This window comes from Helicobacter macacae MIT 99-5501 (genome assembly GCF_000507845.1).
Classification (GTDB): domain Bacteria; phylum Campylobacterota; class Campylobacteria; order Campylobacterales; family Helicobacteraceae; genus Helicobacter_B; species Helicobacter_B macacae.
The window spans coordinates 1,218,746-1,276,416 of record NZ_KI669454.1; the positions used below are offsets into that span (position 1 = coordinate 1,218,746).

At 40.6% G+C, this 57,671-nt stretch carries 48 protein-coding genes (1 of these 48 cut by a window edge); 22 read left to right on the forward strand and 26 right to left on the reverse strand.

All coding sequences use genetic code 11. The features are described 5' to 3' along the window. The first annotated feature begins 682 nt into the window (after positions 1-682). Complete coding sequence (locus tag HMPREF2086_RS05335; RefSeq protein ID WP_023927741.1) at positions 683-2,125, forward strand: Do family serine endopeptidase; 1,443 nt, start codon at positions 683-685, stop codon at positions 2,123-2,125. A gap of 343 nt (positions 2,126-2,468) precedes the next feature. On the opposite strand, the gene HMPREF2086_RS05340 is transcribed toward HMPREF2086_RS05335, so the two are convergent. From HMPREF2086_RS05340 to HMPREF2086_RS05360, 5 genes are all read right to left on the reverse strand, one after another. Continuing rightward, the gene (locus HMPREF2086_RS05340) at positions 2,469-3,695 is read right to left on the reverse strand and encodes a DegT/DnrJ/EryC1/StrS family aminotransferase (protein ID WP_023927742.1); all 1,227 of its coding nucleotides are present in this window, start codon (positions 3,693-3,695) and stop codon (positions 2,469-2,471) included. Positions 3,696-3,826: 131 nt separating this feature from the next. Beyond that, complete coding sequence (locus HMPREF2086_RS05345; protein ID WP_051397608.1) at positions 3,827-4,540, reverse strand: hypothetical protein; 714 nt, start codon at positions 4,538-4,540, stop codon at positions 3,827-3,829. 113 nt (positions 4,541-4,653) lie between these two features. Beyond that, a complete protein-coding gene (locus tag HMPREF2086_RS05350) occupies positions 4,654-5,943 on the reverse strand; it encodes a hypothetical protein (protein WP_023927744.1) in 1,290 nt (429 codons plus the stop codon). Between the two features lie 28 nt (positions 5,944-5,971). After that, positions 5,972-7,180, reverse strand: a complete 1,209-nt coding sequence (gene ilvA, locus HMPREF2086_RS05355) for a threonine ammonia-lyase (RefSeq protein ID WP_023927745.1) — start codon at positions 7,178-7,180, stop codon at positions 5,972-5,974. Between the two features lie 311 nt (positions 7,181-7,491). Continuing rightward, positions 7,492-8,073 carry a bacteriohemerythrin gene (locus HMPREF2086_RS05360; protein ID WP_023927746.1) on the reverse strand — a complete coding sequence of 194 codons (582 nt, stop codon included), beginning with the start codon at positions 8,071-8,073 and terminating at the stop codon, positions 7,492-7,494. 284 nt (positions 8,074-8,357) lie between these two features. Between HMPREF2086_RS05360 and HMPREF2086_RS05365 the strand changes: the two genes are divergently transcribed. Genes HMPREF2086_RS05365 through HMPREF2086_RS05375 form a run of 3 tightly spaced genes read left to right on the forward strand, consistent with a single transcriptional unit; the run spans position 8,358 to position 10,697 of the window. Further along, a complete protein-coding gene (locus tag HMPREF2086_RS05365; RefSeq protein ID WP_023927747.1) occupies positions 8,358-8,945 on the forward strand; it encodes a DedA family protein in 588 nt (195 codons plus the stop codon). After that, complete coding sequence (locus HMPREF2086_RS05370) at positions 8,938-9,606, forward strand: hypothetical protein (protein ID WP_023927748.1); 669 nt, start codon at positions 8,938-8,940, stop codon at positions 9,604-9,606. The genes HMPREF2086_RS05365 and HMPREF2086_RS05370 overlap by 8 nt, the downstream gene beginning before the upstream one ends. Beyond that, positions 9,600-10,697: an MBL fold metallo-hydrolase gene (locus HMPREF2086_RS05375; protein WP_051397609.1), complete on the forward strand. Its 1,098-nt coding sequence runs from the start codon at positions 9,600-9,602 to the stop codon at positions 10,695-10,697. Before HMPREF2086_RS05370 ends, HMPREF2086_RS05375 begins: the two co-directional genes overlap by 7 nt. A 41-nt stretch (positions 10,698-10,738) precedes the next feature. Here the strand turns inward: HMPREF2086_RS05375 and HMPREF2086_RS05380 are convergent, their stop codons facing one another. After that, positions 10,739-13,570, reverse strand: coding sequence for a TonB-dependent receptor (locus HMPREF2086_RS05380; protein WP_023927750.1), 2,832 nt, complete (start codon positions 13,568-13,570; stop codon positions 10,739-10,741). Positions 13,571-13,635: 65 nt separating this feature from the next. Further along, positions 13,636-13,812, reverse strand: coding sequence for a hypothetical protein (locus HMPREF2086_RS11520; RefSeq protein ID WP_023927751.1), 177 nt, complete (start codon positions 13,810-13,812; stop codon positions 13,636-13,638). Between the two features lie 431 nt (positions 13,813-14,243). On the opposite strand from HMPREF2086_RS11520, the gene HMPREF2086_RS05385 reads away from it, so the two are divergent. Next, positions 14,244-14,969: a hypothetical protein gene (locus HMPREF2086_RS05385; protein ID WP_023927752.1), complete on the forward strand. Its 726-nt coding sequence runs from the start codon at positions 14,244-14,246 to the stop codon at positions 14,967-14,969. Between the two features lie 78 nt (positions 14,970-15,047). After that, a complete protein-coding gene (locus HMPREF2086_RS05390) occupies positions 15,048-15,815 on the forward strand; it encodes a phospholipase A (protein ID WP_034560398.1) in 768 nt (255 codons plus the stop codon). A 92-nt stretch (positions 15,816-15,907) separates the two neighbouring features. Here HMPREF2086_RS05390 and HMPREF2086_RS05395 read toward each other — a convergent pair whose 3' ends face one another. The 5 genes from HMPREF2086_RS05395 to HMPREF2086_RS05415 form a co-directional block, all read right to left on the reverse strand. Beyond that, positions 15,908-16,915, reverse strand: a complete 1,008-nt coding sequence (locus HMPREF2086_RS05395; protein WP_023927754.1) for an alpha/beta fold hydrolase — start codon at positions 16,913-16,915, stop codon at positions 15,908-15,910. 125 nt (positions 16,916-17,040) lie between these two features. After that, positions 17,041-18,219 carry a metallophosphoesterase gene (locus tag HMPREF2086_RS05400; RefSeq protein WP_023927755.1) on the reverse strand — a complete coding sequence of 393 codons (1,179 nt, stop codon included), beginning with the start codon at positions 18,217-18,219 and terminating at the stop codon, positions 17,041-17,043. A gap of 217 nt (positions 18,220-18,436) precedes the next feature. Continuing rightward, entirely contained in the window at positions 18,437-19,357 is a 921-nt protein-coding gene (locus tag HMPREF2086_RS05405; RefSeq protein WP_023927756.1) for a PLP-dependent cysteine synthase family protein, read from the reverse strand. Positions 19,358-19,411: 54 nt separating this feature from the next. After that, positions 19,412-20,575, reverse strand: coding sequence for a trans-sulfuration enzyme family protein (locus tag HMPREF2086_RS05410; protein ID WP_023927757.1), 1,164 nt, complete (start codon positions 20,573-20,575; stop codon positions 19,412-19,414). Positions 20,576-20,822: 247 nt separating this feature from the next. Continuing rightward, positions 20,823-21,647: a cysteine ABC transporter substrate-binding protein gene (locus HMPREF2086_RS05415; RefSeq protein ID WP_034561170.1), complete on the reverse strand. Its 825-nt coding sequence runs from the start codon at positions 21,645-21,647 to the stop codon at positions 20,823-20,825. A gap of 370 nt (positions 21,648-22,017) precedes the next feature. On the opposite strand from HMPREF2086_RS05415, the gene HMPREF2086_RS05420 reads away from it, so the two are divergent. From HMPREF2086_RS05420 to flhB, 7 genes are all read left to right on the forward strand, one after another. Beyond that, the gene (locus HMPREF2086_RS05420; RefSeq protein WP_023927759.1) at positions 22,018-23,055 is read left to right on the forward strand and encodes a tRNA dihydrouridine synthase; all 1,038 of its coding nucleotides are present in this window, start codon (positions 22,018-22,020) and stop codon (positions 23,053-23,055) included. 1 nt (position 23,056) lies between these two features. Then, positions 23,057-24,355 (forward strand): hypothetical protein, encoded by a 1,299-nt coding sequence (locus HMPREF2086_RS05425; protein WP_023927760.1) that lies wholly within the window; start codon positions 23,057-23,059, stop codon positions 24,353-24,355. 335 nt (positions 24,356-24,690) lie between these two features. Then, positions 24,691-25,176 (forward strand): HIT family protein, encoded by a 486-nt coding sequence (locus HMPREF2086_RS05430; RefSeq protein ID WP_023927761.1) that lies wholly within the window; start codon positions 24,691-24,693, stop codon positions 25,174-25,176. 89 nt (positions 25,177-25,265) lie between these two features. Next, positions 25,266-26,123, forward strand: a complete 858-nt coding sequence (locus tag HMPREF2086_RS05435) for an ankyrin repeat domain-containing protein (protein WP_023927762.1) — start codon at positions 25,266-25,268, stop codon at positions 26,121-26,123. Positions 26,124-26,261: 138 nt separating this feature from the next. Next, positions 26,262-27,401, forward strand: a complete 1,140-nt coding sequence (gene mqnE / locus HMPREF2086_RS05440; protein ID WP_023927763.1) for an aminofutalosine synthase MqnE — start codon at positions 26,262-26,264, stop codon at positions 27,399-27,401. A gap of 219 nt (positions 27,402-27,620) precedes the next feature. Then, complete coding sequence (locus tag HMPREF2086_RS05445; protein ID WP_023927764.1) at positions 27,621-28,442, forward strand: DUF1796 family putative cysteine peptidase; 822 nt, start codon at positions 27,621-27,623, stop codon at positions 28,440-28,442. A gap of 134 nt (positions 28,443-28,576) precedes the next feature. Next, positions 28,577-29,662 carry a flagellar biosynthesis protein FlhB gene (flhB, locus tag HMPREF2086_RS05450; RefSeq protein WP_023927765.1) on the forward strand — a complete coding sequence of 362 codons (1,086 nt, stop codon included), beginning with the start codon at positions 28,577-28,579 and terminating at the stop codon, positions 29,660-29,662. A 33-nt stretch (positions 29,663-29,695) separates the two neighbouring features. Here the strand turns inward: flhB and HMPREF2086_RS12515 are convergent, their stop codons facing one another. Further along, positions 29,696-30,253: a YraN family protein gene (locus HMPREF2086_RS12515; protein ID WP_232219095.1), complete on the reverse strand. Its 558-nt coding sequence runs from the start codon at positions 30,251-30,253 to the stop codon at positions 29,696-29,698. 195 nt (positions 30,254-30,448) lie between these two features. On the opposite strand from HMPREF2086_RS12515, the gene HMPREF2086_RS05460 reads away from it, so the two are divergent. Then, entirely contained in the window at positions 30,449-31,183 is a 735-nt protein-coding gene (locus tag HMPREF2086_RS05460; RefSeq protein WP_023927767.1) for a YebC/PmpR family DNA-binding transcriptional regulator, read from the forward strand. Positions 31,184-31,378: 195 nt separating this feature from the next. On the opposite strand, the gene HMPREF2086_RS05465 is transcribed toward HMPREF2086_RS05460, so the two are convergent. Then, the gene (locus tag HMPREF2086_RS05465) at positions 31,379-34,261 is read right to left on the reverse strand and encodes a PD-(D/E)XK nuclease family protein (protein WP_023927768.1); all 2,883 of its coding nucleotides are present in this window, start codon (positions 34,259-34,261) and stop codon (positions 31,379-31,381) included. Positions 34,262-34,266: 5 nt separating this feature from the next. After that, on the reverse strand, positions 34,267-34,875 hold the full coding sequence (locus HMPREF2086_RS05470) for a bacteriohemerythrin (RefSeq protein WP_023927769.1): 609 nt from the start codon (positions 34,873-34,875) through the stop codon (positions 34,267-34,269). Between the two features lie 352 nt (positions 34,876-35,227). On the opposite strand from HMPREF2086_RS05470, the gene HMPREF2086_RS05475 reads away from it, so the two are divergent. Then, the gene (locus HMPREF2086_RS05475) at positions 35,228-36,157 is read left to right on the forward strand and encodes a porin family protein (RefSeq protein WP_023927770.1); all 930 of its coding nucleotides are present in this window, start codon (positions 35,228-35,230) and stop codon (positions 36,155-36,157) included. Between the two features lie 249 nt (positions 36,158-36,406). On the opposite strand, the gene HMPREF2086_RS05480 is transcribed toward HMPREF2086_RS05475, so the two are convergent. From HMPREF2086_RS05480 to mltG, 7 genes are all read right to left on the reverse strand, one after another. Further along, entirely contained in the window at positions 36,407-37,564 is a 1,158-nt protein-coding gene (locus HMPREF2086_RS05480; RefSeq protein WP_023927771.1) for a pseudouridine synthase family protein, read from the reverse strand. Positions 37,565-37,576: 12 nt separating this feature from the next. After that, entirely contained in the window at positions 37,577-38,458 is an 882-nt protein-coding gene (locus HMPREF2086_RS05485) for a hypothetical protein (protein ID WP_023927772.1), read from the reverse strand. Between the two features lie 162 nt (positions 38,459-38,620). Further along, complete coding sequence (locus tag HMPREF2086_RS05490) at positions 38,621-39,190, reverse strand: 2-oxoacid:acceptor oxidoreductase family protein (RefSeq protein ID WP_034560402.1); 570 nt, start codon at positions 39,188-39,190, stop codon at positions 38,621-38,623. A gap of 1 nt (position 39,191) precedes the next feature. Next, positions 39,192-40,019 carry a 2-oxoglutarate ferredoxin oxidoreductase subunit beta gene (locus tag HMPREF2086_RS05495; protein WP_023927774.1) on the reverse strand — a complete coding sequence of 276 codons (828 nt, stop codon included), beginning with the start codon at positions 40,017-40,019 and terminating at the stop codon, positions 39,192-39,194. A gap of 1 nt (position 40,020) precedes the next feature. After that, a complete protein-coding gene (locus HMPREF2086_RS05500) occupies positions 40,021-41,145 on the reverse strand; it encodes a 2-oxoglutarate synthase subunit alpha (protein ID WP_023927775.1) in 1,125 nt (374 codons plus the stop codon). Between the two features lie 24 nt (positions 41,146-41,169). Then, positions 41,170-41,481, reverse strand: a complete 312-nt coding sequence (locus tag HMPREF2086_RS05505) for a 4Fe-4S binding protein (protein ID WP_023927776.1) — start codon at positions 41,479-41,481, stop codon at positions 41,170-41,172. A 350-nt stretch (positions 41,482-41,831) separates the two neighbouring features. Next, positions 41,832-42,911, reverse strand: a complete 1,080-nt coding sequence (gene mltG, locus HMPREF2086_RS05510) for an endolytic transglycosylase MltG (protein ID WP_023927777.1) — start codon at positions 42,909-42,911, stop codon at positions 41,832-41,834. Here mltG and HMPREF2086_RS10795 point away from each other — a divergent pair. After that, entirely contained in the window at positions 42,850-46,791 is a 3,942-nt protein-coding gene (locus tag HMPREF2086_RS10795) for a YhdP family protein (protein ID WP_051397611.1), read from the forward strand. The two genes, mltG and HMPREF2086_RS10795, sit on opposite strands and share 62 nt — an antisense overlap. Beyond that, a complete protein-coding gene (locus HMPREF2086_RS05520; RefSeq protein ID WP_023927779.1) occupies positions 46,792-48,819 on the forward strand; it encodes an ATP-dependent helicase in 2,028 nt (675 codons plus the stop codon). Between the two features lie 188 nt (positions 48,820-49,007). On the opposite strand, the gene HMPREF2086_RS05525 is transcribed toward HMPREF2086_RS05520, so the two are convergent. Genes HMPREF2086_RS05525 through metE form a run of 4 tightly spaced genes read right to left on the reverse strand, consistent with a single transcriptional unit; the run spans position 49,008 to position 54,690 of the window. Beyond that, on the reverse strand, positions 49,008-50,216 hold the full coding sequence (locus tag HMPREF2086_RS05525; RefSeq protein WP_023927780.1) for a hypothetical protein: 1,209 nt from the start codon (positions 50,214-50,216) through the stop codon (positions 49,008-49,010). A 12-nt stretch (positions 50,217-50,228) separates the two neighbouring features. Next, on the reverse strand, positions 50,229-51,302 hold the full coding sequence (locus HMPREF2086_RS05530) for a HaeII family restriction endonuclease (protein ID WP_023927781.1): 1,074 nt from the start codon (positions 51,300-51,302) through the stop codon (positions 50,229-50,231). Next, a complete protein-coding gene (gene dcm, locus HMPREF2086_RS05535) occupies positions 51,302-52,282 on the reverse strand; it encodes a DNA (cytosine-5-)-methyltransferase (protein ID WP_023927782.1) in 981 nt (326 codons plus the stop codon). The genes HMPREF2086_RS05530 and dcm overlap by 1 nt, the downstream gene beginning before the upstream one ends. A gap of 38 nt (positions 52,283-52,320) precedes the next feature. Further along, entirely contained in the window at positions 52,321-54,690 is a 2,370-nt protein-coding gene (gene metE / locus HMPREF2086_RS05540; RefSeq protein ID WP_023927783.1) for a 5-methyltetrahydropteroyltriglutamate--homocysteine S-methyltransferase, read from the reverse strand. Positions 54,691-55,095: 405 nt separating this feature from the next. Here metE and HMPREF2086_RS05550 point away from each other — a divergent pair, with 405 nt between their 5' ends. The 5 genes in view from HMPREF2086_RS05550 to HMPREF2086_RS05570 are tightly spaced (at most 21 nt apart) and all read left to right on the forward strand, a layout consistent with a single transcriptional unit that may run on beyond the window. After that, positions 55,096-55,413, forward strand: coding sequence for a hypothetical protein (locus HMPREF2086_RS05550; protein ID WP_023927784.1), 318 nt, complete (start codon positions 55,096-55,098; stop codon positions 55,411-55,413). Continuing rightward, entirely contained in the window at positions 55,410-55,805 is a 396-nt protein-coding gene (locus HMPREF2086_RS05555; RefSeq protein WP_023927785.1) for a hypothetical protein, read from the forward strand. The genes HMPREF2086_RS05550 and HMPREF2086_RS05555 overlap by 4 nt, the downstream gene beginning before the upstream one ends. Next, positions 55,798-56,520: a RipA family octameric membrane protein gene (locus HMPREF2086_RS05560; protein WP_034560406.1), complete on the forward strand. Its 723-nt coding sequence runs from the start codon at positions 55,798-55,800 to the stop codon at positions 56,518-56,520. Before HMPREF2086_RS05555 ends, HMPREF2086_RS05560 begins: the two co-directional genes overlap by 8 nt. Further along, complete coding sequence (locus HMPREF2086_RS05565) at positions 56,517-57,602, forward strand: hypothetical protein (RefSeq protein WP_023927787.1); 1,086 nt, start codon at positions 56,517-56,519, stop codon at positions 57,600-57,602. Before HMPREF2086_RS05560 ends, HMPREF2086_RS05565 begins: the two co-directional genes overlap by 4 nt. Before the next feature lie 21 nt (positions 57,603-57,623). Then, positions 57,624-57,671, forward strand: the 5' end (the start) of a protein-coding gene (locus HMPREF2086_RS05570) for a hypothetical protein (protein ID WP_023927788.1). The gene runs 549 nt beyond the window's last position; 48 of the gene's 597 nt are visible here — the first part of the coding sequence; its start codon is at positions 57,624-57,626; its stop codon lies off the right edge, out of view.

A 57,671-nucleotide genomic window follows, 5' to 3' on the forward strand; every position in this document is an offset into this window, starting at 1 on the left:
CTTCGCTTGTTTTCTAAAGAAACTTCGCTTCGCTTGTTTTCTAAAGAAACTTCGCTTCGCTTGTTTTCTAAAGAAACTTCGCTTCGCTTGTTTTGCAAGAATCGCAAGGCAATTCAATTCGTGGCACTTTACGCTTTTATTCGTCATTGCGAGACTTGACGAAGTCAAGTCGTTGCAATATCTATGTCTTTTTTGTAGATTGCCACGCTCACTTCGTTTGCTCGCAATGACGAAGCCTTAGGAATCTAAAAAACCCACCCTCCACAAAAATACTTAAAGCCTATACCCACCCCTAGCCCCCTCCGCACTAGCAAGGTGGAATGTGCGCTACGATAAATTTGAAGTGTGAATATCTCACAAGAAGTGATTTTTGCAAAAATACTTAGATTTTTATAAATATTTAGATTTTCGTTTTACAATTTGGCATTTGCTTTGCTAGCACACAATAATCAGGTGTAAAATTTGCAAAATCTCGCCAAGATTTTGCTAGCGTTTTGCAAAATCTCATTTTCCGCCATTGCGAGAATCACTTTATCGTTCGTGGTAAAAACAAGGCGAAGCCAAAGTTTCTTTAGAAAACAAGCGAAGTGAAGTTTCTTTAGAAAGCCTTTGGCTTCTTTAGTAAAACGAACGAAGTGAAGTTTCTTTAGTAATCCAAACAAAAAATCTAGGAGAATCCAAAATGTCAAAAAAATCGTATTTTTCCACTCTAGCACTAGCTTGCGTAGTGTGTGCTTCCTCACTGCAAGCCTACTCTATCCAAAACGCCCCCAAAGCCTCCAAACGCGCAAACCCTATGAATGACAAAAACACGGTGTATTCCTACCACGATGCGATTGTGAGGGCTACCAAAGCCGTAGTAAATATCTCCACGCAAAAAAAAGTCGCAAACAACATTATGAACCCAATGTTTAACGACCCGTTTTTTCAGCAGTTTTTTGGCGATATGTATAGCCAAATCCCAAAAGACAGGGTAGAACGCTCTTTGGGCAGTGGCGTCATCATCTCGCACGATGGCTATATCATCACCAATAACCACGTAATAGACGGCGCGGACAAAATCATCGTAACGATTCCAAATGACACAAGAGAATACACTGCTAGCCTTGTCGGCACGGATAAAGACGGCGATATTGCTGTGATTCGTATCAGCAAAAACAACCTGCCTTTTGTGCCATTTGCCGATAGCAATGATGTCGCAGTGGGCGATGTAGTCTTTGCTATTGGGAATCCATTTGGCGTAGGCGAGACCGTAACTCAAGGTATCGTTTCAGCTATAAACAAAAATATCCAAATCAACGCTTATGAAAACTTTATCCAAACAGACGCTTCAATCAATCCCGGGAATTCAGGTGGTGCACTAATCGACTCACGCGGTGCGCTAATCGGTATGAACACAGCTATCCTCTCACGCACAGGTGGCAATCACGGAGTGGGATTTGCTATCCCTGCAAATATGGTAAAAGAAGTGGCAAATTCTCTTGTCAAAGAGGGTAGAATCCAGCGGGGTTACATAGGTGTAGGCACGCAAGACATAAGCGAAAATCTACGCTCAAACTACGGCAACGCTCAAGGCGCGGTAGTCATCTCTATCGACCCCAAATCCCCCGCACGCAAAGCGGGGCTACTTGTGTGGGATTTGATAACTGCAGTAAATGGCAAGCCTGTCAAAGACTCTGCTAGCTTGCGAAATCTAATCGGTGCGCTAAAACCAAATGAGAGAGCAACTCTAAGCATAATCCGTGATGGCAAACCTCAAACTATCACGCTCACGCTTGCTACGCGCAAAGACGGAAGCGCAAATGAAAGTGCGCCTGTAAATATCCCAGAATCTAGCGATGAAAAAAGCGCGCTAAAAGGAATGCGCGTAGAGCCACTCTCTGCCCAAATCCGCCAAAGATACAGAATCCCAAGCGACATATCAGGCGTGATAGTAACCAATGTCGCGCCAAACTCTCCAGCACAAGAGGCGGGATTTTCTCAAGGCGACATCATCTCTCAAGTAGAAGACATAGCTATCAAAGACACGGCAGACTTTGCTCGTGCGCTAAACAAATATAGGGGCAAAAATAAGCGATTTTTGGTGTATTCAAATGAGGGTGCTCGCACGATAGTGGCAAAATAAGGCGTGATAATTTAGACAATAATTTTTTGTGATTTTGGGGTGGATTTGCTCGCTTAGCTATGGGGTATCATCGCGAGAAGTATAGGGCTATGAGGTGGGGTAAATTCCCCTTGAATCTCAAGCAAGGTTAGCAACCGCCACTGCGAGCAAGTCGAAAGACTTGCGTGGCAATCTATATAAATTTCGGTTTTACTTTGTTTTGTGGGACATTGGCAAGGATACAACGAAGCAATACATTTTTTAATTTGTGGATTGCCACGAGAATCTTTGCGGATTCTCTCGCAATGGCGATTGGCAAAAAATAATCTAAAGAATCCCCTTACCTTGCTTAAGCTAGATAGATTTATTTTTTAGCGATAAATTCCTCTATTTTATCGCTAATGTATTCAATATGTTTGTTTCGCAGGTGCTCTCCCATCGGCAGGCTTATGATAGTTTTTGCCCGCCTTGACGCATTTGGTGTAGGTAGCACCCGCACTCTCTCATCGTTTCGTAGCACTTCTATATCGCTAAGTGCGTTTGGATAGTGGATAGAGCATTCTATGCCGTTTTTTTGCAGAAATTCACACAAGCTATCCCTACCCTTTTGCCCCTCCATAAGCCACTCAATGACAAAGAGATGCCATACGCACTGCTCGCTAAGAGGTGGCAGCTTTAGATAGCCCTTTTTCTCCAAAGATTCTAGCTTATAATAATATCGCCTAGCAGCCCTTGTCCTGTATTCGTTATGTGTTTCTAGCAATGGTAGTTTTATTGTCAAAATCTTTGCTTGGATAGAATCTAGTCTTGAGTTATACCCTAGTGCTATGTGGTGATTTTTTACAAACGCATCGTTTTGGTATTCTTGTCCGTGATTTGCGATTTGCCTAGCTTTTTTGACTAGATTTATGTCTTTTGATAGCACCGCCCCGCCATCACCATACGCACCTAGATTTTTGCCCGGATAAAAGCTAAATGTCGCTATATCACCCACACTCCCCACACTTCGCCCTTGCTTATCCACTCCCCCGTGCGCTTGAGCGCAGTCCTCGATAAACGCTAGAGAATTCTCTTTGGCAAAATCGCGTAGCTTGTCTAAATCAAGCACTTTGCCATAGAGATGCACAGCGATAAATGCGCTAGATTTTGGGCTTAGATTTTCTTTATTTATGACAAATTCGCCATTTTCATCGCAATCAATTATTGCGAGGTTTAGCCCCGCATTTAGCACAGCTTCTGCACAGGCAAAGTAAGTGTTTGCAGGGATAAGCACTTCGCTATGAGGTGGCAAATCTAGGGCTTTTAGGGCGATTTGTAGCGCGTCAGTGCCATTGCCTACGCCTACGCAGTGGTTTTTGTTATAAGCACTATGAAGTAGCTCTTCTATGGCTTCATCTAGCTTTTCTTTGGGTTTTTTGGGTGCTTTGCCAAAAATCGTGCTACTGAAATTCTCCTCAAACTCGCTTACCGCGCTTCCTAGCACGAATTCTGCATTTTTGCAAATGCTCTCTACACCCTTTAGCACCGCTTTTTGCAAATCCACAAACTGCGCTTTTAAGTCCAAAAACGGAACTTTTTTGACTTCTTTCATATCCTTACACCCTTTTGCCACACCTATTGAAACAAACTTTCAAAGGCGAGCGATAGATTTTGCTAGACACCCTCTTATCTCGCAAGTAAAATCTAAATCGGCAGGATTTTTTAACAAAATCGTATTTTTATCTAGCACACACCATTATGAGAAAGAGAAGCATAGCCTGTGTTTGGGTGGATACATATTGATTTGCTAAAGCCTTTTTTGTGTAGTGTGATTTTTAGCGGGGCGTGCAGGGCAAGTGCTTCTTTGCCACAATATGGCTTGCCAAATCTATCAAATTTCACGCGAAAAGTCCCCATTTCTTGGCAGTGTGGATTGGAATCTAGTGAGATAAATTCTACACCAAAATACTCCCCTAGCCTAACGGCTATTTCGGCATTGTTGCGACATTCTATGGAAATGTTTATATTGCTATACCCTGATAGACATCGCTTGTTTTTGCCACTTGTAGCGATTATATCGCCCACGCTTGGTTGATTGTCTCTATCGGTGGTGGGGGCAAATCTAGGCGTATCAAAATATATGCTAAAACTTTGAGGGGTGTAGATTCCGCTTTGGTGGAATTGGATTTGCCAAAAGTTTTTGTGCGATTCTAGCAGTTTGCTTGGGCTAATTGATGGGTGCATTTTGGTAAGCGTTTGAGTCTGTGCGGTGGTGGCAAAATCTAGCGAATCATTTAGTGCTAAATGCTGCGTATAGCGGATATGAGATAGCGTGTGGATAGCAGCACTATGGAGGGCTTGGCTAGATTTTGGTGGCAAGCCAAAAAACACAAAAGCCCCCAAAATCGCAATCCCAAAAACAAGCTCAAGCACGCTAAAGCAATCACGCATAGTCATTTCTCACTTTTTGATAAATTTAGCAAGATTCTTGTGCAAAAAATTTTTGCCACAAGATTTTTTTTTACGCAAAAATTCTCTTATAAATTCTTGCGATGAAAACTTCAGTGCGACTACACACGACAGCCACTATGTCGCACCAAAAAATAGCTAGCCACACTTACACCAAAATACTCTATGGAGATTCTCTCGCTTCTGTATCCCTTTGGCTTTTTCTCATAAAGGCAAGCACCACTCCCCATACCCACACCATAAAACCCAAGTCGCAAAGAAAGGCTAGAATCTTGCGTTTTTATCGCAAGTATATTGCGCGATTTTAGTTCGTTTGCCAAGTCTTTTGCCACATAGTAGGGATAGGCAAAATTTGGCTTAGATGAAAAAATATATGTGATTTTGTTGCCAAATAGCAAAAGCGTCTCTAAAAGCAAAGTAGCTATGATAAAACTCATACGAATTCTAAATCGCCTTTTAAACTGCTTTAGTCTCAAGCGAATATCGCTAAAAAATCCAAATGCTAGCACAGGGAATCCCACCAAAAGCAATGGCGTGAATTGTGTAATATCTACCTTTTGTCGCAATGACAAAAGTATCATAAGTATAAGCCCGCTTGTAGCGATATACACCATAAGAGAATCCTCCTTGCGTCTTGCCACTGCTGCATAGAGCGTATAAACATAATACAAAAACAAAAATGGCGAAAAAAGCATAGCGATACTTCCTAGCAAATCCAAGCAATATGCCTTTGGAATCCCACCGATAGATTCCTCATACAAAAACATATTTAGCCCAAACCCCAAAATCGAAGCGACAAATGTCTTTGTTTTGCGCTTTTTTATCGCAAATGCACAAAGTGCTACAAACACCGCACTAAAAGCCAAATCTAGCAAGCCAAAAACAAAAATGCTAATATAAGGTGGACGAGAAAAACGCATCTGAAAGTAGCAAATAAGTAACAAAGCAAATAAAATAAATCCGCTTTTATATAGCAAAATCGCGCTTAGATTTGTCGCAGGCAAAAGCGCGTATAACGCCATAAGCAGCAACGAATCGCTAGGCTTTTTGAGATACAAACGACTAAGATTATACATAAGTAGCATATTTACACAATGGAGTGCCAAAAACCCACCTCTAAGCGCGTAATCATTGCTACCAAAGATTTCAAGGCAGAGTGCCACAAAAGAAAATAGATGAGAATCTCTAGCCGATAAAAGCGCGTTTATTTCTTTGCTACTGATAGAAATCTCGCTTATCATAAAAAGCAGTGCAGATAGGCTTGCTAGCAATATAGAGCCAAATCCCACATCGACTAAATCATACTTGCGCCCTGCTCTTTTGAAATCCTCTGCCCAAATAGCTATGTATAAATATAGTTTTTTAAATATTTGAGATATATTTGCAAGCATTGATACCCCCTAAAATCGTGCATAAAATCTACAAAATCTCACTAAATTCATATCCATTTGCTTTTAGCTCTTTGCAGATTTGCTGCTTGTGTGCTTCGCCCTTTGTCTCAATAGCAAGCGTGATATATACATCTCCATAGGCTAGATTTATCGAAGTCCTATCATAATCAGTTTGGACAATATTTGCATTTGCTTTTGCAAGTATGCTAGTGAGGTTTTGGAGTGCACCCGGTTTATCCATAAGCACGATTTGAAGCTGTAAGCGTCTATGCGTTTTGATAAGCCCTTTTTGGATAATGAGATTTAGCATAGTTACATCGATATTTCCACCACTTAGCACTATGCCTACGCGCTCATTTGGCTTGATTTCTAGCTTGCGATGAAGCAGGGCGGCTACGCCAGAAGCCCCCGCTCCCTCCACGACTAGCTTTTGATTTTCTAGTAGGTAGAGAATCGCACTTGCGATTTCCTCATCATCTACTTCAACTATCGCGCTTAATCCCTCGCAAATATATGAGAAATTTAGCGCATTGACATCGCGCACAGCTATGCCATCTGCGATAGTGCGAACCGAAGTAGAATTTTGGATTTTTTTGGCATAAAAACTTGTCGCCATAGCATTCGCTCCCTTTGCTTGCACACCTATGATTTTGGTGTGAGGGCTTAGGGCTTTGTATGCGCTTAGGATTCCCCCGATAAGTCCACCGCCACCGATAGGCACAAGCACAAAATCTAGCTCTTGCTCCTCTATCATCTCAAGCGCGATAGTCCCCTGCCCTGCCATCACCTCCTCATCTGCAAATGGGTGGATAAAGCTCAAATCCCTTTGCTTTGCTATCTCATAAGCCTTAGCATAAGCCTCATCATAGTTATCCCCACTTAGCACGACTTCAGCACCTAGCTCTTTGGTGGCTAGGACTTTTAGAAGTGGTGTGGCTTCAGGCATAACAATCACAGAGGGTATCCCAAAATGTCGCGCAGAGTAGGCTACGCCTTGAGCGTGATTGCCCGCACTTGCAGCGATGACACCTTTTGCGCGGGATTGCTCACTCATTTGAGCGATTTTGTTAAACGCACCGCGAATTTTAAACGCCCCCGTGCGTTGCAAATTTTCTTTTTTTAGGTAGATATTCGCGCTTGTTAGGCTTGATAGTCTAGGTGCGTAAGAAAACGCCGTGCGCTCAATCACAGGAGCGATGATTTGATGAGCTTTTTGTATGGATTCTAGGGGAAGCATAGATTTCCTTATTATGTGGGGTTATGGAGTGCTTTAAGGCTTTTTGTAGTTTTATCACATTTTTTGTGTTTTAGATTGTGTGGCGTTATTGTAGTAGCTTAGAGTTTAAGAAGTGTTTAATGTGAAATAAAATCACTTGTAGATTTTGGCTGGATTTTATTTGCGGCTTATTGTGGCTTAGCCTTATTCACTTGGTTTTGGCTTGTTTTTTTGCTTATTCTTGGTTTGCGCTTGATTGTAGTTGCTTATCGCTTGGATTTTGCTTAGGCAAAACCGTTATGCCACATTTTATGCAAGTCTATTTTATAGGCTTATTGTGTGGGTTCTTTTTTGTCATCACGAACAAATTTTATCACCTGCCCGCAGGACTTGCAATGAAAACTCTTGCCCTTTTGGATTTTTTTGTGAATCGTATCAAGCAAGTGAAATTCTTTTCGGCATTGACAAGTGTAGATATGAAATATTTCTTTGTGTTGCTCTAGATTTTTTTTTGCTTCTTCTTGGTGGGAAGCCCTCCATTTTTCTATTTGCATATCCTCTTTCAAAATATGCTCTATGAGCCAATCCTGCGTGATAATGGCAAGTTTTTGCTTAAAATCATAGCGGATATTTTGGATAAGGCTTGTCATATTGCTTATGATTTCTTGATGGGATTCTCTTTGCTGCTCTAGGTGCGGATAGCCGATACTCTCCATATAGGCTTCCTCATCAGCAAAATGCACTTTCATATACTCAAATAGCTCAAACAAAATCTGCTTTATCTCATCGCTACCTGCTTGCTTATTGATAAGCAACCCTGCACGATAAGCAATGTCAAAAAGCTGCTTGTGCTGCGCGTCAATAGCGTCATTGTGTATGCTGTATTTGCTTTGGTCCCATTGAGGTAAATCCATTTTCATTCCTTAAAAGCATTCTTTTTCCAAACCAAAATATTATAAAGCCAAAGCCAAACCCTAACCCAACTCCAGCTTTGATAAACTACCCTACACAATCTCTTTGTTCAAAAATAGAATAATTATACATATAAAATAAAATTTTGCAATAAATTTTTAAGATTTTCTTTATTTGTATTTTTGAAGTTTGCATAAAGTAGGTTTTATGTGGATATAATCCCTTTTCGTATTTTTAGAAAAATGCAGATTTTATCAAATAAGTAGTCAAACAACAAAGGCAAAAAATGGAATCTACAATCAACTCTTTTAGGGATTCTTTTGATTCGTGGGGATATATCGTGCTATTTTTGTATTGTATGGGTAGCGGATATGTGGGGATTTTGGCAGCGGGCGTGCTATCCAGCCTAGAGCAGATGAGCCTTTCTCTAAGCATACTTATAGCGACTTTGGGCAATATTTTTGGTAGCTCTATGCTTGTATATGCGGTGCGCTATGAGAAAAAAGAGTTTGCCAAATACCTTAGCAAGCACCGCAGAAAAATCGCGCTAATGCACTTGTGGCTACGCAAATACGGCTCTATCTTGATTTTTGTCAATAAATATCTATACGGAATCAAGTTTTTAGTCCCTGTGGCAATCGGCGTTAGTCGCTACAATTTCAAAAAGTTTTTGCTACTAAATACCCTCTCTTGTGTGATTTGGGCTAGTTTGCTAGGAAGTGTAGCGTTTTATAGCTCAAAGTTTATCATCACGCTTTTTGACAAATATGGACAATACTCATACATAGCAGTAATAGCAGTGCTTGGTGTTGTCGCAGTTGGCATAATCGCGCTTAATAGATTCTCAAAACCAAAAGTGCTAGAAAATGAATAACGCGACTTTAGAGCCATTTAGGATTTTGGCAGGTGTTGCGGGGATTTTGTTTGGTGCTTTGCTTATATGCGGGGATTTTGCACTTTGTGCAAAATCTAGCCAACAAGTAGAGGAGTCAAAGGAATATTTGCGCACTTCCAAAAACAAATCTGGCAAAAGAGAAACGCCACATAATGAATCAAGTGAGGCATTGCCTGATGCAAATGAGTTTTTGCGATTTTTCCAAGCAAATCTAGAAAAACGACACAAAGAGATTCTGCAAGCCACTTTGCAAAATAGTTTTTTGCGCTTTAGAGGGTATTCGCTTATTGATTATAGTGTGTATAAAAAGTTAACTTGGCGTGAGAGAAGCAAAATCAAAAAACCGCTTGTGTTTTTTCGAGGATTTGTCGATAGCGAGCCTATATATAGCGAGCTAGGTGGGGTAAGCGTCTATGCAAGGCTTGCAAGTGATGAAGCTATGCGCGTGCATCTAAACTTCCAAAATCGCTATTTTAGCGACTTGCAAACCATAAGGGGCAATGGCACAAAAATAAATACACAAAACACTAAAAACACTAAGCAAAACGCACAAGCCATTCAAAAAGGTAGATTTTATGCACTATGTGCACTGCCAAAGATAAACCGCTGCTTGCTACTTGGCATAGGCGAGAAGTGGTAAAATCTAAGAAAATAGTAAATAACAAAATGACACACAGCGCGGCAAAAGAATCAAAAGATTTTACCACTCCGCACAAGACTACCAAAATCAAAAAATCCACGCTTTTTGAAATCCTACGCTACCCAAAAGATGTGCATATCCCAAGCATAAAAAACGACATAAAATCACTGCCCAAAAACGATAGTTTTGTGTGGTTTGGGCACTCCTCAATATTGCTTATGATAGGTGGGAAGCACATTTTGGTTGACCCGATTTTGGGTAGCGCGGCTAGCCCTTTTGGGCGCATTTGCAAGCCATTTAGTGGAGCAGACATCTATAAACCAAATGATTTGCCACCCATAGATTATCTCATCATCACGCACAATCACTACGACCACCTAAGCAAGAATACCATAAAAAAACTTGACATTACAAAAGCATTTGTCCCGCTTGGTGTAGGGAAATATCTGCAAAAATGGGGGATAAAAAAGACAAATATCACAGAGCTAGGCTGGTGGGAAAGCATAGATTTAGATAGTATTTTTAGATTGCACTGCTTCCCTACTAGGCATTTTTCAGGTAGATTTTTCACAGATACAAACAAAACTCTTTGGGCAAGCTATGGCATAGAATGCCTAAAAAATCAAAACAAAAAAATCTATCTAAGTGGCGATGGCGGATATGGAGAGCATTTCAAAGACATAGGAGAGGCTATGGGCGGCTTTGATATATCTTTCATCGAAAATGGGCAATACAATGAGCAATGGGCAAAAATCCACCTTTTTCCAAGTGAAAGTTTGCAAGCCTGCGCTGACTTGCGCACAAAAGTCGCCGTGCCGATACACAACTCGAAATTTAAGCTATCCACTCACAAATGGAGTGAACCACTAGAGAGTATAAGCACGCTTTATGAAAACGCGCGCAAAAATGGCAAGATAGATTTTGGGCTACTTACACCGATGATTGGCGAAATTGTGCCATTGTGGGAGGAGGACAGAGAGCGTGAAATAAATAAGTGCAAAATAAATGAGAGCGAGAAAAATAAGTGTGAAATAGACAAAAGCCAAAAAGACAACACAAAACCATACACAAACAAATGGTGGAGAATCTAAAATTTTAGTCAAAATCTTTGGGACTAAAAATCTAAAAAATCCTAAAACTTATACCCCACTTGCACCCAAAACTGCCTACCTAGCTCATATACAGGCACAGCGGTTAGCCCCGCACTATTGGTATAAGTAGCTGAAGCTATCATTAGATTTTGGTTATCTAAGACATTTATTATGTCTAGGTTTGCATAGAGTGTGTTTGATTTCCACACACCCACTTCAAACCCCACTCTCATATCCCAATTAAAGCTAGCAGGCACGCGATATTTTTCAAATGCAGCTGTGATTTGGGGGTATTGCGCCTGCAAATCTTTAAACTTTTGTGTGTTTGTGCCTATACTTGCCATAGCATTGTAGCTACTTCGCACGCGAAAAAAGTTATTCCACAGCCACTTAAATCTGCCAATGAGAAAACTAGTGGTGGTATTTAGTCGTATCGTGTAGGGGCGAGTGAAATTTGTCGCGGGGCGATTTGCGTATTGGATTACCTGCCCTCCGTAGTATATCCACTCATTTGCTAGCTCGCCCTCCGTGATAGAGCTAGTGTAGTCCTCATAGTTCCTGCGCACATTACTCCAATCAAACGCGAATAAAATATGATTTTTCACACCACCGAAATCTAGGCTTTTGTGATTTTGCACGGCTAGACTTATCACATCAGTATCACTTCGCCCCTCATTTGTATACACATAGCGCAAATTACTTGTAAGCCCTGCAACATTGCTAGCGCAATTATATGAGCTAATAGAGCCATCGGGGGCTTGGCACATTCTGCGGATTTCATCTCTGCCACCACGATAGATATATTTCGCGCTTATTTGTAGGGCGTAGAGATGCTGCACGATTCCGCCCATTAGTTCATTTGAGTATGGCACGCGCATTTTTTTGAAGTTTGTGTCGTTTTTGTTTTGACTAAAGCAATCACTTTGAGTGTAGCAGTTTGTTTTTTTATTTGCTTCATTTGCCATTATGCCTTCCCAAGATTTGCTCGCATCACTTCTTGCTAGGCTGTATTGCAGTGAGCTTCGCTCCTCCATTAGTCGGTAGGCAAAGAGATTGCGTCCGTAGTAGCGAGACACGCCAAATGTAAGCTGCGTAGCAAAATCTCTCCCCCTACCCCACTTACTCCACGGCAGGACATAATTTAGCGAAAATCTAGGCGATAGCGTGGCTTTACTCATATATGTATCAAAATCAAGCCTTAAGCCAACCCTAGCATTTACCTCCCCTGCTTTACGCAAATCAAACCTCATATCATCTTCTATCCACGAGCCAAAGTTTAGTGAATCTAGCGAGATTTTCCCAGCCTTGTAGTAGCTTAGTCGGTAGGCATATTGTCCTACATTATTTGCCCAATTACCACTTGAATAATACACTTTTGAAGCACTACAAGATATATCCCCACTTAAGCAAGTCTGCCCCACACTTAGCGGAGCTAGCCAAGCAGTCCCACCAAAAAGCATATCCTCCATTCGCTCATAGTAGGCATTTACATAGCCAGAGTCCACTCCCACACTGAAGCGATTTTCCCACGCCTTTAGGCTTAGCGTTTCAAAATCTTGCGCTATTTTGACATTTAAATTGATTTGCTTTGTATCGACATTGCCATAGCCGCCCTCACTTACCGTGCCACTTTGCAAGTTGTTTGTCCAGTTTTTCTCCTCACTTGCCCTCCAGCCTAGATAATTTACCGCACTATTTATCCGTGAGCTATCCATATAGTTTACATTACTTTGTGCTACCAAAAATCCAGCCCTATTTTTCCAAAGTGCTTTTAGTCCTGCTTGATGCCCGCCACTTAGCATATCAAAGCTAGAATTTTTGGTGTTTCTTATGAAGTAGTTGCTATAAGTTGGCGCATAAGCGTAGCTTGCTTCTAGTGTTAGATTGTCCGTTATGTCATAGCTTGCTTTTAAGAAATAGTTGTAGTTTTGTCGTTTTTGGATTTTGCGCTTATCATCAAGCGTGGCAGCTAGATATGAGCTAGAGCCAGAATTTAGCGGGATAAAGCTCTGCGTGGTGGTGAAGCTAGCGACTATGCCTAGCTTTTTTGTGATTTTGGATTCTAAGCTAGCGCGGATAGAGTGCTTGATAAACTGCGGATGTCCACCTGTGGCATCTGCAGCTAAAAAGTTATTTAGCCCATCGCCATTTGCGCCACCATAAATATGATAATTTGTAAGGCTGAAGTTTTTGGGATTTGCATTGCCCTGTGAGATTTGGTAGCTGATATTTGCGCCAAATTTTTTCCTAGCTCTTTTTGTTTTTGCCTCTATCACGCCACCTGTAAATCCACTATACGCTGCACTTACATTGCTATCTTGCACAGAGATTGACTCTAGCAGGGCAGTGTCGATATTTAGCCCTTGAGATTGCCCGGGTAGCGCGGTAATATTTACGGGATCATAGTTGCCATAGCTTCCTGCCGCAGGGTCTAAGTCATTATTCATATTAAACCCATCGATTTGGAAATTATTTTGATAATAAAGTCCGCCACTTATGGAGATATTTGCGGGATTTATCTCGCCCGGTGTCGAGCTAGAATTTTGCCTTGTGTCATACTGCACATTTGGCAAAATCTTTAGGATAGAGGTAATGTCGCCGTTTCCATTTGGATTTGACTCTAGCATAGCGCGTGAGATTTCGCCCGCACTGCTTTGGTATCGCTCCCTAGATTCTAGCCCTGCGTCTTTGTAGCCTTTGGCAACTACTTTGCCTAAGTCTTTTGCCTGTAAGTCTTGTGATTTTGTTTGTCCTTGTGGCTTTATATCGGGAGTATTAGAATTTTGCACTTTGGAATCATATAAGTGAGGCAGGGGGAAATAAGGTATCGCGGAATCGCTCTTTTTGGATTCGCTAGATTTACTAGAATCCATTTGTGTGGATTGTGCATATTTTGTGGAGGCTATTTTGGGTGTGGAAGTTATTTTAGAGACAGAATCTACTTTTGGTGCAAGAATCGCCCCCCCCCCCCCGCTCTCTCTCTCTCTCTCTCTCTCTCGTTGTGTGCAGTTGTGTTGTTTATATTGTTCGCACTATTTACATTATCAGCGAGTGCAAATTCACTAGCAAATACGCTAATCATACTCAAAAATACCAATAAGCCACAAATTTTCATAAAAACTCCTTAGATTTAGTATCTTGTATGCGAATTATGCCAAAAAAATTCAAAGATATGATTATAAAACAATTTCTTATTTTATTCCTATAATGTAGCACTTTTTGAGAATTTTTATAGCTTGCGCAAATAACGATATTTGCTTAAAATAAAGGATTCTCATAATACTATAAAAAATAAAAATACTTTGTAAAATAAGACTTACAAAACCCCATAAAAGTGCGAAAATCCATAAATAAGCTACAAATAGTTACACTTAGAAAATTTTTAAATATTTTTTAGACAATCGTTTTTGATTTTTGCCAAAATCCTGCCAAATCTTGCTTCAAACTTCTTATGCCTTAAAACGCGCATAATTTTATAAGCTATTGATATATTTTTGTCTTATATAATTTGTGATTCTACAATACGCAATATACAAAGGACTTACAATGCAAAAATTTCATCTAAACGAGAGAGAGAGAGAGAGTAGTTCACGCTTAATCAGTTCCCCCTCCATTGCGAGTGAGCATAATGTTAGTTCCCCCTCCCGCAGCACGAGTGGGGCTAGGGGGTGGGTAGATACCACTTCAGCACTTCAAGTAAATCTAACAACTGCCAATAGCGCGAATATTTCCGTTACCAATAATACAAATGCAAATGTTTCCGTCATTGCGAGCGAACGAAGTTGGCGTGGCAATCCACAAAAAGACATAGATTACCACGAGAATCTTTGCGGATTCTCTTGCAATGACGGCACAATGGATTGCCACGACTTGACTTCGTCAAGTCTCGCAATGACGAATAAAAGTGTGGATTGCCACGCAAATGCTAACGCATTTGCTCGCAAAACAAGGCAAAGCCGTAGTTTCTTTAGTAATGACGAATCTTTCTATGCTTTTTCCAATGCAAAAGATACCCACCCCCAAACCCCCTCCGCAAAGGAGGGGGCTTTTAAAAAGCCAAGCTACCCTCACTTATGCGAAAAAGTATCCCTAGCCATTTTAGCAACCATATCAACGGCTAGCATAAATATGCTTATAGCTTTAGAATCTACAAAACTTTGCACAAAGTCCATTATCTCATCTCGCACAGATTTTTGCAAACAATCTAGCGCAGGCTACCTCGCAGATTTTGCGCCAAGCTCCGCCATAGATTTTGCAAATCCCACAAAATAACAAAACTACACAGATTTTAGAAATTTTGCAGATTCTACTCCTTATGCTATCCCTCGTCCTAAAGATATTAGCGCGTTTTTGTGGCTTGAAAATTGGCGTGATACATACTTTTTGTATGTTTATAATCTAACGCCGATGCGAAATCCACAATATTTGCGTGGCGAGCTAAAAGGACAAATTAGTTTTCGCGCACCTATTATTCCAAAATTTTTTAGCCAAAATTGGATTTTCTACCTTGCTTTTACTAACACATTTTATTTTCAGCTTTTCAATGAAAAGGCTAGCTCGCCTATGAGGGATAATGACTTTCAGCCAGAATTTTTACTTACATATCGCCACAAAAGCCGACACAAAGGCGATTTTGCACAAGGTGATAGATTTAACCTTACAGAAATCACTTTTGGGTGCCGGCATATCAGCAATGGCGAGATAGACAAAGCACAAGGCGGTGTGGCAGATAGAAGCAGAGGAAGCGATAGATTTATCCTAAAGGCGAGATTTTCTAGCAAGCATTGGGGACTTGATATGGAGGCATTCGTGCCGACTAGATTTTACAAAGAAAATCTAGATATTTACAAATACTTAGGCAGCTTTGAAGCAAAGGTAAATATGCGATACGGTAATCACTTGGCGGATTTTAGCTTAGGTGGATTGCTAGGAGTTTTGCAGCCACCTTATAGCATTGCCAAAAGCCACCCTACGCCATATTTTCGCACAAGCTACACTTACAAGATAAATGAGTATTATGGATTGTATATGCAGTATTTTGTAGGCTATGGAGATATACTCTATGAATACAACTCCTATGCGCATAGAATAGGGCTAGGCATTCGCTTTGTGAGGTAGTCTAGTTTTTAGCACGCACGACAAGGGTAAAAACAAGCCCCGCACATTAAAAGCACGGATTTTCTACAAAGTATTTATAAATCTAAGATTTTCTAAAATCCTTTCACGCTTAACCATAGCAATATATCCTCTAGCACTTGGGATTTTATACGCTCATTTAGCACTTCGTGCCTAGCTCCTTTGTATAGTAGCATTTCCACATCATCAAATCCTTGGAAACGCAAATGCTCTCTAGCCCTTTGCACACCCGCTCCAAACTCCCCGCTAGCATCATCACTACCACTTACAAAAAGTATCGGCAAATGCGGTTTTTGCGGATATGGATACGCGCCATAGACTTCTTGCATTCCCTCAAACAAATGCAAAAAGCTCTGCGCATCAAAGTGAAAATGGCATTTTTCATCGGCGAGATAGCCCTGCACCACCGCTTCATCAGCGCATAGCCAGCCTAGCCCTGTTTTGTCCCCCTGCTTTGCAAATCGTTTATTAAATCCACCAAAAAGGATTTTGTTTATCACTTTTCCACCTAGCTGCCCCGCATTAAAAAAGCAAAACAGCTTTGCAAGCCTTACACCCCATTTTAGCTCTTTTTGCTCCTTGCTAGCACTAGGAGAGCCACTCAAAATCAGTGCGTCCAAGCTATCGCCATATAGCATAAGATACCGTCTAGCAAGCAAAGAGCCCATAGAATGTCCCAAAAGAGCGACTTTTTGAGGTTTGTATTGCTCTTTTAGCAAGCAAGTGAGCTTGTATAAATCATAAGCAGATTTTTGGAAGCTATCCTCCCCCATACACCCTAGCGTGATTTCATCGCCATTTGTGCTATCGCCGTGCCCTCTATGGTCGCTTACTGCGACTATGAAGCCGTTTTTGGCAATCTCTTTTGCTACCCACTCATATCGCCCTTTGTGCTCTACCATTCCGTGTGCGATTTGGGCAAGATATATAGGCGATTTGGACTCTTGGGCAAAAACAGGCTCATACACATCATAGCTTACTTCGCCAAAATCGCTTCTAAATTTTAGCGAACGCGTGATTTTGACTTCGTTTGTGGTGGTGGCTTTTAGGCTATTTTTTGGTGGCGTTTGAGAATCTAGCATTTGTATCCTTTGTAGCTAAATTTTTTGATTTTGTCGCTTTAGTGAAATCTCGCCAATCTCAATACAACTAAAAGCAACAACTGAAGTATTGTATCTTATTTAAGCTAAATATTGAAGTGAGTATATTATTTTGGTGGTATGAAGTCAAATACGGCGATTTCGCCATCGCTAAACGCCCTCATAGGTGGTCCCCAAAATCCCGCACCTTGACTTACATAGATATATCCTCCGCCATCGATTTTGTGCAGTCCTTTTAAGAACGGCTGCTGAAGCAACACAGCAAGAGAAAAAGGGAAAATCTGCCCGCCGTGCGTATGCCCGCTAAAAATAAAATCAATGCTTTCAAGCTGATGTTTGTTTAGGTATTCAATTGCTTTTGGCTGATGGGTTAAAAATATCGTAGGAATGTCTATCTCTCTATGTGCGAGTGCAGCGGCAAAATCAGGGCGATAAATCCCCATACGATTCCCCATCAAATCTGTAATCCCCGATAGATTTACAAACGGCTTTTTCTCTCTTTTGCTAGATTCTACCTTGCGCCAAATTATCATCGTTTCATTTAGAAGCGGCGTGATATTTAGGTTTTTTAGCGTAGCGATGATAGAATCTATGTCGTATAAATACTCGTGATTGCCAAGCACATAATACACGCCATATTTCGCCCTCAATGCCTTAAAAATATCCAAACTCTCTAAGGCGTTTTCTAGCTTTGTGTCGATAAAATCCCCCGTGATAACGATAATGTCTGGATTTTCGCCATTTAGCAAATGCACGATTTGGGCTGTGCGCGTGCTATCAATAAGCCCACCGATATGCACATCGCTAATTTGCGCTACTCTAAGAGGTTTTTCTAATCCCTCTAGCTCAAGGCTTGCTCGCTTGATAAGTGGCTGCTCTAGCCCGTGATACAAGGCATATCCACTATACACAAAGCAGAGGGCTACTATGGTGCGCTTGACTTTGGTGGTTAGGTGCTGTGGCTTGCGAAAGATAAATAGCGTGATATTGATAAATGCTGCGATAAAGGCTGCGATAAGGAAAGAAAATGCCACGCCTACCGAGATAGACATCGCGAAAAACAACCATTGCGGAGCGATAGCAAAAGAGCGCATCCACATATAGCCGATACAAAGCAACATATTTCCCCACAATATGCACGCATACACGCGAGATAGCCACTGCCTATGAGAGATAGAGCGCACAAGCAAAAAATAAATCACAATATGAACTAAGACAAATACCCCGCAGGCAAGTAGTGGAAAAAGTAGCGTTTGCATTTGGGCAAATTCTGGCGTGTCTTGCATTCTTAATTCTCCTTAAAAGTTTTTTTTATTTACTCTTTTTTCACGGCTAAATTTTCTCTAAAATCTATGCTAAAAAAAATCTTTGATTAGATAACGCCTATCTTTGTGTTTTTAGCTTTTTGTGTGAAAACCAAAATCCACAATTAAGTCAAAAAAAAGCTAAAAAAACTCTAGCAAATCTTAAGCAAGTAAAATCAGGCAAAATCTAAAATCTGCCCTAAAAAATACCTCTCTCATCAATGTATCTCTCTAGTCTATCGGCAAAAATCGTAACAATATGAGAATTATAAACTTCATTTGCTAGCTTTAGCGCAGCCATAAAGCACGCACCCGATGATATTCCTGCTAGCACCCCCTCTTTTAGTGAGAGCGTTTTCACTCCCTCTATCGCTTCTGCATCGCTTATTTTTAGCACTTTATCAACTAGAGTGCTATCCATTGTTTTTGGCGTAGTTTTATTGCCAATCCCCTCAATATGAGAGCAAACTCCCTCATCTTCTTTGCCAAACCCACCGATATGTGAGCCTAGCGGGTCGCAAAGCATCGTTTTTATGCTAGGATTTTGCTCTTTTAGGTATTTTGCGATTCCGCTGAAACTCCCTCCACTACCCGCACCTGCAATGAAGTAGTCGATTTTTCCATTTAGCTCGGAGTAGATTTCACGCGCTGTGTGAAAATAATGCGCCTTTGGATTATCTCCGTTTTCAAACTGCCCTAGAGAAAGCGCGTTTGGAATCTGTGAGAGTAGCTCATCTGCCTTATCAAGCGCACCTTGTATGCCCTGCTCCTGCGGTGTGTTTATCACTTCTGCACCAAGTGCACGGATAAGGGATTGCTTTTGTTTGGAAAAATGCTCTGGGATAACCAAAATCAACCGATAAGGCGTGTGTAGTGTAGCTAGGGCTAGCCCTAACCCTGTATTTCCTGCTGTGGCTTCGACTATCACGCTATTTTCTTTTAGGATTCCATTTTTTTGGGCTTGCTCTATCATATAGATTCCCGTGCGGTCTTTTAACCCACCTGCTGGGTTTGCATACTCACATTTGCCATAGATTTTATTTCCATTTGGCACTTTTATATGTGCTAGCTCCAAAAGTGGCGTATCTCTAACAGCTTGAGTTATCGAGTGTATAAGCATTTTGTATCCTTATTTTGTGATTTTTCTATGCTTTTTGCATAGATTTTGTGTGATTTAGATTTTGCTTTTGTTTAGCGCGTTTTGTATATCCGCGATTAAGTCATCGACATTTTCTATGCCTACTGATAAGCGGATAAGGCTTTCTTTTATGCCGACACTCTCTCTAATCTCCTTTGGGATAGAAGCGTGTGTCATACTTGCAGGGTGGCACAAAAGCGATTCTACTCCACCTAGTGATTCTGCTAGTGGGATAAGAGCGCAGGATTGTAAAAATGTCTTAAAATCATAGCCACCTTTTAGCTCAAAACTTATCATTCCCCCACCACCGCGTGCTTGGGATTCTTGGGTAGCTTTATCCCCGCTTGATTCTAGCAGGGGATAATACACTCTCTCTATGGCTGGATTTGCCTCCAAATATTGCGCTATTTTTAGTGCGTTTTCACAATGTCGCTGCATTCTAACGCCCAAAGTCTTTATCCCTCGAATCAGCAAAAAGCTATCAAATGGCGCAAGCACCGCACCGATAGAGTTTTGCAAAAATGCGATTCTCTCTCCTAGCTCTTTATCCCCCACCACCACACAGCCTGCGACTATGTCGCTATGCCCGCCTAGATACTTAGTCGCAGAATGCACCACAATGTCCGCTCCAAGCTCTAATGGCTTTTGTAAATATGGCGTCATAAAGGTATTATCCACTATCAAAAGAACTCCGTGCTTTTTGGCGATTTTTGCCACGCTCCCTATGGAGGTAACGGTCATTAGCGGGTTTGCAGGGGTTTCTAAAAATAGTGCTTTTATGTGGTTTTTGTCTCTTTGCAAGCTAGATTCTAGTGCGTTTTCATCGCGCATATCAATGATTTCATACTCTATGCCAAAACGCGCAAATACCTTATCTAGCACGCGGAAAGTCCCACCATAGACATTGCTTGATATTATGATTTTATCCCCACGAGAAAAAAGGCTAAACACGCAGCTACTAGCTGCCATACCAGAAGCAAAGCCAAAGCCAGCCACTCCACTTTCTAGCTCGGCGATAAGTCGCTCTAGTGCGCTTCTAGTGGGATTGCCCGTGCGCGAATACTCATAGCCTTTGTGCTTGCCTAGTGATTCTTGTGCATAAGTAGAAGTTTGATAGATAGGGAAATTTACCGCACCTGTGGCGGCGTCTATACACTCGCCACCGTGGATTAGAAGTGTGTCTTGGTGGAGTTTTTTCATTTACAAAATCCTTATTTGTGTTTTTTTTTATTCTTGGCTTTTTTTATTATCGCAAGATTTTATGCTAGAAAATGGAGATAAAATCGCTTCAATACTAAGAAATAATCTAGTTTAGATTTAGCTTATGCAAGTGTTTTAATAAACCCAATAAAAATTCTCAATTAAAATCTCTCATAAGCCTTGTTACGATTTCATCACGAGACAATTTTGCGACATTCTCCCCCCGCAACGAAAAATATATCAACCACTACTCAAACACCACATCACTTGGCTTTATATCATCGCCAAATACAGGAGCAAGCGTTTGGTTATACGCTTCGGTAAAAAATCCCTCTTTTGCCAAAATCTCCATTTGATTGTTTATCCACTCTAGTAGCTCTTTGTTGTCCTTTTTTACCGCAGGGGCGATTACATCATCTTCGCCTAGCTTTTTTATCCCCACTGCATAGCTAGGATTTTCCTTTGCCCAAGCAAAAAGTAGCGTATTATCGTGTGCGAGCGCATCGCCTCTGCCGTCTTTTAGCGCGGCAAAGGTTTCGGTATTTTGCTCAAATTTTAGTAGCTTGATTTCAGGGTGATTTTTTGTGAAATAAAAATCCGCTGTCGTGCCTTTATTTACGATTAGGACTTTGCCTGCTAGCTGTGATACATTGATGATTTTGCCCTCTTTGCTTACCACACCAAGCGCGACTTTCATATACGGAGTAGCAAAATCCACTTGTTGCGCTCTCTCTGGTGTTTTGGTATAGTTTGCCATCATTATATCAACTTTGTTTGAGCGCAAAAACTCCGCTCGATTTGCCGCCTCGACAAGCATAAATTTCACACCCTCATCGCCACCTAGCAACTCTCTACCAAGTCGCTTAGCCACATACACATCAAAGCCTACATTCTGCCCTTGCTCATTTATGTAGCCAAATGGTGGCTTATCGCCAAACACACCTATGATAAGCTCATTTTTTGCTTTTATGGATTCTAGTGTGCGTGCCTCATCGCCACAGCCACTTAAACCCACGCCTAGCCCTACTATGCCAAGCACTACTACAAATGCAGTGATGAAGCTCTTTGTCATACTTTTTGCTTTTTTTGCTACGCTTTTTATAGCGATTTTTACTGGATTTTTCATTTGGTCTGTCCTTTCAAATTGTGATTTTGCCAAGTTGTGATTTTGCCTTTATTTTTTTGGGGGGATTTTGGTAGCTTTAGATTTTTAAGTGCTGATTTTGCTACCTTAATTTGTCCAAAAACGCATAAAGCAAGTGTGCGATTATCTCATAAAATTGTTAAGCCTTTTTCATATTTGCACTAGATTTGTGCTAGATTCTTGCTTTTATGCTAGGATTTTATGCAGATTTTAGGTTTCGCATAAATTTTGCTTACACAATAATTACTTTTAAGGCTTTTAGCAAAATCAAGGCTTTTTAAACTTTTAAGGACAAAATATGCCTAAGATAAAAACACCACAAGAGCAAAAAGACATAATTTTTGAAAATCTATTATTTTTAGCTCCACTTGCAGGATATACAGATTTGCCATTTCGCAAAGTAGTCAAGCGATTTGGCGTAGATATTACCGTTAGTGAGATGATAAGCTCCCACGCCCTAGCTTTTAGTAGCGCAAAGACACTAAAAATGCTAGCCAAATCCCCCAATGAAACGCCCTTTTCTGTCCAAATCGCAGGCTCAAAACCCGAAGTGCTAAGCAAAGCCATAGAAGTGCTAAACAAGCAAAACGAGATAAATAAAAACTACATAGACATACTAGATTTTAACTGCGGCTGTCCAGCCCCCAAAGTCGCAAATCACGGCAATGGAAGCGGACTACTAAAAAATCTAGACTTGCTTGTAAAATGCCTAAATCTCATTAGAGAGCGCACCAATGCCCGCTACACAAGCGTGAAAGTTCGGCTAGGATTTGACAAAAAGATTCCCCTAGAAATCGCAAACGCACTAAATGACGCAAATGTAGATTTTGTCGTGGTCCACGCCCGCACAAAAGCCGATGCTTACAAAAAGGAGCGCATAGACTATCAAGCCCTAGAAAATATGAAGCAGGTTTTGCACCACCCACTAATCGCAAATGGAGAGATAGATTCTCCCAAAAAAGCGAAAGAAGTGCTAGATTTCACAGGCGCAAATGGCGTGATGATAGGGAGAGCCGCTCTAAAATCTCCGTGGATTTTTTGGCAGATAAAGCAAGGCAAGCGTAGCGATGAGCTACCAAATGTCATCAAACGCGAGATTGTGCTAGAGCATTTTGATGCGATGATTGATTTTTATGGCGAGCGCGGGGCGATAATGTTTCGCAAAAATCTGCACGCCTATGCCAAAGGCGAGGAGGGTGCTAGTGCTTTTAGAAATGTGGTAAACAACATAAGTGAGCCAAAATCTATGCGTGAAGCGATAGAGGAGTTTTTTGATGAGTCGCGTATAAAGGCGGATTTTCAAGCCTTTGTAGAGCTAAACAAAAAGAGCGTGTAAAATGCGTGCAATATGTAAGGAAATAGTGAGTGTGCCTCTTGCTTTAGTGGCTATATTTGCGCTTATAAGCACACAAATGCTACAAGCCGCACCAAATAGTGAAGCAAAAACCACACGATACCCAAAACTAATAAAAGATGAAAAAGCCACAAAAAGCAAAAATACCCGCCCTACCCGCAAAAATCTAAAAACCACACAAAAAAATGCACAAGATTCCAAAGAATCCCAAAAAGAAGCAAAGCAAGAAGCCCAAAAAGACGCCCTAGCCCAAGACTCCATAGACAGAATCCAATACTACTCCCAAGACTATGAGGAATCGGGCGAAAAAATACCTATCGAGCAAAAGCCACCGCGACTTATCGGGGATTTACTCCGCTTGTATATAAGCAGTGGGGTTGTAAGCTCTAGCTCCACTGCTACCCAAAACACCAACTCTATGAGCAAAGAAGTCGCCACCTGCCCAGCTCAGCTCTGTCGTGGCGACACCACAAATGCAAACTATCAAGGCACGCTAAACAAAGGCTATGCCCTAGAGATAGGTGTAGAGCATTATTTTGATAGATTTGATATTTTCGGTATTCGACTATTTGGCGAGATGAGTATCAAAAATGGCGGATTAGGCGAGCTAATCTCTAGCAGTCGTGATACAAGCACAAATAATGTCCCAAGTGGTGGGATTGATACCATAAACCCAAATCCAACCACCCCAACAAATGACAAATTTACATTTGCGCAAACACCGCAACCTAACAAAGACTTACAAGCCACTCTTGCAGACAATGGCACATTTATGACTTTTGGCTTTGGTGGGGACATCATAGTAAATGCTCCGTTTGATTATTGGCTTCGCAAAGCGGTAAATGCCAAATCATCGTGGTGGAAAAATCGCCTAGCCTATCTAAAAATAGGTGGGTTTTTTGGTGGGGGAGTGGAGTTTGGGCGATTTTCTCAAGGCGACAGTAGCGATAAATCGTGGCAAAACGAGCTAGCCGCACAAGGAAAAAGTAGCAATCTTTATGACTCGTTTTTTGCCTCGGGCAGTGGAGCATTTTTGCGCTATGGGGTATCAGTATATATCACGCGATTTTTTCGGGTAAATTTTGGCTACAAGCATAATTTTTATAATATCGCAGCAGAGCGGTGGTATGGGTATAATGGACTAAATTGCACGATGAGTGGCAATGCTTGCAATGCTGGCTCTGTGCGCGAAAACGACCCCAAAAGTGAAACACTTTTTCGGCAAAAATATGTCATCTCTCACGGCAATGAATGGTTTTTAAACACCTCATTAAGTTTTTAGCATTTTTACGCATAGATTTTACTTTTAGTCCATATTTGTAGCACCTGCCAATATTGCTTTGCATTGACTAGCTTTTTCTTTTTGGTTTTAACGCATAGTTATTTTTAATTTCACGAATTTCCACGCTTAGTTTTTATATTTGCTACTTAAGTCGTAGTGATTCATATAAAAAAATAAGGTAAAATCCTTGTTTTTGACTTTTGGACTTTTTAAAAAAACTTTGGAATCTTAAAAATCTTGTTAGCTTCTTGCTAGATATTGCTAGTAAGATTTGGCAAAATCTTTAAGATTTTGTGCCAATGATTCCAACGCAACCAAAATAAAGGATTCTCTAAATGCAGCAAATCTATGCACCTTGGCGAGCGAAGTATTTTGAAAACGAGGAAAAAGGCTGTCCATTTTGTGCTATCAGCCTAAACCCAAGCGATGATGAAGCAAATTTCGTTTTCTTTCGCGATGAGCTGTGCTTTTGTGTGATGAATCGCTATCCATACACACCCGCGCATTTTCTCATTATCCCCCACGAGCACCAAGCCTCGCCCACACAGATAGGCACACAAGAGTGGCTACACCTCCAAACACTATCCCAAAAAGGTGTCGCGCTTCTAGAGGAGTATGGCGCACAAGGCGTAAATATGGGGCTAAATATCCACAAAAGCGCGGGAGCTGGAATCCCCGAGCACTTACACATACACCTTATCCCTAGATATAGTGGCGATACCAATTTTTTCACTACCATTAGTGAGTGTAGGACTTTTGGCGTGGATTTCAAAGCGACTTTCCAAAAGATAAAATCCCTTAGTCATAAACACTTTAGTTAGTTTTTAGATTTTGTAAATTTTTAGAAAGAATCCCGATATGATAGATTATAGCATTTGTGTATAGACACATAATTTTAAGGAGAATCTAGATGGGAAATAATTTTTTTAGATTGTTTTTTGCCTTTGTGCTGTGTGGGGGGATTTTTAGCACTCTTAGTGCAAATCGCTATGATTATTTGCTCTTTTCAAACAACTACGCCGATGTCCGCAAGGGAGTGGATTTGGGTGCAAATGTAAATAGCAGACTTCGAGGAAGCACGCCACTTTATGACGCTTCGCGCAAAAACAACACTGATATTTTATACCTCCTACTAAAGCGGGGCGCAAAAGTAAATGCTATCTCTCACGGGGAAACAGCACTGCACAAAGTCGTGCAGTTCAACAACCTAAACTTCACTCAAATCCTACTAAAAGCGGGGGCAAACCCAAATATTAGGGATTCTATTCGTGGCAATACCGCTTTGCACTATGCGGTAGCTTTGCGCAACTCACAGATGATTTCGCTTCTTTTGAGCTATGGTGCTGACATCACTATCACAAATAGTGCTGGAGATACGCCCGCAAGATATGTGCTCTCAAATGTAAGCGTGCCAAGTATGCAGGCACAAAATAAGCATATTTTGCTTAGCACCACGCCATTTCGCGTAGGCTCTGGAAGTGTAAATATAATGGTTCAAAACCTCACAGAATCTTTTATCACTATCACTTATGGTGCGCTGTATATGAATGGAAATCTAATCTCTGAGCAAAGTTTCTCACGCAAGATTCCACCTCACTCAAGCGTAAGCGTGGGTAGCTTGCCCATCTCGCAGGATTCTTATGAAAATGTCTCTGTGAAGCGAAGTGGAATCGCAACGGTAAAATATGGATTTGGGCTTGAGTATGAGATTGAGGGGAAAGCGGGGAATTTCTACCAAAGCGCAAAAGCTCAAATGCAAGTGTGGTAAGCGCAAAAACTAAACACGACTAAATAAAATCACAAACAAATCAACCACAAGACAAAAGGCAAAACAACTAAAGCAAAAATAAGGTAAAGATTTAAGGTAAAAAAAGGCAAAAAATAAGGCAAAAAATAAGGAGAGCAAATGAGCGCGACAAATACCGCAAGCACTGCAAATATCTCAACCACTTCAGCAAATCCACTCACTATCTTAGAGCAAGTCCTAGCAGGGAAAGAGTGCTCTGCTAGCGAGCTAGTGCGCTTGTATGAGTGCGATATTTTTACGCTTGGCGAGGCAGCAAACTCTATCCGTAAGCAAAAATACGCAAACAAAGTATTTTTTAATATGAATCGCCATATAAATCCCACAAATATCTGCGCTGATGTGTGTAAGTTTTGCGCGTTTTCTGCAAGCAGGCGAAATCCAAATCCATATCAAATGACGATTGAAGAAGTAGTCGCCCAAACGGTCGCTTCACAATCTCGTGGGGCAAAAGAAGTGCATATCGTCTCTGCTCACAGCCCGCACTATGCTTATGAATGGTATATGCAGTGCTTTAGCGAAGTCAAAAAAGCCGCACCAAAAATCCACCTAAAAGCAATGACCGCTGCGGAAGTGGATTTTCTTAGTCGTAGATTTGGCAAAGATTATCGAGCAGTGCTAGAAGATATGGCAAAAGCTGGTGTGGATTCTATGCCGGGAGGTGGGGCTGAAATCTTTGATGAAAAAATCCGCAAAAAGCTATGTAGTGGCAAAGTATCTAGCACGCGCTGGCTAGAAATCCACTCATATTGGCACTCACTTGGCAAGATGAGTAATGCCACAATGCTTTTTGGACATATTGAGGAGCGAATCCACCGCATAGACCACATTTTAAGGCTTAGAGATACACAATGCGACACACAAATCGTAGAATCCAAAAAGGGCGGATTTAACGCATTTATCCCCCTACTCTATCAGCGCGAAAACAACTACCTAAACCTACCCCAACCACTTAGCGGACAAGAAATCCTAAAGACTTTATCTATCGCTAGAATCATTTTGCACAATATCCCACATATCAAGGCGTATTGGGCGACACTTGGGGCAAATCTCGCCCTTGTAGCCCAAGAATTTGGCGCAGATGATATGGATGGCACGATAGAAAACGAAAGCATACAATCCGCAGCAGGCGCAAAATCCAAAAAAGGCATAAGCAAAGAAATGATGATAGCACAAATAAAAGATGCGGGATTTGTCCCTGTGGAGCGCGATAGCCTCTATAATGAATTGCAAAGCTACTAAAAATAATTGCTTTAAGATTTTACGCAAGTTTTTATTTTTAAGTCTTTTTTTTTTGCATTAGCCTTTTTTGCGATTTTCCCACGCTTAAAATTTGCATAAATATTCACAAAATCATCGCTTTATTTGTCGTCTTTCATAGCTTTTCATCACCATTTCATCGCCAAAATGAATAAAAATCTAGCAAAAACATAAAACCACATAAAAATCTTAAGGAAAAATATGCGTTCGTATCCGTTGTATTTAGAATGTGCCTTGCGTTTAAGTCGGCTTTTTGCCATATTTTTTCCTAGTAAATCCTTGCGTGCAAAGGTGCGTAGCTTGCCTTTTGTGCTTGCTCATCGCACTTTTTGTAGATTTCAAAAAGACACGATTCAAGCAGATATATTTATCTCTCTAGGAGAAGCGTGCAAACCAGCACTTCACTTGCGCAACTATGGGCTACGCAAGCTATCTTCCCCACTTGATTGGATGATGTGCTATGATTTAGATGAGGCTTATCGTTGCTTTGAAGTGGGGTTTGGCGATTTTTTTGAAAAATGCTATGAGGAAAAGTCAAAAAGTGCTAAAGAACGCTATGTAGTCTCTACTAGCAACGCAGGTATGGTAAGTATCCACGCATTTCCCAAATCTATCCCACTAAATCAATATCTGCCTACTTTTAGAAAAACTATGCAGTGCCGTTTTGATAGGCTAAAATCTAAGATTTTGGCTTGTGATTGTGTGGCGTTTGTCTGTGGGAGGACAAATAGCATAGAAGAGCTAGCTGATTTTGGCAAAAAGATTGGCAAACTTTTTGAGAGAGAATCCAAAACGAGAGAGAGAGAGAGAGAGAGAGAGAGTAAACCGCGCATTATCATCATAAACATAAGGCACAAAGAAAATATCCCAAAAAATCAAATCACAAAAGAAGTGCTAGATTTTGGAGAAAATCTGCAAGTGGTGGAATTTATCTGTGATGATACTAGCATAAATGAGAAAAAATACTTTCTAGGCAATACTTTGGCGTGGCATAGCGTGATGCTAAACCTTAGACTTTCATAGATTTTTATCTTTTGGCTAGATTTTACCCTTTGTGCTATAATCCTTTTTTGTAAAAAAACGCATTTTAGGCACAAAATCTAAAAAACACGCAAAAACACAAAATCCCCTCACAACCAAAAATCTAAAGGCACAAAATGGCAGATGAGCAAGAAAAAACCGAAGCCCCCTCCCAGCACAAGCTCTCCCGTGCAAAGCAAGAGGGAAATGTCGCCAAAAGCCCCGAAGTCAGCGGAGTGGTGGTTATGCTTGTGGGGCTTGGTGTGCTGTTTTTGTTATTTCCTTTTTGGCTCGACAAAATCAAGGGAATCTACACTTATGCCCTGCATTTCCCACAGACAGGAAATGGCACAGATTTGACAAAAGCTGATGTTGTAAATATTTTTTGGAATCTAGTGAGTGTTACGGGCATTATGCTATTGCCTATATTTTTGGTGCTACTTGTGGCAAGTATTTTAGGCAATGTCGCGCAATTTGGATTTTTGCTAAGTATCAAGGCGATTTATCCCAAATTTAGCAAAATAAATCCCATAAATGGTTTTAAGCGTATTTTTTCTTTGCACAATCTTGCAAATGGTGCGCTTATCACGCTAAAAGTGCTTGTGGCTTTGGGCGTTGGTGGAATTATACTGCTATTATTTTTGCACGAAATCGAGGGTGTAGCTCATCTTGGTGCGATAGAGCAAATTTTGTGGTGGCGCAACAAATGTTTGATTTTGATAGGCTCGATGATTGGGGTGTTTGCACTAATGGCAGCAGCTGATTATGCGCTTAAGCGCAGACAATACATAAAATCTTTAAAAATGAGCAAGCAAGAAGTCAAAGATGAGTTTATCCAGCACGAAGGAAATCCAGAAATAAAAGGCAGAATCCGCCAGCTTATGCGCAAAAACGCGATGAACAAAATGATGAGCGCGATTCCAAAAGCCCAAGTAGTCGTTACCAACCCCACGCATTACGCCGTAGCACTTGCGTTTGATAGCCAAAAAGACCAAGCCCCGCGCGTAGTCGCAAAAGGCATAGACCACCTAGCTATCCGCATAAAAGATGTCGCTAGGCAAAACGACATAGAAATCATAGAAAACCCACCTCTAGCGCGAAGCCTCTACAAAGACGCACCACTAGATAGAGAAATCCCTAGAGAGTTTTTTGAAGTGGTAATCTCGGTGCTGATACAGGTAAATCGCTTGCGACTAACCAAAGGAAAAAAACCACTATTTTAGATTTTGCGCTGAATTTTTATCGTGTTTTGTTGCTTATGTATTTTGGCTTACATTTGATAAAAAACTGATTTTATCGCCCTTTATCAAAACTGCTGAAACACAATAAGGCAAGGAATCTAAATCAATATTTTCTAATTCCTTGCGAAGTTTTGTGCTAGATTTTGTAGTGATTTTTGCAGTGGATTTTGCTTTTTTTGTGCTTGTTTGGATTTTTTTGCTCGTATTCAAAAAATACGCCTCTATGCTTTGATAGATTTTGGATAGTTTTTTTTGCGTGATAGCATAAGCAGGTTCGGCTTTTGTATAGCTTTTTACTTCTATAAAGTGCAAGGTAGATTTTGAAGCAGTGGGATTGAGGAGAAAATCTTTTTTAGATTCTTTAGAATCTAGCTTGCACCTAAAATCCTCCTCACGCTCCAAAAAAATATCTTTGCACTTCAAATCCTCGCAGGCTTTGCACTCATTGCCTTCACTTGTATTGCTAGTTTCCAAAGCGATAATATCTATCTCGCCAAATCGCGAGTGAAAATTGCGCTCTAAAATCACAAAACCATTAGATTCTAGCCAAGCGCACGCTCTGTCCTCGCCAATTTTGCCTTTTAGTGCGGATTTTGTGTGGCTAGGCTTAGTTGTTGTTGTGGTTGTTTGATGATTTTGGGTGGTGGATTTTGGTGTCGTTTTTGTCATCACGCGATTCCTGCTATATAAAGATTTTGGCTATAAAGTAGCAAAATCTAAGCCAATTTTTTCTATAATTTCAAAATCTATTTCACAAAGGAAAGCACAATGGGACGAGCGTTTGAATATCGGCGGGCGGCAAAAGAAAAGCGTTGGGATAAGATGAGCAAGGTGTTTCCAAAGCTCGCAAAAGTCATCACAATGGCGGCAAAAGAGGGTGGGAGCGACCCAGCTATGAATGCCAAGCTTCGCACCGCCATAGCCAACGCCAAAGCCCAAAATATGCCAAAGGATAATATCGATGCTGCGATTAAACGCGCAAGTGGCAAGGACGGGAGCTTTAGCGAGGTTACTTACGAGGGCAAGGCAAGCGGTGGTGTGCTGATTTTTATCGAATGCACTACGGATAATCCTACCCGCACGATTGCCAACATAAAAAGCTACTTCAACAAAACGCAAGGTGCGCAAATCGTCCCAAACGGCTCGCTAGAATTTATGTTTGCACGCAAGAGTGTGTTTGAGTTTGTCCTGCCAGAGGGCAAAAGCACGGAGGAAATCGAGCTAGCTCTCATTGATTATGGGCTAGAGGAGCTAGAGAGGGCGGAAGAAAACGAAGATTCTGAATCTTCTAAGAGATACGCGGCTATCGGGGAGTATAGCGATTTTGGGACTTTGAGCGAGGGGTTTGAGAAGCTAGGAATCCCCGTGCAAAAGGCTTCATTACAACGCATTCCAACAAGCCCTATTAGCCTAAGCGAGGAGCAAATTACCGAGCTAGAAAAACTCCTTGATAGAATCGAGGAAGATGACGATGTGCAAGCGGTTTATACAAATCTAAGCTAGTTTTTTTACATTTTTGTTATTCTTCGATAGTTATTTTTTGTTTTGCATATTTTACAAATGATGTAAGTATGGGCAAAAACAAGCACAAAACAACATACGACCACGACCTCATTGCAAAATATAACGACAAAAATTGCTTTTCTAAGCTAGCAAACGATTTTTGCTGTAAGCGATTTTGCAAGATTTTAGTTATTTTTAAGCGCGGTTGCACAGCCAGATATATGGGCAGTTTCGGCAAATTTGCAGCTTGGAAGTAAGCGAAAAATCCACCTTGCCAACGCTTTTGGAATTTATATCCTCTTTTTTATCCTCGCTTATGCTTTTTGCCACACTACCTTGCAAATTTACATTATTTTGCAAATCCACACTATCTTGCGCTCCTGCACTATCTTGCAAAGCATCCAAAATCATCTCTTTTGCCTTTTTAGCTTGATTTTGATTTGGGATAAAAAAAGACTTTTGATTTTCACGCAAAAAATATAGCCCCGCTTTCACGACTTCAAATTCCTTAGAATCTTTTTCTTGGCTGTCTTTTTGCATAGATTCCATTGCTTGAGTATCTTTTCTGTCTTGATTTGCAAAATCTCTGCTTATAAATTTTTCTAAACCCACAAAATCTTGTCCCAAATCCCCCGCACACTCTCCACCCAAAAATCCTAAATATCCATTTTCTAACAAACTTGATTCCACCAAAAGTTTATAAAAAGCAAGCTGAAAATTATAATATGCTTTATCGGCTTTATCTCGCGAATACTTATAATCTAGTATCCAAATCCGCCCTTGCGCGTCCATATCAAGCCTATCAATCCTCCCTTTTAACAAAAATCTTTTTCCATTATGAAGTAGGCTAGATTCTAGCTCACGCTCACAATCTAGCACACACAAAGCATTTTTGCCCTCACCCTGCGATAAAATATCTTGTGAATCTTGGATTCTACTTGCTTCACTATCCCAAAATCCACGCATTTCTAGCGCATTTATCTTGTATGCAAATCGCTCTTGCATTGTGATTTTGTATTCTTGCGTGTTTTGTGCTTTCTTATCAAATCCCTCACCCAATCTCGCTTCAAATTCTTGCTTGATTTTTTCAAGCATTTCTGAACTTAGCGGTGTATTTTTGTATTTGCCAAAAGCAAGACAAAGCGCGTTATGCAGATTTGTGCCAATCTCCATAGATAGATTTTCCTCATCTTGTGGCTTAATTTTTAGCAGATATTTGAAGTAAAATTTGCGCTTGCATTGGCAAAATGTCCACAAACTCGTAGGCGAAAATCTAAACCCATCCAAACTTCCAAAAATCCTAAAATCCTCTTTTTGCGATAAATTTCTGCTTAGTAAATCCTCGCGTGGCAAAATGATTTCCTCATCGACAAAAGCAGGCAAAGATTGGCTAGGAAAAAGTGCGTAGAGTTCATCGCCATTTTGGCTTTTTATGTTTAGCTCATCTAGCAGGCTTGCCCTTGTCGTTTCGTCATTTTGGGTGTGGGAGAGATACACTGCTTTGCGTGTATGCAAAAAAAGTGAGTAGTAATAATGCTTTTGGAGCTGTTCTCTATCTTTTAGTGTTGGCATACCTAGCTTTGAGCGCATAAAGGTGTTTAGAAACATATCGCTATCTTTGACTTTGGGGATAAAGTCATCATTACAATCAAGCACAAAAACATACTCAAAGCTAAGTCCGCGCGTTTCTAGCACTTCTATCACCCGCACTTTTCCCCCGCTTGTGTCATTTTCCCGCAAAGAGTGCAAATCTTCTAAAAAAACCTCCACCACTTCTTGCCATTCTAGTGCGTTTATATAAGAAGCGATTTGAGCGTATTGCAAAAGAATTTCTTGGATAGAGTTAGCGATATTTGGGGAAGTATCAGCATATATCCCGCTAGAATCTAGTATAGATTCTAGCGTAGAAAGATTGGTATTTTGCTGTGAAATATTTGCGCTATTTTGGGTGTCTAAAATAGTATTGTTTTCGCTAGGGTTTGTTTTTTGATGTCCTGCATAAAGCAAAGATTCTAGTTTGTCAAAAACGCCAAATTGCTCTTTGCCCATCGCGTAGTTTAGATTTCGCGCTTCATCTAGTAGCTCAAAAAACTCGACAATATCACTGCTAGGTGTGATGATAGCGATTTGCTCGCCATCTACGCCACTTGCTAATAGCTCACGCACTTTTTCTAGCACAAACGCACACTGCCCTATTCGCAGCTCAAAGCCAAATGCTTCAATGCTTGGCAAGGAAGCAAGAGGAGATTTTTGTATAATTTTGCAGGTAAGATTTTGGGTGGGAATGCTTTGAAAATCAGGTTTTTTTTGAACATCTATGGTGTAGCTAAAGCCAGATTCTAGGTTATTTGGCTCTAGCATTTTGGCAATATAAGGGAAATGTAAGGCGTTGTATCTATCTAGCTTAAGATGAATGTATAGAGGCGTAAAAAGCGCGATTTGCTCCAAAATGTAGGATTCTAATGGGTTCAAAAACCCATCAATAAAAATCTCTATCCTATCAAAAGAGCGGATAAACTCGCTAATAATGACTATTTCATCTTTTTGTGGGACGCTAAAAAAGTGCTCCTTTTGTAGCGCATTCTCAAAACGAGTGAAAATCTCCTCAATGATAGCCAAATGCTCGGTAAAATCCGCGTAAATATCACTATTTGGAATATCACTAAACTTGATATTGTGTTGCTTGATTTCATTAAACAAATACAACAAAAAATCACTTCCCTCCAAGTAGCCCAAAAAACTTTTTTCAAACACCAAAAGATTTGTGATATTTGGCTTTTGCTCGATGACTTCACGCAAAATGCCTTGCAAAATGATAGTTTGGATTCTGTGATTTATGCGGGTTTTGTGTGGGATAGTGTAGGATTTTTTGAAAAACTCGCCAATGCTTAGTGCCTTTGGCATAAGCCCTTGTGGTTGTTTGGAGTAAAAATCCATAATCAGCCGTTGGGTAGAAAACACATATAGTGTGCGCTCTTGGAGTGGGGCTTTTGGTAGCGTATCGCTTTTTTGTGTATTTGTCGCGTTAGAGTTTTTTGCGTTGGTGGCTTTTGAGGGATTTTGCTCGCTTTTATTCATCTGCCTTAGCCCTCTAGGACTTCATCTCGCACAAATTTTATGATTGATTTGCATTTTTTACAGTGAAATACCGAACCACTTTGAGCTTTTTTGTGCACGCTATCTAGCACGCGGAAAGACTCCCTACAATCGCAACTATAAAAATGCGCCACTTCCTCTTGCTCTAGCAGTTTTTCATCTAAGAAAATAGGGCGATTCTCTTGTGCGATTCCTTGTTGGGATTTTTTGTGCTGCTTGTGCCACCGCTCGATTTTCATATCCTCTTTCATAATATGCTCTATTAGCCAATCGTGCGTGATTATGGCTAGCTTTTTTTTGAAATCATATTGGATATTTTGGATTAGATGAGACATCTTAAAAACAATATCTTTGTGGATTTCGCGATGCTCTTCTAAGTGTGGATAATTGATACTTGCCATATATTCTTCCTCATCGTGGAAGTGAAATTTCATATAATTAAACAATTCCACAAGCATAGCCTTTATCTCACTAGAATCCACCTGCTTATGTAGCAGTTCAGCTGCCTTTTTTGCGATGACAAAAAGCCGCTTATGCTGCTCATCTATATGCTCGTTTTTTACGCTATATTTGTCGTCCCACTGCGGAATCAGCATAGTGCATCTCCTAATCAAGCACAAAAAACGCTTATCTTAAAAGCGCGATTTTGTGCGCAATCGTTGTGTAATGTTTAGCTACTAAAGCTAAGATTATACCACAACTAGCCTTTTGGGTAATCTTTATGGCTTGATTTTGGAGTATTTTAGGGATTTTTAGACAAAAATTGCAATTTAGAGTTTTTATAAAAATCCGTAAAAATAGATTTTTGATTTGAATTTTTGAGATTTTAAAAATCTTTCAAAAAACATATAAAAATTTTACACATTTTAGCTAAAATCCAAATCGTTTATTTTGCTCAAGTATTTGCTAAGGACAAAATAAAAACTACCCCACGATTAAGGAAAACAGATGAGAAAATCAAAAATTCTTAAATCCACTTGCGTGCTAGCTTGTGTGCTAAGTGCCACTTTTGCTAGCGCAAACCCTACAAACACTCCTACACACACTTCGCCACAGCTACCACAGCAAAGTTTGCAAGCCAAGAAGACTTACTTAGAGCAAGAGCTAAAAGAGCTAGAATCTAGGGAAAGAGACCAGCTAGAAATAGAAACTCTAGAAGCAAAAATACAATTCCTAAAAGAAAAGCAATCACTCCAACCACAAACCCCCATAAAAGCCCCAGCTACTCAATCCCAAGAGCCTATAAGCCAACAGCCCGTAAGCTATGCACTCCAAGATGAATACGATGATGACGATGAATACGATGACGATGATGAGCAAGCCCAAAGAGATGCCGAAGTCAAGCGTGCGTTTGGAAAAAACCGCAATGGTGTTTTTCTGCGCTTTATGGCAGGAAGTATGCGCCCAAAAACAGCTTTCAATAGAGAGCAAGAGATTGGATTTGGATTTGGTGTGGGGTATCAGAGATTTTTTAGCTTTTTGGGGTTTGGCAAGCCTAGCAAAAGTCCTCTAGGATTTAGAGTGTATGTGGATTCTTTCGCTCCATTTAGCAATGGTCGCACCCAAACAATGTCAAGCGCAAATATTGATGGCTTGCTAGAATTTAACTTCCCCAATAGTTACTCATATTTTGGTGTGTTTGGTGGCGTGGGATATGCTAGATTTGATGTGTGGGATTCTACTTCTCAAATGCTAAGTTTCCGCTCCAACTATCACAGAAATACTATTGCGTATAACTTCGGTGCAGCACTCACGCTCGGTGCGAAGCATAGGCTAGAGTTTTACTACAAAGTATTGCCAAAAAGAAATACCACGAGGCTTGATTTTGCTTGGAAAGAGCGCAATATCATAGCTTTTGTTTATCAATATACTTTCTAGGAATTTTTTCTAAAAACTTTTGCTAGTGTTTTTTCTAAAAAATATCTAGCCTAGAGTTTTTTACTTCCCTAAGATTTTGTTGCATTTGTAGCAAAGTCTTAAGGGAAAATGACTTTTTACATTCCCACTAGATTCCCCCCCCCCCCCCACCCAACGATTCCTTTACTTTTAGGTTTTTAAGCAAAATCTACACTTTTTTGTGTTTTTGCGTTGTTTATCTTGTCTGTTATTTTGCCTATATTTTTTTATCTATCTTGCTTCCCACCACGAGGGGGCTTTCGTAGAAAGCATATAGCGCACCCCCTCATAGCAAAAATCCACACCAAAAGAATGCAGTGCCAAAACCTTATCTGCAAAATCTCTACATTTTTTATTACAAATTTCATTTAATTCCTCGTTTGTGTGGCAAGTCTTTTTAGAATCTGCTTGCGCTTTAGATTTTACATTTGATTTCTCATTTGGCTTTGTTGTGGATTTTGTATCTATGTTTGCGCGGGTTGCAGATTCTGCTCTAATAATGCGAAGTTCATCTAAATATCTCTCACTTACTTCATCGCTTACCCCATAGAGAAAGTCATTTTCTATCGCGTGTCCTATATGTGCTAGATGCAGTCGGATTTGATGAGTGCGCCCCGTGAGTGGAAAAGCCTTGATAAAAGTATGCTCCCCATCAAAATATATGGGCACAACGCGTGTAATCGCACTTTTAGAGGATTTTTCTTTTGTGGCGGATTGCAGTATATTTGATTCTAGTGCGGAATATTCTAGTGTAGAGGATTTTGGCGTGCTAGATTCTGTCGCATTAGATTTTAGCGCGGCATAGTCGATTTTGGAGCGAATAGAGAGGTTTTGGCTTTTTTGAGTGCGGGTAGGTGTGATGATAGGTGCATTTATGTGGCATTCATTTTTGATTTCTCCGCGCACTTTTGCTAGATAGCATTTGTGGATTTTGCGATTCATTAGTGCGGTTTTTAGGGCTATTTGAGCTTTTTTGTGCTTTGCTATTAGTATCGCTCCACTTGTTTCAAAATCAAGCCTATGAATGCTTTGTGCCTCATCTCCACAAAAAAACCGAATCGAATCAAGCAAGCTTTTATGCAAAAAGTTACCCTTTGGGTGTGTCAGTAGCTTTGGCGGTTTATCAAATAATGCAAAATCTTGTGTGCAAAAAATAGGCTTTAGTAACTCACTTGCTTCGTAATAATGTGGCGAAAAATGCGTAAGCCACACGATTCCTTGCAGTATGTCGCTTTTTTGTGCGATTTGCCTAGCGTCTATGCCGATACGCAATCTAGCCTTATCGATTGTCTTTTGGGCTAGCGCGGGCGTAAATCCAAGAGTTTGGGTTAGAAATTTTGTCGCTTTTGTGGGAGAATCTACAAAATATTGCGAGCGAATAAATGGCAAGAGAATCTCTACTTAGTTTTGTCGATTTAGCCGTGTTTTTGGTTGGTTTTGTGGCGTTTGTGATTTTTGTAGGCTAGATTGTTTTTTCTTTGGATTATCTAGGCTATTTTCCTCGCTTGCTTTTTGGGTATTTTCTTTTGTGCTATCACTTTTGCTATCATTTTTTGGATTTTCTTTATTTTTTTGATTTGCTTCTTTTTTTGCCTCTTCTTCAAGCATTCTTTCTGACTCTTCTTTTAGCTTGGTAGCGTATTCGGTGCGAAGTTCATCTAGGATTTCATCTGCTACGGATTCTAGCACTTCGTCATTTACCCTAGCATAAATCCTATCTAGGACATGCCTTCGCACTACTTCTCTATAATACGCCACAAGTTTTGGCAAAACATCAGAAACTATCTCATCAACATAGTCATCATCATACCGTTTATCGATTTTCATACGAATCTTTGCGTGCCCTTTTCTCTCCAAATCATCAATATATTCCTTACCTAGTTTTTTTGTAAGGCTAACTAGCTTGTTTTTATCAATCTTTTGCATAGCCTTTTTAGTTATCTCCTCCTCTAATTCAGTGAAGTTTCTGCTACTATCAACGGCTACGATAATGTCATAAAGCCTATCCTCTATCTCATCAAACACTTCTTCTGATATTTCTTGCTGTATAGTAGATAGCTGGATTTGGCTAGATTCTGCTTGGGTATTTGCTTCATTTGAGCTACCCTCATCTTTCTCATCTTTGCTTTCTTTTGAAGCGATGATTATGTTGTCTTTATAAACAAGATGATGATGATAGGACAAAGAGCCAACCAAAAGTCCCACCACTAGCACAAGCAATAACGCAATAATGCCAAATGCTTGCTTGGGTGTAGTGCCTCTATACCTAAATGATTGCCTCATTGGTGTCCTTTAAGCAAAGTCTTTATTAAGAAGTGGTGGAAGTAATAAAAGTTTTATAAAAGTGTTGTAAAAGTTTACCCTAAGATTTTAGCAATCTTAGGGTAAAAATGTTGATTTTTTGAGTATTTTGGGCTTTTTAAGTTGTTTTTGTAGATTTTTTGGCTAGCCTTTAGCCGCACCTTTGCTTAATGCTTCTTGTGCATATTTTTCGCCCAGCTCGTAAGCCTTTTTGTTTAGCTCCACAACTTTAGCAGGCACTTTAGAAATCATCGTTTCATATACCAAATCCCTATCCACACACTTGGTAAATGCCACCGTTACAGCAAGTGCCACAACTGATTGTGTTACGACATTGCCGACTTCATCTTTTGCGATAGAAATGATTGGAATTTGATAGATTTGGAATTTTTGCAAATCCTCCTTGCTAGGCGTAACAAGATTTGGCTCAACTACGATGATGCCACCCTCTTTTACGCCACTTTTGAATTGCTCATAGCTCACTTGCGCGGTGGATAGCATAAAGTCGATATGCCCCTCATTTGCATAAGGATACAAAATCTCATTAGAATCAAGCAAAATATCCACTTTAGTGGGTCCGCCACGCACTTGAGAAGTATAAGTAGAAGCTTGGATTCCATAGCCACCAGCGCGGATTTTGGACTCGGCTAAAATCTCCCCCGCAAGCAAGACGCCCTGCCCTCCCACGCCTGTAAATCGTAGTTGTGCTTCCATTTTATGCTCCTTTTGTGGCTTGTGCTTTAGCGATGACTTCCTCATAGGCATTGCAATACTCCTGCCTTGAAGTATCGTGTTTTAGGATACCTGTTGGGAACTTGCCTATTTTTTCCTCATCGCTCATTTCATCATATTTACGCTTGGTAACTATGCGAGATTCTATCCATTTTAGCACTTGGACAGCTTCGCCCATTTTGTTTTTGCGCCCTAAGTTTATATGGCAGTTGCTATGAATGTCAAAAAAGCTGAAGCCCTCGTGCTTAAAGCCCTCAAGCAAGACTTTCTCGATTTTTTTTGGGTCTAGCACAGATTCTCGTGCGATAAAAGACGCCCCCGCAGCATCGACTAGCTTGCAGGGGTCAAAGCTATTTTCGATATTTCCATATTGCGCAGTAACCGTCCACATTCCCTTAGGTGTGGTAGGCGAAGTTTGAGAGTTTGTAAGCCCATAGATGAAGTTATTGACTAGCACATAGTTTAAGTCGATATTGCGCCTGCAAGCGTGAATAGTGTGATTCCCACCGATAGCAAGCGCATCTCCATCACCACTTACGACTATGACGTGCTTTTTGGGATTTGCTAGCTTTATACCTGTGGCATAAGCTAGAGCGCGTCCGTGAGTGGTATGCACAGTATTGCAATTCACATACGAGCTCATTCGCCCGCTACACCCGATACCACTCACCAAGCACACATCATCCATCTTCCACCCTAGTGCATCAATAGTGCGAATGATAGATTTTAGGATTACTCCATCGCCACAGCCCCAGCACCACAAAGTGGGCATTTTATCCACTCGTAAATATTCATCATAATTAAACGCCATTTTACATCTCCTTGATTTTTTCTATGATTTGAGTAGGCGATATGCTTCTACCATTTGCCTGCCCCATAAACTCGACTTTGCGCTCCAAAATCCGCTCAACTTCCTCTAAATACTGCCCTTTGTTTAGCTCAATTACTAAGATTTTGCTAAATTGCTCTCCTAGCTTTTTTAGTCGCTTTTGCGGACTAGGCCAAATCGTAATAGGACGGAATAATCCCACTTTCTTGCCCATTTTCTTTAGCTCTATCATCGCTTCTTTGACAGATAGTGCCGTAGAGCCATAAGCGATTATAGCGATGTCTGCACCCTCCAAATCCAACTCCTCATTTTTGCAAATATGCTCCTCCCTAGAATCTATCTTTGCAAATAGCCTATCAATCAATGCCTGCCCTTGTACTGCGTCCTCTGTGGGGAATCCTAGCGGTCCGTGTGCTAGCCCTGTGATATGGTAGCGATAGCCTTTAAAAAATGGATTTAGTATCGCGCTTTCATTTGCGCCAACCTCATAAGGACGATACTCTTTTGGGTCGCCACTAAATTCTCGTCTATTGACAATCGTTTTTGCCACATCAGCTACTTCAGGGATATATGCCTTGCCATACATATGCCCTATCGTTTCATCAAGTAGCAAAAACACAGGTGTCATTAACTCCTCTGCTAGATTAAACGCCCTAATAGTTTCTGTATATGATTCTTCTAAATTCCCCGGTGCGAGTGCTACGGCTTTGAAATCCCCGTGTGTAGGGTGCTTCAAAAAGCTTATATCGCCCTGTGCTACGCGTGTAGGCATACCTGTGGAGGGTCCTGCACGCATTACATTTGCTATCACTAATGGAATCTCTGCCATAAATCCAAGCCCGATTTGCTCAACCTTTAGTGATATGCCCGGTCCAGAGCTTCCTGTCATTGATTTTACGCCACTCATCGCCGCACCCAAAGACACGCAAATCCCACCAATCTCATCTTCCATTTGGATAAATCTACCACCATTTTTAGGCAAAAGCACGCTTAGCTCGTGCATAATGTCCGAAGACGGTGTGATAGGATACCCACCATAAAATCTACAACCCGCATCAATGGCAGCCTTTGCTACCAACTCATTGCCACCTGAAATTACTTCTCGCATTATTTCTTCCTTAAATCTTTAATTTTAGAGTGCCATATATTTATTCTCACGCACTTTTTGCGCTCTTTCTTGCGCTTCTTGCGTGAGTTTAGCAAATTTAAAATCTTTTCTTTCTGCGACATATATCGCAAAATCTGGGCAATGCAACTCGCACTCACAGCACCCTATGCAACTCTCTGGGTGTGCCACTTGTATGACTTTGCCAAGCACTTTGTGTGTGTCTTGCCTCATAGAGAGGACACCTGCTGGACAGCGTGATACACATATATCACACGCTTTGCACCTGCTTTCATTTACCCAGACAGGCGTATTATCTGGGGCGACCATATTAGACATTTTTTCTCCTTTAGCTATTGCTTTTATCTAGGAATTATAAGCTAGATTCTCTAAACAAATGCTTGTTTTGGTGTTGCAAAATATGAAGTTTAATAAGAATGCACTAGAGGAAAATCTGCAAACATTTCGCTTTAAGAAATGCTTAAAAATCGCTCACTCTTTTGCACCTACCAAACTACCCTTTTACAATCGGTGCAAATTTTTATATAAATCAACTTAAAATAACCTTATTTAGTAAAAAATTTTTTTACTATTTTGCAAAATTTCTCATTTTTGTAGCATTTTTGCATAAAAACACTCTAAATTTTCTAAAAGCAAGCAAAATTTATAAAAACGACAAATGCCAAAATCTACTTCTTAAAATTCTCTTTGTGTTCTTTGTAAGTCTTGCTAAAGCTGTGTTTTCCCTGCTTATTTCGCACAAAATAAAGATAATCCACCTTTGCAGGATTTAGCGCGGCTTTTATCGCTTCTATACTTGCGCTTCCCACAGGTGTAGGCGGGATACCTTTGTTTAGATAAGTGTTAAATGGCGATTTGTCTTTGCGGATTCGTTCAGGCGTTACGCGTGAGTGAGAAAACTCCCCATAATTTAGCGAGCCATCCATTTGCAAAGGCATTCCTAGCTTCAAGCGATTGTAAATCACGGCAGAAACTAGAGGCATTTCATCAATACTAGCAGCTTCTTTTTGGATAATAGAAGCCATCGCCACATACTTAAACCACTCTTTTTCATCATATTTCCCAAGTATTTTTTTTGCTAGATTTTTGTGCTTATTTAGCGAGAAAGACACGAGGTTTTTTATGATTTCCTCTTCATTGATTCCATTTGGAATCTTATAAGTATCAGGCAAAATCACACCCTCTTGATATGGAGAATACTGCTTAAAAGCGTTTTTTAGTCGCTCCTCATTGAGAGAAAATTTTTGGGAAATATCTTTTAAGAAAAAATACATTGTCTCCCCGGGGATAAGTGTGATTTGAGATTGTGCAGCCTTTGCAGAAGTAAGCAAGTATAAAAAATCGCCCTTAGAAATAGTGTGAAAGATTTTTGCACTCTCAAAAGTGCTTTGGCTAGCTTGTGCTAGATTTTGATTTTCTACATTTTGACTTTGTGCTAGATTTCCTATGATAGATTTTTTTCTAGGCTCTAAGCCACACTCTGTGCTTACTCCTTTTATGCCCGCACTCATATCGATAATCCCATATTGAGGCTTGCCCCAAAAGCGCAATATGTTTTTGTCAAATTGATTAACTTCAAATCCATTGTTGCTTAAACTTGTTATAATTGCAGCGATACTTCCTTGAGGCACACTTACCATTTGGGTAGTGCAAATAGGCAATGCCAAATACCAAAAGAATGCTAAAATGACGATAAAAAAACCATCCAAAAAACTACTTAGCGTTTGTATTATCCTCTTTGTTGTCATTGCTACCCTTTTTTGTGGATTTGCGCTTTTGTATTCGGGAGTGCGCATAGAGCAGATGCGCATAGCCAAAGTTTCTATTAGTGGATTATACCTACGATTGCACAATAAATTTATCCTAGAAATCCAAGAAATCGACTTATCCCAAGCAATGAGCGAGCCAAAACCCAAAAAAGACTTTGATTCTACCAAAATCACTGATTATGTGAAATACGCGATTTGGGGGATTGCTTATTTTGAGCATTTAGATATTAACCGTATCGTGCTAAGCGATAAATACACCGCTTCTGTATCTTATGACGGTGCAATGTATTCGCTATCTTTTCCCAAGCTACAAGCTGTGTTTGATGTCAGCACCAAAGACAACAATATGCTACTTGACATAAAATACCTCACAATGAGTGAGCCAGATTTTAGTGTCGGTGGTCGTATCATTTACGCACCAAAAAGCAAAAAAGTAGGATTTGGGCTTGTGGTGTTGCCTATGGATATAGAGGATTTGCGCTTGCAAAACGCGCAAAGCGCGCAATCCTCAAACCCCACAAAATCAACACAATCAAAAATGTCCCAAACCAGCGCAGTCCCCGCTCAAGCACAACAAGCACTTGATGAAACAAAACTATTTTTGCAAGGAAGCAGTGATTTTAAAACCCTAAAACTAAAAGCAAAAACTACCAAAATCAAAAACCTAGATTTCCTCCGTGATTTACTCAAAGAAAGCGCGATTTTCCCAAGCCTAAATCAATGGCTTTTTGCTAGCTTAGATTTTGATTGCATTGAGTTGCTAGATTCTAGCTTTGATATTTCTCTCTCTCCCAAAAACTTCACAAAAACTCTCCTGCAAAACACCACTGCGCAAGCCCAAGTCCAAAAAGTCGCCTACTATTTGCCAGCCTCTTTACAAGCACCCCAAAATCCAAGCAAAAAACAAGCGCGATTTCCCACGCCATTTACTACAAAAAAACTCCACCTCACAATGAAAGACGGTAACCTAACCCTTGCCCCAGAATCACTAAGCTATGATTCCCTCTCACTGCAAGGCACAAGCCTTACTTTCTCTTTTGAAAAATCCCCTACCCTACATATCGCGCTTGCCTCGCCAAAAGTATTGCTTAGCCAAAATGTGCATAATCTTTTCAAATACTTCAACATAAGCCTACCCATAGATTCCCTAAAGGGCGATATAAAAGCCCAAGTTGGTATTACCATAGATTTAGCCAAAAAATCACAAAATCAAACCAAAGAATCTAATTCGCAAGATTCACTAGAATCTAGTGAATTAGCTTTGCAAGCTACAAATTCTACAAACCCTGCAAATCCTGCAGATTTTGCAAATTCTGTGGATTTTGTTGATTCTGTGAAAGATTTGAACATACCAAGCACTACTCCCACTCATTCTACTTCGCCTGTGGCAGTGCAAGGAAGCATAATCGCAAATGACGCTACGATAAAGTCCTCAAATATTGATGTGCTTACCAAATCCGCCCTTGTCCAAATCAACATAAACCCAAGCACAGGGGATAATTCCCTAAGCATAGAGACAAAAAACACAAGCTATGAAAATCTATTTGATATTGACACCAAAACCACGATAAACCTAAGCGAAAAAAGACTAAAAACAAGCCTTTTTGTGTATTCTTTGCGTATCAGCACAAACCCACAAATAAACGAGCGGATTTTAAGCCCAGAAAATATCAAAAAGCGAGAAAACTTCATAAAAGAGCTACACAAAAAATCAACACAAGTGCTTAAGCCCATATACTACGCGAGTAATGCTTTCACAAGCACAAAAAGTGATATAGCAAATGTCCTACTTGCAAGGCTAGATTCTACAAAAGATAGTAGCGAATCTAGCGAATTTGTAATGCCAAAGCCACTAGAAACGCCCTTTGAGCCAAAGTTTGACACACCAAGCACGAACTCGCCAAACACGACTACAACACCTCAAAGCACCACTCCTATGACTCCTAAGACAACGCCACCTAGCATAAATCTCCCCACCCCACCCAAAAAAGAAAAAAACTCGCAAAAAAAAACAAATTCTATCATAGAAAAAACAGGAGATATGCTTTTGCCAAAAACCTCCACCCCCACCAAAAAGCAAGCCCCAAATGAAGCCGAGCAAATCGCCAAGCTACACCCAAACGACAATGATGATGGCGAAGATATTGGCAGTGTCGATGAATCCAATGCTAATAAACCTAATGAGATTATGCAATCTCCAAAAACCCCTAGCCAAGTCGCCCCACAAAAATCCTCTCAAAAGCAACAAAAGCAAGAATCCAAAAAAGCACTCCCACAAGAATCAACACAAAAAGATTTAGCCCAAAAACCAAAAAAAGAGCAATCAAACAAACTAAAACCCACACAAGAAACCCCAAAGCCCACCCCAAAATCAAGCGGCAAAATCATAACCAAAGGCGTGGAACTAGATTTTGGCAAACCTATGAGTGAAGCCACTATGCGTGCCAAAATCATTGAGCTTATCAAAGCACAAAACGAAGATGTATTTACTTATGATATTTTCCGCGCGGACAAATCAAGCCTCCCTCAAATCGACATAGATATGGACTTCTCAAGCGATGAAGTCTCTATAAGTGTGCCAAGTCTGCAAACTTACGCCAAAATGCTAAATAGCCAAATCGTTATTGCTGTGCGTGATTTTAAGCTATTTACCCCTCATTCACCGCTGATGAAATATCTAGGACTAAACGCGGGCTCGGCTATCGTTCATCTAAAGTCAGCAAACGAGCTAGCATTTGAAGTCCAAATCAAAGATTTCCCCACATTTTTGCTAAAAAAGGACAAAACTCCGCTAAAAGATTTTGTCTTTCAAGGGCAGTATAAAGACAAAAAATTGCGCGTAAAAAGCGCACCTCAAGGGCTAATCTCATTTGAATCTTATGACAACACAATGCTTGCAAAATTTAACAACATTGATATTGATATTAACGCACTTTTATCAAGCAAGATTCCTGCCATAGAGGAGGCTTTTAGCATTTCAGATGAAAAAAGCGTGGTTTTTACCAAAGAGCAGATTTTGGCTGAAAATGAGTTTTTGCGACAAAAGCGAAGATATGAGCGACAAAACAACCTAAAGCCCCATATCATCGCTATTGAAGCGCGAAATATCGTAGGCTTTTATAAAGAAATCACTCTGCCATTTGATGATTTTAACGCAAAGATTCGAGATGATAGAATCACAGCAGACGCCACTTATGGCAATGGTATTGCAAATATTGATATTATCCACGGCAATACACTATTTAAGGCGGGGAATTTTGGTGCAGAGTTCCTAAACCGCATAATCGGGCGCAAAATCGTAGAGGGCGGGTTGTTTGAAGCGGGTGGAATCTATAAAAACGACATTTTTAATGGCGAAATCTCTATGCAAAACACGAGTTTTAAAGGATTTGCTATCGTGCAAAATATCATAGGGCTTATTGATACGATACCATCTCTTGTGATGTTTCGCTCGCCCGGACTTAGTGGCAAAGGCTACGAAGTCAAAAACGGAAAAATAATGCTCGGGCTAAATACGCAATACATAGCCTTAGAATCAATCGATTTAATCGGTAAAACAATGGATGTCAAAGGTAGTGGAATCATTGAGGTAGAATCTAGCGAAGTGGATATTGGGCTATCTATATCTACGCTAAAAAGCCTAACTTCAGTGCTAAACAAAATCCCAATCATAGGCTACCTAATACTTGGCAAAGACGGCAAAATCACCACCCAAGTGAGTATCGATGGCACACTAGAAAATCCAAAATCTCAAGTAAGTCTTGCTGAAGATATTTTAAGCGCACCGCTAAACATTATCAAACGCGCATTTACTCCTGTGGATATGCTAATTGATGAAGTAGTAAAAAGTATCGACTAAATGCCCCTCTCTCAACTAAATGAGCAGCAATATGCCGCTGCTACCGCACCACTAGGACACAATCTCATCATCGCTTCTGCTGGCACGGGCAAAACTTCCACGATTGTGGGGCGCATAGCACATTTGCTAGAATCTGGCATAAAGCCAAATGAGATTTTACTACTAACCTTTACCAACAAAGCCTCCCAAGAAATGATAGAGCGCGTAAGCAAAAGATTTGGCAATCTTGCCAAAAAAATCGAATCAGGGACTTTCCACGCCGTAAGCTACCGATACTTGCGCGAAAAATACTCCATAAGCCTAAAGCAACCAAAAGAATTAAAAGTGCTTTTTAAATCAATCGCACAAAGTCGCATCTATGTCGAGCAAACCTCAAACCCTCCATATTCTGCGCAATATTTGTTTGATATTTACTCACTATTTCTAAACGCAAGTGGTGGGCTAGATTTTGCCAAATGGCTAGAGGGCTACACTTCTAGCGACCATAGCGCGTATATCCCTATCTATGAGGGGATTTTCGATGAATACACAGAGCTAAAAAAAGCGCACAATTATATGGACTACAATGACTTGCTACTTCACTACGCCAAAGAAATGGCACAAATCTCCTGCCCTTATGCCGAAATCCTATGTGATGAATACCAAGACACAAATCCCCTGCAAAATCAAGTCATAAATTCTATCGCTCCACAAAGTCTTTTTTGCGTAGGCGACTATGACCAGAGCATATATGCCTTTAATGGCGCAGACATTAGCATCATCTCAAACTTTACCAAAAACTACACAAACTCAAAAGTATGGACACTAAGCAAAAACTACCGCTCCACACGCTATATACTAGATTTGGCAAACACAGTCATACAAAAAAACGAGCGCGTCTATCCAAAGCAGCTCGAAGTCATCAAGCAAAATGAACCAATCCCACCCAAACTACTTGCGTATGATGAGCTACTAGCCCAATATCACGGAATCGCCAAAAAAATCCTAAGTGCGAACTATCCACTAGAAGACATAGCCATAATCTATCGCAACAACTCAAGTGCTGATGGCTGTGAAGCCTGCCTAAGAGAGCTAAATATCCCATCAAAGCGCAAAGGCGGTGTGAGCTTTTTTGACGCAAAAGAAGTCGCGCTACTGCTTGATATGTGCTCTCTTTTGCACAACGGCAAAGATATGATGTCTTATATCAATGTCCTAAGCTACGGGCAAGGCATAGGCAATGCTATCGGCAAAGAAATCTATGAGGCACTCTACACACTAGGTGGAAATAGCGCAAAAGCAGGGCTACTAAGTCCAAATAGAGAAATCCGCCCCTACGCCCAAAAAGCAAAAAACTCACAGCTTGGGCTATTTGATGACTTTTTTGCTTTGCAAGATTCTAAGCGATTTGATAGCGTGATAAAAAACAATGGCTTTGCCTCTCACCCCATACTTTCTCACCCCAAGCTACACGCGCAAGGAGCGGAATTTTTGGATATGTTTTATGAGCTAGTATCTAGCCTAAATCCTGCAATCCACCCAAGCAAACTCATCTGCCAAATTGCAAAATCTAAGCTATACACTCATATCGCAAAATCACTATGTCTACAAAGAGCAAAAAACAAAGATGGCATAGTCGATGAAAATCTAGCAAACGAAGCTATGGAGCGCATAGAGCGCAAGGCAATTTTGCTAAGTGATATTGCCAAAAACTACGATAACTTGGGGAGATTTTTAAACGCGATGATTCTAGGTAGTAGCGAAAACACGCAAGGAAGTGGTGTAAATCTACTCACTATCCACGCAGCAAAAGGGCTAGAATTTGGAATGGTGTTTGTCATAGACTTAATGGATGGGCGATTCCCCAATCGCAAGCTAATCAGCAAGGGCGGAAGCCTAGAAGAGGAGCGGAGACTGTTTTATGTCGCCATAACCCGCGCAAAAGAGATACTCTATCTATCTTATGCCAAAAAAGACGCCATAAAATCCATAGACTATGTCCCATCACTTTTCCTATATGAGGCAAATATGATAGAAAAAGGCAAGTAAAAAAGTAGAATATAAATTTTTTGGACAGGAAGCAAAATAAACAAAATCTAGCAAGTCCAAAAAAACCTATCACTTTTTTTTGACAAACTTTTTAGCATTTCTGCAAAAAAACTTTTTTAGAAAGATTTTTTTTATATTCTTATCGCTATTTTTTGCAAATTTTCTACACAAAAAATCTGCGGACAAAATTACAAAAACTCCCTCAAAAGCTCAATGTGATTACTACTCATAAAGTGGATTTTGGGCGCGGAGTTACACAAATTATGCAAGTCCTCCCACACCTTGCGCGATAGCTCTAGCCCGACTTCTCTTTCATAGTCCTTGCCTTTCGCGCTCGCGCTCTCTAGCTTCTCTAGCCACTCTTGCGGGATATACACCCCGGGCAGTTTGTCGCGTAAAAATACCGCCACGCGAAAGCTAAGCACAGGGAAAAATCCAAAGATGATTTGCGTGTCCCTATTTGTTTGGTGGTTTTCTTCGTAGCTTGTATCGCAGTTTGTTTCGCGCCCTTGACTCGCACCCTCTTGTGCAGAGCCTCGCGCTACCTCGCGCTTGGCACTCTCTAGTGCTTCTAGCAAAAACTCCGCTGATTGTCGTGCAAAGATTGGTTGGGTAAAAAACGCGCAAATTGGCGCGTTTGCTAGCTTGCGCTTGATTTTGGTAGCAAGCGAAGCGGGATTATTGGAGTAGGAGTTTATCACAGCAAAGTTATAGATTTTGCTTACAGGGCTTGCAAGAGGCTTGCCATTTAGCGCAATTCCAGAATTTAAATCCCTAATAATCCGCGCAAGTTTCAAGGAATTTTCCTCAAACACCCCCTTAGACTCTGCGCAATCGCCTAGCTTCACAGGGTCGCCCGTGAGGGAGAGAAACGCTCGCAGTCCAAACTCGTTTGCCCCCAAAATCTCGCCACACAACGCCATAGAGTTCCTATCGCGCATAGAGAGCGTGCAAATTAGTGGCTTTTCTAGGGCGTTTTGGAGCTTGATAGAGCTAAGAATCGAGCTAGGTTTGAAGCGCGCCAAAGGCGAGTCCGTGCAGACAAAGGCATCGATTGTATTGCTAAGCGTTTTTGTTTGCGCGGATTTTGGTGGTGTAGCTTCGTGTAGCGTGGATTTTTGCAACGCGTCTTTGGAAATCTCGGCTTTGTCTAGCGCGTTTTTTGGTGGCGTGGATTTTTGTGGTGTAGTTGTAGATATTGCTTTAGAAGTCGCACTTTTTTGCAACGCATTTCTAGAATCTAGATTTATGTTAAGCGCGGATTTGATTTTAGCGCAAAATTCGCTTGTATCCCCACCAAGCGGAGGCGTGAGCTCAAAGCTCAAAAACGCTTTGTCCGAGCGGATTTTATCCACCAAAGAATCAACACCAAAATCTCTATCACAAAATTTACTCATCGCCACCCCTACTTAAAATGTAAATATCTCATCTTTAGATAACACCTCATAATGCCTATCAGTAAGCATTTTTGGCAAATCTTTTGTCGGAGGAAACTCCTCCATAATCTCTACTTGCAAATTCTTTAGCACTTCATCGCCTAGCTTATTTGCATATTTTCCGCGCAGTGCCTTTTCATACCACTTTGTCAAATCAGATTCTGTGATAATGCTAACAATCTTGCTCGCATAGCCAATTTGTGCTAGTAGTGATGAGATTATATCCTTTTCTGCTTCTTTGCAAACGATGATAATTTTATCACTTCGCACACCTTGCGTGATATTTTGTGCCATTTGCACTTCAAGGCTTAAATGCTTTATTTGCACTGCTGCCCCAAAGTTTGCATACATATCAAGCCCTCTATCTGCCGCATTTGTAACGCCTAAGCGATAAAAATGTGCGTTTTGTGTGCTTTTTAGCGTTGTTTCATCTATCCCTATCACAGATTTTGCAAAATCGCTAAACTCCTCTAGCAATGGTGCTTTTTGTGGATTCATATTGACCGTAATTGTTATCTCTAAGGCTTTGGTTATGCTTTCAAACAGCGCATAGACAATGATTTCATAGATTTTATCAATGCTTCGCTTTAGTCCTGCTTCACGCCAAAATAAATCAATAAATTCTTTTATTTGAAAAGTCTCTTTATTGGCATTTATGCAGTAAGAAAGTGCGTTTTTAAGCTGTGTGTATTTGTGCAAAAATTGATTGTAAATATATGCTTCGATGATTCCGTTATGGTTTTTGTTGTGCGCTCCAAGTGCGCTAAGTAGGTGTGGTGGAATGGCATTAAACAAATCATCTTGGAATTTTGCCGAGCTTGTGGATACTCTGCCAAGTAGCGCGATACACATTTCATCTCTCCACACCTTGCTTTTGTTGCGATAGGTTTCTAGTCGCGCTAAATCAATATCCCCAAAAACCCTATCTCTATACAAAATCTCTGCGATTTGAATGGGTTTATATAAATGAATGCGTGATTTTTTGATGACAACATCAAGTGCGGTTTTTGCTTCTTTTAAGTCATTTTGTTGTGTAGTGTGTGCCATTACACAGCCTTGATATGCGCACTTTGCGTGTTTTTACTGCGTTGCTTTTTACTAAAATTATTTAGTGCCTTTAGCATTTCTTTTGCCACAGCTTCTATCACAGGCACAGCCACGCTGTTACCGATTTGCTTTTTGAACGCACTATAAGGCACGACAATCTTATAAGATTCTGGAAATCCTTGCAATCGTAGCATCTCGCGCTCACTTAATCTACGCTCGTTATTTACAAGCAAGTAGTTCGCGCTCGCCCCCGCACGCAGCGCACAAGAAAAATGATGAGGCGTTATGCTACCGCCGACATTCTCGTGCGTGATATATGGCTTTGCAATCTCTTTTTTCATTCGCGCAATTCGAGAGGATTTTATCGCTTCATTGACAAAATACTTTTTATCTACGCTAGATTCTAGAATTTCGCTTAGACTTTTTATGCTATTGTGACTTCCAAGCACACCAAGCGGAAAGGCAAAATCCACATTTTCTCTAAACCCACAAATAATAATCCTCTCGCGCTTTTGTGGCAAGCCAAAATCTAGCGCGTTTAGCACTTGATAATGCGTGTAATATCCTAGATTTTTTAAATGCTCCAAAATGATTGCAAAAGTCCTGCCTTTATCGTGGCTTATGAGATTTCTCACATTTTCTAGCATAAATGCTTTGGGCATTTTATCGCGCAAAATCCGCTCGATTTCAAAAAATAGCGTGCCTTGTGTCTCGTGCCTAAAGCCTTGCTTATCGCCGATAATGCTAAAGGGCTGACAAGGAAACCCCGCACACAAAATATCAAAATGCGGAATCTCGCTTGAATCTATGCGGGTAATATCGCCATAAGGAATCTCGCCAAAATTTGCAAAATAGCTTTGTTGGGCAGATTTATCCCATTCGCTTGAAAACACGCATTTCCCACCTGCGCGCTCAAAGCCCAATCTAATCCCACCTAGCCCCGCAAACAAATCAATAAAGCTAAAAGATTGTAGTGCCATACACTTGCCCTAAAACTACCCTAAAAACACACGCGTTTTTAGCCTTTCCTCACCGCTTTGACTGCTTCTACCATATTTTTTAAGCTCGGTTTTACTTCCTCCCATTTGCGCGTTTTTAGTCCGCAGTCTGGGTTTATCCATAGTTGCTCTTTTGGTAGCACTTCTAGCAGGGCTTTGATTTGGGCTACGATTTCCTCTGTGCTTGGGATTCTTGGGGAGTGAATGTCATATACGCCCGGTCCCACTTCGTTTGCATAGCCCACGCTTTTAAAGACTTTGAGTAGTTCATTGCCACTTCGCGCGGTCTCTATGCTGATAACATCGGCATCGAGGGCTTCTATGGTTTTGATAATGTCGTTAAACTCGCTATAACACATATGCGTGTGAATCTGCGTAGCGTCCTTTGCCACCGCCGTAGAGATTTTGAATGACTCTAGTGCCCACCGCTCATATTCTTTGATATTTTCAGCGCGAAGCGGATAGCCCTCTTTGAACGCCGCCTCATCGACTTGGATTATCTTTACCCCCGCGTTTTGCAAGTCATTGATTTCATCAGCGATTCCTAGCGCGATTTGCTTACACACCGCCTCGCGGCTCAAATCATCGCGCACAAAGCTCCAATTTAGGATTGTAACGGGTCCTGTTAGCATTCCTTTCATTATTTTGCTTGTGAGGCTTTGGGCGTAGGTTATCCACTCCACAGTCATCGCCTTTGGTCGCGCCACATCGCCATAAATGATAGGTGGCTTGACACAGCGTGAGCCATAGCTTTGCACCCACGCGTTTTTAGAAAATACAAAGCCCTCCATTTGTTCGCCAAAATACTCCACCATATCGTTGCGCTCTGGTTCGCCGTGCACGAGCACATCTAGCCCCACTTCCTCTTGGAATCGCACGCAGTCGATAATGTAGTCCTTTATGCCTTTTTCATAATCGCTTGGGCTGATTTCGCCTTTTTTGTATCCTAGCCTTAGGGCGCGAAGTTCGGGCGTTTGGGGGAATGAACCAATAGTGGTGGTGGCTAAATCAGGGTAGCCTAGCACTTCACGCTGAATTGCTATGCGCTTTTTAAATTCTGAATCACGCTCTTTTTTAGCGATTTTTTCCACACGCTCGCGGATTTTGGGATTGTTTGTTTTAGTAGATTTTGCGCGGGAGAGATTTGCTTCCCTATTTTGCTCCCACGCGGCTTTTGTCTCGCTACCTATGCCGTTTCTAAAGACTTCGTTAAGTAGCACGATTTCGCTTAGTTTCTCACGCGCAAAGCTAAGCCACGATAAAATCTCGCTTGGGATTTTGCCACTCTCCTCGCCCTCCTTGCTAAAAGGCGTGTGAAGCAGTGAGCAAGAGCTAGACACTACGATTCGCTCCTTTGGCACGATTTTGGCGATTTGCTCCAAAGTGGCGAGTTTGGATTCTAGGTTTGCCACCCAGATATTGCGCCCATCAATCACGCCAGCGAAAAGCACTTTGTCGCTTTTGGCGATTGCTTCGAGTGAATCGAAATTTTTAGCTCCTGTGAGGAAGTCTAGCCCGATTCCATAGATTTTGGTCCCAAGCAAAATCTCGGTTAGCTCCTTGCTGTGCTCAAAAAATGTGCTTACAATCGCGGTAATGCCTTTCTCTGTGATGCTATCATAAATGCACTTTATGGCACTTCCGCCTTTGTTGCACTCAAGCCCGAAAATCCCCGCATCAAACCCGCGCACAAAAATGGGTTCGCTAAACTCGATGATGACTTCATTTCCACCGCTTTTTAGCGTGGCTAGCTCATCGATTAAGTCTAAATATGCGGATTTGACTTTCTTAAACACTTCGCTAGGCTCGCCCTTTTGGATTTTGCTAAGTGCGAAAAATGTGAAAAGCCCTATGAGGTTGATTTTTGGCTTGTATCCAAGTGAGAGGGCTTCCTTATACTGCGCGATTATGCCACTTGCATCGGTGCGGTAGCTATCATCTATGCTTAGCTCTGGCACGACATAGTGATAGTTGGTGTTAAACCACTTTGTCATCTCGCACGCCACGCCGTTTTTATGCCCCCTAGCTAGTGCGAAATAGCCCTCTAAGCCCTCTAGATTCTGAAACCTAGCGGGTTTTGCGCCCAGCGCGTAGGCTAAATCAAGCACATTGTCATAGAAACTAAAGTCATTGACACATACAAAATCTAGCCCTTTTGCGTTGCCCGCGCTATTTACGCCACTATTTGCGCTCTCATTTGCTTGCAGGCCTGCGTTTGCTTGCAAGCTCCAATGCTTTGCGCGTAGCTCTTTTGCCGTGCTTTGTAGCTCGCTTTCACTTGCCTTGCTAGCCCAATACGCTTCTAAAACCTTTTTTAACTCTCTATTTTGCCCGATTCGCGGGAATCCCAAAATGTTTGTTTGTGGGAAATTTGTCTGTGGATTGCTCATTGTTGTCCTTTTTGGTGGAATCTTAAAATTTTGGATTATAGGCAAAATTATTAAACACAATATGTGTTTATGCAAAAAAATTACTTGTTTTTATACAAATTCTACCAAAATCAAAAATATATCCTTAGATACTTTTGGCATTTTTAGCACATTTTTAGCACAAGATTTTAGGCTTTTTATTCTATTTTTTTAGATTCTTTACATTTTTTATTAAATTTTTAGTCGCTTAAATGTTTTTGTTGTTGCCATTTTTAGATTTTCTTAGCTTTTTGCGTTTTTAGTTTTTTTCTGCATTTTTATATATTTTCTAGCTTCTACCCCTTGACAAGGCTTTTTTTTTTTTTTTGTATAATCGCTCGGTTTTTTGATTTGCCCCAAAGGGAAGAAAAAATGAAAAGGAGAAAAATGGCAGAATTCTATCCATTCAATGAAGCAGGGTGTGAAATCCTCTATGAAAACCCTCATTTTTCAGTGGCTTTTGGCTGGGATAAACAAAATGAATACTACTCTGTGGGTATGCGCTGGAGTGGCTTAGCAAACCCATATCCCTTAAGTCCTAGAGGAGATGGAAAGCCACAATGGTTTATACTGCATTGGGATTTGGCAGTGGAGTTTCTAAAATCGCTAAAAGCACAAAGTAGTGCCAATCAAAACGCGATAGATGAAGCAATAGAGAAGCTACAAAAACAACAACACCAAAATCTACAAGGGGTAAAGAGATGAGTTTTTCAGAAGCATTTCGTAGTCGTGTTTTTTTGGCTATTGGTATTGCATTTGTAGTTGGACTTTTAGTTTTTGTTTGTTCTGATGACGAAGAAGCAGCAGCATTCAATGCGCTTGTGGCATTTTTTTTGGGCTTTTTTATCGCTGTTTTAATTCTCTTGTTTGCGATTTTGTCTACCAAATGTCCAAAATGCAAAAAATACCTTTGCTTTAAGGAATATAAACACGAGGATTTATCTCGTGATGTTGTCTCAAAAAAAGTTAAAGATAATGAGTTGGGGACTAAACTAGAGCATTATGCAGTTGGCAAACGAAAGCATTACTACGAGTGCGATAAATGCGGATACGAATCAACTTCTATAAGAGACTATAAAGACAAAATCGATGTCTAGGAAAGCGGACTTGGAACATAAGCTAGAAATGTATAAGATTCTCTATGGTGCTTATGCCGATGAGATAAAAAATCTTTGGCAACGCTCAATATTTCTAGGAGCGTTTATGGTGCTTGTGTGGAGTGGCTATGGTGCGTTGCAACTAAAAGCCATAGAGCCAAAGATTGTAGAAAATCTCGCCCAAAGTGTGCAAAATGGGGAGACAAACACTCTTGTATATATCTCTACTTCTCTTGGACTTTGCGCGGTGATTATCGTGTTATCTTGGCTATGGATAGCTATGGCAAAAGGCTCAAAGTTTGTCCAAGAAGCCCACGAGGAGCATATCAAAAACTTTGACTTCCAAAATGATGATATAAAAAATCTCTTTTGTGATTTGGATTCTTATGAATATACAAAACACATAGATTCTAAAATCAATACCAAAGACAAAACACTAAATCCAAAACTTAATGGTGGGTTGTTTTTCTATGGAGTGTTGCAACCATATCGCTACTCGCCTAGCAAAATCAATATCGCACTTGGGTGGGTAAGCTGCCTGCTAGGTATTGTGCTCTTTGTCGCACATATTATGAGTATATTTTGCACGACATTATGCCTAATAGGGTGCATTGTGCTTATTTTGGGTATCTTTGTGGTGTTGTGTTTTTCATCAAAACGCTTAAAAGTTACCTTAAGAGGCAGGGGAAACATAGCAAAAAAGGAGCAAGAATGAAAAAATGGCTATTTGGTTATTTTGCGTTGGTAATGTTTGCAAATGCAAGCATATTTGTAGAGTCCGTAGGACTAGGCGAGAGTGTGCAAAGCGCGAAGAAAGACGCTATAAACAACGGCATAAGGGAAGCTGTGGGCGAGTATGTCCGCGCTAAGCAGACATTGCAAGATGAGAATCTAAACGAGCAGATTTTCAACTTCTCAAATGCCTACTTGCTAGACTATAAACAGCTAAGTGTAAGCAAACTACCAAATGGAATGTATGAAGTCAAAGCCAAGCTAGAGATAGAAGATGGCAAGCTAGTAGGTGTGCTAAGAGATTTGCAAGTAGATGTCAAAAATGTAGATGATGGGACATTCAAAGTCTATGTAAGCGAGAAGCAAAAGCAAATAGATAGCTTTGCCAAACTGTTTGATGAAGTGGTGCTAGAGCCTTTGCGAAGTGGGGAAGCCTATCAAGTAAAGGTGCTAAACTTTGAGCCTTGTGAGCTAAGTAGCAGAAAAAACGCAACTTGCAGAAATGGGCAATATATCATATCTTTTAGTATGGACTATCAAAGGGGATATTTGGAAGGGGTAGCAAAACTGCTAAAAAGTGCGGGAGCGCAAAAATGCCCCAATCCTCAACCAACAGAAGGATTAAGAAAAGAAGTAGCGTTTTTTCTATTTGGGGAATGTATCTTTTTGCCTAGAAAGTTTAGCGACACGATTGATTTGAACCTGCACCAGCGGCAGGGAATAGCGATTTTGCGGTTAGAACTACTTGATGAAAATAAAAAAACCATAGCATCTTTTTCGCCAAATGAAAAAAATACAAATGGTTTATTTATTAAACAAAATTCCATTCTTTATTCCCCTCACAATCCTGCAGATTTATGTCACCTTATGAGTATGCGAAACCCCTTTAATGCACATAGTTTTTTTTCAAGTTGTTTTGATTTTCCTAGAGAATTTATATATTCATTTTACAGTCAAATGACTTTTGTACATACAAAGAATATTTTTCCATACTACGCGATGATAGATTCTGAAACAATCGCACGAATCAAAGAGATAAAAATCTCTTTTGAGCCTCGAAAATAAATCTAGAACAAAGGAGCAACAATGGGTAAAAACTTTTTGTCAATCAGCGTGCTTATCTTGTGTAGCGCA

Coding starts and splice junctions, on each gene's coding strand:
- HMPREF2086_RS05525 (WP_023927780.1), bottom strand. CDS start 50,216: ATGAGTAAATTTTGTGATAGAGATTTTGGTGTTGATTCTTTGGTGGAT.
- HMPREF2086_RS11520 (WP_023927751.1), bottom strand. CDS start 13,812: ATGAAAATTTGTGGCTTATTGGTATTTTTGAGTATGATTAGCGTATTT.
- HMPREF2086_RS05400 (WP_023927755.1), bottom strand. CDS start 18,219: ATGCAAGACACGCCAGAATTTGCCCAAATGCAAACGCTACTTTTTCCA.
- metE (WP_023927783.1), bottom strand. CDS start 54,690: ATGAGCAATCCACAGACAAATTTCCCACAAACAAACATTTTGGGATTC.
- dcm (WP_023927782.1), bottom strand. CDS start 52,282: ATGGCACTACAATCTTTTAGCTTTATTGATTTGTTTGCGGGGCTAGGT.
- mltG (WP_023927777.1), bottom strand. CDS start 42,911: ATGACAACAAAGAGGATAATACAAACGCTAAGTAGTTTTTTGGATGGT.
- HMPREF2086_RS05420 (WP_023927759.1), top strand. CDS start 22,018: ATGCCTAAGATAAAAACACCACAAGAGCAAAAAGACATAATTTTTGAA.
- HMPREF2086_RS05550 (WP_023927784.1), top strand. CDS start 55,096: ATGGCAGAATTCTATCCATTCAATGAAGCAGGGTGTGAAATCCTCTAT.
- HMPREF2086_RS05560 (WP_034560406.1), top strand. CDS start 55,798: ATGTCTAGGAAAGCGGACTTGGAACATAAGCTAGAAATGTATAAGATT.
- HMPREF2086_RS05530 (WP_023927781.1), bottom strand. CDS start 51,302: ATGGCACACACTACACAACAAAATGACTTAAAAGAAGCAAAAACCGCA.
- HMPREF2086_RS05445 (WP_023927764.1), top strand. CDS start 27,621: ATGCGTTCGTATCCGTTGTATTTAGAATGTGCCTTGCGTTTAAGTCGG.
- HMPREF2086_RS10795 (WP_051397611.1), top strand. CDS start 42,850: ATGACGATAAAAAAACCATCCAAAAAACTACTTAGCGTTTGTATTATC.
- HMPREF2086_RS05520 (WP_023927779.1), top strand. CDS start 46,792: ATGCCCCTCTCTCAACTAAATGAGCAGCAATATGCCGCTGCTACCGCA.
- ilvA (WP_023927745.1), bottom strand. CDS start 7,180: ATGCTTCCCCTAGAATCCATACAAAAAGCTCATCAAATCATCGCTCCT.
- HMPREF2086_RS05505 (WP_023927776.1), bottom strand. CDS start 41,481: ATGTCTAATATGGTCGCCCCAGATAATACGCCTGTCTGGGTAAATGAA.
- HMPREF2086_RS05380 (WP_023927750.1), bottom strand. CDS start 13,570: ATGGATTCTAGTAAATCTAGCGAATCCAAAAAGAGCGATTCCGCGATA.
- HMPREF2086_RS05490 (WP_034560402.1), bottom strand. CDS start 39,190: ATGGAAGCACAACTACGATTTACAGGCGTGGGAGGGCAGGGCGTCTTG.
- HMPREF2086_RS05350 (WP_023927744.1), bottom strand. CDS start 5,943: ATGCTTGCAAATATATCTCAAATATTTAAAAAACTATATTTATACATA.
- HMPREF2086_RS05495 (WP_023927774.1), bottom strand. CDS start 40,019: ATGGCGTTTAATTATGATGAATATTTACGAGTGGATAAAATGCCCACT.
- HMPREF2086_RS05430 (WP_023927761.1), top strand. CDS start 24,691: ATGCAGCAAATCTATGCACCTTGGCGAGCGAAGTATTTTGAAAACGAG.
- HMPREF2086_RS05475 (WP_023927770.1), top strand. CDS start 35,228: ATGAGAAAATCAAAAATTCTTAAATCCACTTGCGTGCTAGCTTGTGTG.
- HMPREF2086_RS05410 (WP_023927757.1), bottom strand. CDS start 20,575: ATGAAAAAACTCCACCAAGACACACTTCTAATCCACGGTGGCGAGTGT.
- HMPREF2086_RS05465 (WP_023927768.1), bottom strand. CDS start 34,261: ATGAATAAAAGCGAGCAAAATCCCTCAAAAGCCACCAACGCAAAAAAC.
- HMPREF2086_RS05565 (WP_023927787.1), top strand. CDS start 56,517: ATGAAAAAATGGCTATTTGGTTATTTTGCGTTGGTAATGTTTGCAAAT.
- flhB (WP_023927765.1), top strand. CDS start 28,577: ATGGCAGATGAGCAAGAAAAAACCGAAGCCCCCTCCCAGCACAAGCTC.
- HMPREF2086_RS05485 (WP_023927772.1), bottom strand. CDS start 38,458: ATGAGGCAATCATTTAGGTATAGAGGCACTACACCCAAGCAAGCATTT.
- HMPREF2086_RS05415 (WP_034561170.1), bottom strand. CDS start 21,647: ATGACAAAGAGCTTCATCACTGCATTTGTAGTAGTGCTTGGCATAGTA.
- HMPREF2086_RS05405 (WP_023927756.1), bottom strand. CDS start 19,357: ATGCTTATACACTCGATAACTCAAGCTGTTAGAGATACGCCACTTTTG.
- HMPREF2086_RS05435 (WP_023927762.1), top strand. CDS start 25,266: ATGGGAAATAATTTTTTTAGATTGTTTTTTGCCTTTGTGCTGTGTGGG.
- HMPREF2086_RS05500 (WP_023927775.1), bottom strand. CDS start 41,145: ATGCGAGAAGTAATTTCAGGTGGCAATGAGTTGGTAGCAAAGGCTGCC.
- mqnE (WP_023927763.1), top strand. CDS start 26,262: ATGAGCGCGACAAATACCGCAAGCACTGCAAATATCTCAACCACTTCA.
- HMPREF2086_RS05385 (WP_023927752.1), top strand. CDS start 14,244: ATGCAAAAATTTCATCTAAACGAGAGAGAGAGAGAGAGTAGTTCACGC.
- HMPREF2086_RS05425 (WP_023927760.1), top strand. CDS start 23,057: ATGCGTGCAATATGTAAGGAAATAGTGAGTGTGCCTCTTGCTTTAGTG.
- HMPREF2086_RS05360 (WP_023927746.1), bottom strand. CDS start 8,073: ATGGATTTACCTCAATGGGACCAAAGCAAATACAGCATACACAATGAC.
- HMPREF2086_RS05395 (WP_023927754.1), bottom strand. CDS start 16,915: ATGCTAGATTCTCAAACGCCACCAAAAAATAGCCTAAAAGCCACCACC.
- HMPREF2086_RS05470 (WP_023927769.1), bottom strand. CDS start 34,875: ATGCTGATTCCGCAGTGGGACGACAAATATAGCGTAAAAAACGAGCAT.
- HMPREF2086_RS05460 (WP_023927767.1), top strand. CDS start 30,449: ATGGGACGAGCGTTTGAATATCGGCGGGCGGCAAAAGAAAAGCGTTGG.
- HMPREF2086_RS05340 (WP_023927742.1), bottom strand. CDS start 3,695: ATGAAAGAAGTCAAAAAAGTTCCGTTTTTGGACTTAAAAGCGCAGTTT.
- HMPREF2086_RS05370 (WP_023927748.1), top strand. CDS start 8,938: ATGAATAACGCGACTTTAGAGCCATTTAGGATTTTGGCAGGTGTTGCG.
- HMPREF2086_RS05345 (WP_051397608.1), bottom strand. CDS start 4,540: ATGACTATGCGTGATTGCTTTAGCGTGCTTGAGCTTGTTTTTGGGATT.
- HMPREF2086_RS05335 (WP_023927741.1), top strand. CDS start 683: ATGTCAAAAAAATCGTATTTTTCCACTCTAGCACTAGCTTGCGTAGTG.
- HMPREF2086_RS05365 (WP_023927747.1), top strand. CDS start 8,358: ATGGAATCTACAATCAACTCTTTTAGGGATTCTTTTGATTCGTGGGGA.
- HMPREF2086_RS05555 (WP_023927785.1), top strand. CDS start 55,410: ATGAGTTTTTCAGAAGCATTTCGTAGTCGTGTTTTTTTGGCTATTGGT.